58 protein-coding genes and 1 tRNA gene (2 of these 59 running past the window's edge) are annotated in these 55,373 nt (G+C 56.7%); 36 read left to right on the top strand and 23 right to left on the bottom strand.

All coding sequences use genetic code 11. The annotated features are described in order from the left end of the window. A protein-coding gene (locus ACQQ2Q_RS06055; RefSeq protein ID WP_428186116.1) for an Hsp20 family protein crosses the window boundary here: on the bottom strand, positions 1–218 show its 5' portion. Its footprint begins 211 nt before the window's first position; only the first 218 of its 429 coding nucleotides appear in the window; its start codon is at positions 216–218; the stop codon falls past the left edge of the window. 156 nt (positions 219–374) lie between these two features. Between ACQQ2Q_RS06055 and ACQQ2Q_RS06050 the strand changes: the two genes are divergently transcribed. Further along, positions 375–1,319: a nucleoside hydrolase gene (locus ACQQ2Q_RS06050; RefSeq protein WP_428186115.1), complete on the top strand. Its 945-nt coding sequence runs from the start codon at positions 375–377 to the stop codon at positions 1,317–1,319. Positions 1,320–1,383: 64 nt separating this feature from the next. Here the strand turns inward: ACQQ2Q_RS06050 and ACQQ2Q_RS06045 are convergent, their stop codons facing one another. After that, a complete protein-coding gene (locus ACQQ2Q_RS06045; RefSeq protein WP_428186114.1) occupies positions 1,384–2,283 on the bottom strand; it encodes a ribokinase in 900 nt (299 codons plus the stop codon). 45 nt (positions 2,284–2,328) lie between these two features. Beyond that, the gene (locus ACQQ2Q_RS06040) at positions 2,329–3,573 is read right to left on the bottom strand and encodes a DNA recombination protein RmuC (RefSeq protein ID WP_428186113.1); all 1,245 of its coding nucleotides are present in this window, start codon (positions 3,571–3,573) and stop codon (positions 2,329–2,331) included. Between the two features lie 231 nt (positions 3,574–3,804). On the opposite strand from ACQQ2Q_RS06040, the gene ACQQ2Q_RS06035 reads away from it, so the two are divergent. The 5 genes from ACQQ2Q_RS06035 (at position 3,805) to arsC (ending at position 8,167) form a co-directional block, all read left to right on the top strand. After that, positions 3,805–5,310, top strand: coding sequence for a methyl-accepting chemotaxis protein (locus ACQQ2Q_RS06035; protein WP_428186112.1), 1,506 nt, complete (start codon positions 3,805–3,807; stop codon positions 5,308–5,310). An 85-nt stretch (positions 5,311–5,395) separates the two neighbouring features. Then, positions 5,396–5,911, top strand: a complete 516-nt coding sequence (gene def, locus ACQQ2Q_RS06030; protein ID WP_428186111.1) for a peptide deformylase — start codon at positions 5,396–5,398, stop codon at positions 5,909–5,911. Positions 5,912–5,979: 68 nt separating this feature from the next. Beyond that, complete coding sequence (gene fmt / locus ACQQ2Q_RS06025) at positions 5,980–6,915, top strand: methionyl-tRNA formyltransferase (RefSeq protein ID WP_428186110.1); 936 nt, start codon at positions 5,980–5,982, stop codon at positions 6,913–6,915. After that, positions 6,915–7,670, top strand: a complete 756-nt coding sequence (gene truA / locus ACQQ2Q_RS06020) for a tRNA pseudouridine(38-40) synthase TruA (protein ID WP_428186109.1) — start codon at positions 6,915–6,917, stop codon at positions 7,668–7,670. The genes fmt and truA overlap by 1 nt, the downstream gene beginning before the upstream one ends. A gap of 92 nt (positions 7,671–7,762) precedes the next feature. Next, on the top strand, positions 7,763–8,167 hold the full coding sequence (arsC, locus tag ACQQ2Q_RS06015; protein WP_428186108.1) for an arsenate reductase (glutaredoxin): 405 nt from the start codon (positions 7,763–7,765) through the stop codon (positions 8,165–8,167). A gap of 2 nt (positions 8,168–8,169) precedes the next feature. Here the strand turns inward: arsC and ACQQ2Q_RS06010 are convergent, their stop codons facing one another. From ACQQ2Q_RS06010 to dapD, 4 genes are all read right to left on the bottom strand, one after another. Beyond that, positions 8,170–8,766, bottom strand: coding sequence for a hypothetical protein (locus tag ACQQ2Q_RS06010; RefSeq protein ID WP_428186107.1), 597 nt, complete (start codon positions 8,764–8,766; stop codon positions 8,170–8,172). After that, complete coding sequence (dapE, locus tag ACQQ2Q_RS06005; protein WP_428186106.1) at positions 8,753–9,946, bottom strand: succinyl-diaminopimelate desuccinylase; 1,194 nt, start codon at positions 9,944–9,946, stop codon at positions 8,753–8,755. The genes ACQQ2Q_RS06010 and dapE overlap by 14 nt, the downstream gene beginning before the upstream one ends. Before the next feature lie 94 nt (positions 9,947–10,040). Further along, the gene (locus tag ACQQ2Q_RS06000) at positions 10,041–10,424 is read right to left on the bottom strand and encodes a DUF805 domain-containing protein (RefSeq protein ID WP_428186105.1); all 384 of its coding nucleotides are present in this window, start codon (positions 10,422–10,424) and stop codon (positions 10,041–10,043) included. 3 nt (positions 10,425–10,427) lie between these two features. Further along, positions 10,428–11,282 carry a 2,3,4,5-tetrahydropyridine-2,6-dicarboxylate N-succinyltransferase gene (dapD, locus tag ACQQ2Q_RS05995; RefSeq protein ID WP_428186104.1) on the bottom strand — a complete coding sequence of 285 codons (855 nt, stop codon included), beginning with the start codon at positions 11,280–11,282 and terminating at the stop codon, positions 10,428–10,430. A gap of 195 nt (positions 11,283–11,477) precedes the next feature. Between dapD and ACQQ2Q_RS05990 the strand changes: the two genes are divergently transcribed. Further along, complete coding sequence (locus ACQQ2Q_RS05990) at positions 11,478–12,341, top strand: LOG family protein (RefSeq protein WP_428186103.1); 864 nt, start codon at positions 11,478–11,480, stop codon at positions 12,339–12,341. A gap of 62 nt (positions 12,342–12,403) precedes the next feature. On the opposite strand, the gene ACQQ2Q_RS05985 is transcribed toward ACQQ2Q_RS05990, so the two are convergent. Further along, entirely contained in the window at positions 12,404–13,138 is a 735-nt protein-coding gene (locus ACQQ2Q_RS05985) for an EF-hand domain-containing protein (protein WP_428186102.1), read from the bottom strand. A gap of 107 nt (positions 13,139–13,245) precedes the next feature. Further along, positions 13,246–13,968 carry a pyrimidine 5'-nucleotidase gene (locus ACQQ2Q_RS05980; RefSeq protein ID WP_428186101.1) on the bottom strand — a complete coding sequence of 241 codons (723 nt, stop codon included), beginning with the start codon at positions 13,966–13,968 and terminating at the stop codon, positions 13,246–13,248. Positions 13,969–13,977: 9 nt separating this feature from the next. Between ACQQ2Q_RS05980 and ACQQ2Q_RS05975 the strand changes: the two genes are divergently transcribed. The 4 genes from ACQQ2Q_RS05975 (at position 13,978) to ACQQ2Q_RS05960 (ending at position 17,508) form a co-directional block, all read left to right on the top strand. Next, positions 13,978–14,211 carry a hypothetical protein gene (locus ACQQ2Q_RS05975; protein ID WP_428186100.1) on the top strand — a complete coding sequence of 78 codons (234 nt, stop codon included), beginning with the start codon at positions 13,978–13,980 and terminating at the stop codon, positions 14,209–14,211. Between the two features lie 122 nt (positions 14,212–14,333). Then, on the top strand, positions 14,334–15,248 hold the full coding sequence (locus ACQQ2Q_RS05970) for an EamA family transporter (protein WP_428186099.1): 915 nt from the start codon (positions 14,334–14,336) through the stop codon (positions 15,246–15,248). 79 nt (positions 15,249–15,327) lie between these two features. Next, positions 15,328–15,846: a methylated-DNA--[protein]-cysteine S-methyltransferase gene (locus tag ACQQ2Q_RS05965; RefSeq protein WP_428186098.1), complete on the top strand. Its 519-nt coding sequence runs from the start codon at positions 15,328–15,330 to the stop codon at positions 15,844–15,846. Positions 15,847–16,020: 174 nt separating this feature from the next. Continuing rightward, entirely contained in the window at positions 16,021–17,508 is a 1,488-nt protein-coding gene (locus ACQQ2Q_RS05960; RefSeq protein WP_428186097.1) for an MFS transporter, read from the top strand. A gap of 69 nt (positions 17,509–17,577) precedes the next feature. On the opposite strand, the gene argB is transcribed toward ACQQ2Q_RS05960, so the two are convergent. After that, entirely contained in the window at positions 17,578–18,465 is an 888-nt protein-coding gene (argB, locus tag ACQQ2Q_RS05955; RefSeq protein ID WP_428186096.1) for an acetylglutamate kinase, read from the bottom strand. Positions 18,466–18,643: 178 nt separating this feature from the next. On the opposite strand from argB, the gene ACQQ2Q_RS05950 reads away from it, so the two are divergent. The 3 genes from ACQQ2Q_RS05950 (at position 18,644) to ACQQ2Q_RS05940 (ending at position 20,691) form a co-directional block, all read left to right on the top strand. Beyond that, entirely contained in the window at positions 18,644–19,183 is a 540-nt protein-coding gene (locus ACQQ2Q_RS05950) for a sigma-70 family RNA polymerase sigma factor (protein ID WP_428186095.1), read from the top strand. After that, positions 19,180–19,902, top strand: a complete 723-nt coding sequence (locus ACQQ2Q_RS05945) for an anti-sigma factor (RefSeq protein WP_428186094.1) — start codon at positions 19,180–19,182, stop codon at positions 19,900–19,902. The genes ACQQ2Q_RS05950 and ACQQ2Q_RS05945 overlap by 4 nt, the downstream gene beginning before the upstream one ends. A 231-nt stretch (positions 19,903–20,133) precedes the next feature. Next, complete coding sequence (locus ACQQ2Q_RS05940; protein WP_428186093.1) at positions 20,134–20,691, top strand: fasciclin domain-containing protein; 558 nt, start codon at positions 20,134–20,136, stop codon at positions 20,689–20,691. 48 nt (positions 20,692–20,739) lie between these two features. On the opposite strand, the gene yihA is transcribed toward ACQQ2Q_RS05940, so the two are convergent. The 4 genes from yihA to rpmH all read right to left on the bottom strand — a co-directional run bounded on the left by yihA (position 20,740) and on the right by rpmH (position 23,963). Continuing rightward, positions 20,740–21,399: a ribosome biogenesis GTP-binding protein YihA/YsxC gene (yihA, locus tag ACQQ2Q_RS05935; protein ID WP_428186092.1), complete on the bottom strand. Its 660-nt coding sequence runs from the start codon at positions 21,397–21,399 to the stop codon at positions 20,740–20,742. A 139-nt stretch (positions 21,400–21,538) separates the two neighbouring features. Then, positions 21,539–23,410 carry a membrane protein insertase YidC gene (yidC, locus tag ACQQ2Q_RS05930; protein WP_428186091.1) on the bottom strand — a complete coding sequence of 624 codons (1,872 nt, stop codon included), beginning with the start codon at positions 23,408–23,410 and terminating at the stop codon, positions 21,539–21,541. Continuing rightward, entirely contained in the window at positions 23,407–23,796 is a 390-nt protein-coding gene (rnpA, locus tag ACQQ2Q_RS05925) for a ribonuclease P protein component (RefSeq protein ID WP_428186090.1), read from the bottom strand. Before rnpA ends, yidC begins: the two co-directional genes overlap by 4 nt. A 32-nt stretch (positions 23,797–23,828) precedes the next feature. Continuing rightward, the gene (gene rpmH, locus ACQQ2Q_RS05920; RefSeq protein ID WP_428186089.1) at positions 23,829–23,963 is read right to left on the bottom strand and encodes a 50S ribosomal protein L34; all 135 of its coding nucleotides are present in this window, start codon (positions 23,961–23,963) and stop codon (positions 23,829–23,831) included. A 302-nt stretch (positions 23,964–24,265) separates the two neighbouring features. Between rpmH and ACQQ2Q_RS05915 the strand changes: the two genes are divergently transcribed. Both ACQQ2Q_RS05915 and ACQQ2Q_RS05910 read left to right on the top strand, forming a co-directional pair. Next, the gene (locus ACQQ2Q_RS05915) at positions 24,266–25,750 is read left to right on the top strand and encodes an ATP-binding protein (RefSeq protein WP_428186088.1); all 1,485 of its coding nucleotides are present in this window, start codon (positions 24,266–24,268) and stop codon (positions 25,748–25,750) included. Between the two features lie 137 nt (positions 25,751–25,887). Next, positions 25,888–25,964: transfer RNA gene (locus ACQQ2Q_RS05910), tRNA-Arg, on the top strand. Between the two features lie 169 nt (positions 25,965–26,133). Here the strand turns inward: ACQQ2Q_RS05910 and ACQQ2Q_RS05905 are convergent. Next, positions 26,134–26,436, bottom strand: a complete 303-nt coding sequence (locus ACQQ2Q_RS05905) for an ArsR/SmtB family transcription factor (protein WP_428186087.1) — start codon at positions 26,434–26,436, stop codon at positions 26,134–26,136. Between the two features lie 284 nt (positions 26,437–26,720). On the opposite strand from ACQQ2Q_RS05905, the gene ACQQ2Q_RS05900 reads away from it, so the two are divergent. From ACQQ2Q_RS05900 to ACQQ2Q_RS05865, 8 genes are all read left to right on the top strand, one after another. Further along, positions 26,721–27,983, top strand: a complete 1,263-nt coding sequence (locus ACQQ2Q_RS05900; protein ID WP_428186086.1) for an alpha/beta hydrolase — start codon at positions 26,721–26,723, stop codon at positions 27,981–27,983. Between the two features lie 165 nt (positions 27,984–28,148). Then, complete coding sequence (locus tag ACQQ2Q_RS05895; protein ID WP_428186085.1) at positions 28,149–29,192, top strand: proline racemase family protein; 1,044 nt, start codon at positions 28,149–28,151, stop codon at positions 29,190–29,192. A gap of 300 nt (positions 29,193–29,492) precedes the next feature. Beyond that, complete coding sequence (locus ACQQ2Q_RS05890) at positions 29,493–29,882, top strand: response regulator (RefSeq protein ID WP_428186084.1); 390 nt, start codon at positions 29,493–29,495, stop codon at positions 29,880–29,882. A 22-nt stretch (positions 29,883–29,904) separates the two neighbouring features. Further along, on the top strand, positions 29,905–30,405 hold the full coding sequence (locus ACQQ2Q_RS05885; protein ID WP_428186083.1) for a molybdopterin-dependent oxidoreductase: 501 nt from the start codon (positions 29,905–29,907) through the stop codon (positions 30,403–30,405). After that, positions 30,402–32,669 (top strand): ATP-binding protein, encoded by a 2,268-nt coding sequence (locus tag ACQQ2Q_RS05880; protein ID WP_428186082.1) that lies wholly within the window; start codon positions 30,402–30,404, stop codon positions 32,667–32,669. The genes ACQQ2Q_RS05885 and ACQQ2Q_RS05880 overlap by 4 nt, the downstream gene beginning before the upstream one ends. Before the next feature lie 17 nt (positions 32,670–32,686). Then, positions 32,687–33,775, top strand: coding sequence for an HD domain-containing phosphohydrolase (locus ACQQ2Q_RS05875; protein WP_428186081.1), 1,089 nt, complete (start codon positions 32,687–32,689; stop codon positions 33,773–33,775). Positions 33,776–33,852: 77 nt separating this feature from the next. Further along, positions 33,853–34,893, top strand: coding sequence for a dihydroorotase (pyrC, locus tag ACQQ2Q_RS05870; RefSeq protein WP_428186080.1), 1,041 nt, complete (start codon positions 33,853–33,855; stop codon positions 34,891–34,893). A gap of 630 nt (positions 34,894–35,523) precedes the next feature. Then, a complete protein-coding gene (locus ACQQ2Q_RS05865; protein WP_428186079.1) occupies positions 35,524–36,396 on the top strand; it encodes a hypothetical protein in 873 nt (290 codons plus the stop codon). A gap of 124 nt (positions 36,397–36,520) precedes the next feature. On the opposite strand, the gene ACQQ2Q_RS05860 is transcribed toward ACQQ2Q_RS05865, so the two are convergent. After that, entirely contained in the window at positions 36,521–36,679 is a 159-nt protein-coding gene (locus ACQQ2Q_RS05860; protein ID WP_428186078.1) for a DUF3096 domain-containing protein, read from the bottom strand. 11 nt (positions 36,680–36,690) lie between these two features. Beyond that, on the bottom strand, positions 36,691–37,224 hold the full coding sequence (locus ACQQ2Q_RS05855) for a DUF1269 domain-containing protein (protein WP_428186077.1): 534 nt from the start codon (positions 37,222–37,224) through the stop codon (positions 36,691–36,693). Between the two features lie 212 nt (positions 37,225–37,436). Between ACQQ2Q_RS05855 and ACQQ2Q_RS05850 the strand changes: the two genes are divergently transcribed. Further along, the gene (locus ACQQ2Q_RS05850; RefSeq protein WP_428186076.1) at positions 37,437–38,132 is read left to right on the top strand and encodes an orotate phosphoribosyltransferase; all 696 of its coding nucleotides are present in this window, start codon (positions 37,437–37,439) and stop codon (positions 38,130–38,132) included. Positions 38,133–38,216: 84 nt separating this feature from the next. After that, on the top strand, positions 38,217–39,143 hold the full coding sequence (locus tag ACQQ2Q_RS05845; protein ID WP_428186075.1) for a carbohydrate kinase family protein: 927 nt from the start codon (positions 38,217–38,219) through the stop codon (positions 39,141–39,143). 84 nt (positions 39,144–39,227) lie between these two features. Here the strand turns inward: ACQQ2Q_RS05845 and pgi are convergent, their stop codons facing one another. Beyond that, positions 39,228–40,853: a glucose-6-phosphate isomerase gene (pgi, locus tag ACQQ2Q_RS05840; protein ID WP_428186074.1), complete on the bottom strand. Its 1,626-nt coding sequence runs from the start codon at positions 40,851–40,853 to the stop codon at positions 39,228–39,230. A 104-nt stretch (positions 40,854–40,957) separates the two neighbouring features. Further along, on the bottom strand, positions 40,958–42,658 hold the full coding sequence (locus tag ACQQ2Q_RS05835) for a long-chain-fatty-acid--CoA ligase (RefSeq protein ID WP_428186073.1): 1,701 nt from the start codon (positions 42,656–42,658) through the stop codon (positions 40,958–40,960). Between the two features lie 292 nt (positions 42,659–42,950). Here ACQQ2Q_RS05835 and galE point away from each other — a divergent pair, with 292 nt between their 5' ends. From galE to fcl, 4 genes are all read left to right on the top strand, one after another. Next, entirely contained in the window at positions 42,951–43,937 is a 987-nt protein-coding gene (gene galE / locus ACQQ2Q_RS05830) for a UDP-glucose 4-epimerase GalE (RefSeq protein WP_428186072.1), read from the top strand. A 194-nt stretch (positions 43,938–44,131) separates the two neighbouring features. Further along, positions 44,132–45,439 (top strand): UDP-glucose dehydrogenase family protein, encoded by a 1,308-nt coding sequence (locus ACQQ2Q_RS05825; protein ID WP_428186071.1) that lies wholly within the window; start codon positions 44,132–44,134, stop codon positions 45,437–45,439. 62 nt (positions 45,440–45,501) lie between these two features. After that, positions 45,502–46,563: a GDP-mannose 4,6-dehydratase gene (gene gmd / locus ACQQ2Q_RS05820; RefSeq protein WP_428186070.1), complete on the top strand. Its 1,062-nt coding sequence runs from the start codon at positions 45,502–45,504 to the stop codon at positions 46,561–46,563. A 2-nt stretch (positions 46,564–46,565) separates the two neighbouring features. Beyond that, positions 46,566–47,522: a GDP-L-fucose synthase gene (fcl, locus tag ACQQ2Q_RS05815; RefSeq protein WP_428186069.1), complete on the top strand. Its 957-nt coding sequence runs from the start codon at positions 46,566–46,568 to the stop codon at positions 47,520–47,522. A 1-nt stretch (position 47,523) separates the two neighbouring features. Here the strand turns inward: fcl and ACQQ2Q_RS05810 are convergent, their stop codons facing one another. Continuing rightward, positions 47,524–47,961 (bottom strand): hypothetical protein, encoded by a 438-nt coding sequence (locus tag ACQQ2Q_RS05810; protein WP_428186068.1) that lies wholly within the window; start codon positions 47,959–47,961, stop codon positions 47,524–47,526. 107 nt (positions 47,962–48,068) lie between these two features. Between ACQQ2Q_RS05810 and ACQQ2Q_RS05805 the strand changes: the two genes are divergently transcribed. After that, a complete protein-coding gene (locus ACQQ2Q_RS05805) occupies positions 48,069–48,416 on the top strand; it encodes a DUF952 domain-containing protein (RefSeq protein WP_428186067.1) in 348 nt (115 codons plus the stop codon). Next, positions 48,413–49,501, top strand: a complete 1,089-nt coding sequence (locus tag ACQQ2Q_RS05800) for a quinone-dependent dihydroorotate dehydrogenase (protein ID WP_428186066.1) — start codon at positions 48,413–48,415, stop codon at positions 49,499–49,501. The genes ACQQ2Q_RS05805 and ACQQ2Q_RS05800 overlap by 4 nt, the downstream gene beginning before the upstream one ends. Here ACQQ2Q_RS05800 and ACQQ2Q_RS05795 read toward each other — a convergent pair. From ACQQ2Q_RS05795 to ACQQ2Q_RS05785, 3 genes are read right to left on the bottom strand one after another with little or no spacing between them, the layout of a single operon-like run. Continuing rightward, positions 49,477–50,826: an MATE family efflux transporter gene (locus ACQQ2Q_RS05795; protein WP_428186065.1), complete on the bottom strand. Its 1,350-nt coding sequence runs from the start codon at positions 50,824–50,826 to the stop codon at positions 49,477–49,479. The two genes, ACQQ2Q_RS05800 and ACQQ2Q_RS05795, sit on opposite strands and share 25 nt — an antisense overlap. 36 nt (positions 50,827–50,862) lie before the next feature. Next, positions 50,863–51,345: a CAP domain-containing protein gene (locus ACQQ2Q_RS05790; protein ID WP_428186064.1), complete on the bottom strand. Its 483-nt coding sequence runs from the start codon at positions 51,343–51,345 to the stop codon at positions 50,863–50,865. A gap of 13 nt (positions 51,346–51,358) precedes the next feature. Beyond that, positions 51,359–51,625, bottom strand: a complete 267-nt coding sequence (locus ACQQ2Q_RS05785; protein WP_428186063.1) for a DUF6460 domain-containing protein — start codon at positions 51,623–51,625, stop codon at positions 51,359–51,361. A gap of 157 nt (positions 51,626–51,782) precedes the next feature. Here ACQQ2Q_RS05785 and ACQQ2Q_RS05780 point away from each other — a divergent pair, with 157 nt between their 5' ends. The 4 genes from ACQQ2Q_RS05780 to ACQQ2Q_RS05765 all read left to right on the top strand — a co-directional run. Next, positions 51,783–52,727, top strand: a complete 945-nt coding sequence (locus tag ACQQ2Q_RS05780; protein WP_428186062.1) for a methyltransferase domain-containing protein — start codon at positions 51,783–51,785, stop codon at positions 52,725–52,727. A gap of 124 nt (positions 52,728–52,851) precedes the next feature. Next, positions 52,852–53,487, top strand: a complete 636-nt coding sequence (locus ACQQ2Q_RS05775; protein ID WP_428186061.1) for a YitT family protein — start codon at positions 52,852–52,854, stop codon at positions 53,485–53,487. A gap of 120 nt (positions 53,488–53,607) precedes the next feature. Further along, on the top strand, positions 53,608–54,243 hold the full coding sequence (locus ACQQ2Q_RS05770) for a YitT family protein (protein ID WP_428186060.1): 636 nt from the start codon (positions 53,608–53,610) through the stop codon (positions 54,241–54,243). Between the two features lie 112 nt (positions 54,244–54,355). Beyond that, on the top strand, positions 54,356–55,373 hold the 5' end (the start) of the coding sequence (locus ACQQ2Q_RS05765; protein ID WP_428186059.1) for a ligase-associated DNA damage response DEXH box helicase. The gene runs 1,490 nt beyond the window's last position; 1,018 of the gene's 2,508 nt are visible here — the first part of the coding sequence; its start codon is at positions 54,356–54,358; its stop codon lies beyond the right edge, outside the window.

The following is a 55,373-nucleotide window of genomic DNA, read 5'->3' as shown; positions in this document are numbered from 1 at the left end:
GTGCTGGCCTCCAGCATGACTTCGAGTTCACTTTCCTCGAATCCCGCAACGGCCAGGGTGATTCTCAGTCTCTCCTGCCCGTCAGCGCCAGTTCTGCGAACGCGCTCGATGTTATAGGGCGGATAGCCGTCATTGTTCCGGGCAATCTTGGCCAGAACCGCTTCGCTCACTTCGAAACCCAGGAGCAGAGAGCTGGTTAGCGATTTTATGCGGCTCATTGACTCTCCCTTTGGCCCGGGTTCCTCTACCGGCAGCTTTCGCTTATTCCGCAATGCATATGGTACCTGCCTGCTTTCCATGCAAGTCGGCGCGGCTTGACTTTCGCCAGGCGCAATGATCATCAGTCACAGCTTTTTTGTTTGCAGATAGTTGGAATGATGATGCCCAGGAAAATCATAATCGACACCGACCCAGGTCAGGATGATGCAGCAGCACTGATGCTGGCCTTCGCTAGTCCGCAGGAGTTGGAGGTTCTGGGCGTATGCACCGTTGCCGGCAATGTGCCGCTTGCGCAGACAAGCCGCAATGCGCGGGTCGTGTGTGAGCTCTTCGGTCGTTCCGACATTCCAGTTTACGAAGGCGCAAGCCAGCCGATGCAGCGCAAGCTGGTGACAGCGGAGCATGTCCACGGCAAGACCGGACTGGATGGTGCCGATCTGCCTGAGCCGACGATGCCAGTCCAGTCCCAGCATGCTGTCGACTTCATAATAGAGACCATCCGTCGGGAAGCTGATGGCGAGGTCACGGTCTGCACTTTGGGCGCCCTGACAAATATCGCGACAGCGCTTGTAAAAGCGCCCGACATCGCGCCGAAAATTCGCGAACTGGTCATGATGGGGGGTGGCTTTTTCGAGGGCGGCAATATCACCCCGGCCGCAGAATTTAATATCTATGTCGACCCGCATGCGGCAGAGATTGTATTCCGCTCCGGCGTTCCGATTGTTATGATGCCGCTCGACGTTACGCATCAGCTATTGACCACCAAGGCGCGTGTCGCCCGCATCGCAGAGCTAGGAACCCGTCAGTCCGATGTGATGGTGGGATGGCTTCAGTTCTTCGAACGCTTCGACGAGGAAAAATACGGTTCCGACGGTGGCCCGCTGCATGATCCGTCCGTTATCGCCTATCTTCTGAAGCCGGAGCTCTTCCAGGGGCGAGAGTGCAATGTCGAAATCGAAACGCAGTCAGAGCTGACGGTCGGCATGACGGTCGTCGACTGGTGGCGCGTATCGGGGCGCAAGCCCAACGCCACAGTCATGCGCCATGTGGACGCCGATGGCTTCTTTGACCTTTTGATTGAACGCGTCGCACGGTTCTAAGGCACCCATGGATTGACGGAGAAGTTGGAGAAGGCCGCAGGCGATCCGCCGCGGTCTTCAAACGTCAAAGATTCCGGTTAACCTCCGCAGCCAATGGAATTGATGGCTGGGCGCCTTGGCTGAGGCAGGCGAGGGAACCTGCCACGGCTGCACGACGCAGAGCTGTGCCGAAGTCGAGACCCTGATCGAGACCAGCGGCAAAGTACCCGCAGAAGGTGTCGCCAGCGCCAACCGTATCGATGGGATTGATCTTCAGCCCTTTGGTCTCGTGCAGGGATCCATCCCGTGCGGCGATCACGCCCTCTGCACCCAGGGTCACAATCACCGTTTGCCCGGTCTCGCTATGAATCCGCATCAGTGCCTGTTTGCGTTCGTCCGCATTCATGCCTTCCTGACCGGCCAGTCTTTCGAACTCTGTTTCGTTGGCAATCACGATATCGGCCATACGACCGAGCTCAGCGGCTTCGTCGATCAAGGGCGCAATATTGATCACCGTCGTCACACCCCGTCCTCGTGCCAACGACAAGGCTTTTTTGACGGCTGGTACAGGGATTTCCAGTTGCAGCATCAGCGTGTCACTTGGGGCCATGGATGAGACCAGCTTTACGGCATCGTCTTCTGTCAATGTGCCATTTGCTCCGGCAACGACGGCAATCATGTTCTCGCCATCGCCGCCAACAAGGATCAACGCGGTTCCGGTGGCCGTGTCGGCTCGTGCAATACTGGTAAGATCGGTTCCAGCATCCAGCAGTTCTGCCAGAGCCGGCTCTGCGAACTCATCCTTGCCGACGGCGCCAACCATCTTAACCGTAGCGCCGGCACGGGTCGCCGCCAGTGCCTGATTTGCACCTTTGCCCCCGGCTGCCGTGGCAAAACTGTTGCCGGCCACGGTCTCACCAGGTTTCGGCAGACGTTCAGTTGTGGCGACAAGGTCCATATTGATGGAGCCAAAAACGGTGATCATGTTGATTGGTCCTCGTGACGATAAGCGCGCTTTGTGCCGCTCAGACTAATCTTCGTCAACCACCCTGAGCTTCAGCAACCCAGTTCTGCTTTCAACGGCTGCGGACGAAGGGCTGTGCGGCTGGGCTGTGGCAGTGCCACCCGTATGTTCGAATTCCAGCGCCTCGATCTTCGCTCCGCGTTTTGCAATTTTGTCCGACGATGTCACGATCATCTCCACATCTTTCTGTGCCGAGAGAAAATGGCTTTGCAGCTTTCGTGTTCTGTCATCCAGCCGTGACAGATCGTCCATCAGGCTGACGACTTCGCCTTGGATGACATGTGCCTGTTCGCGCATGCGCTGGTCTTTGAGGACAGCCTGGATAACCTGGATCGACAACATCAGAAGCGATGGGGATACGATCACGACGCGTGAACGATGCGCCTTCTGCACCACGCTTTCAAAATTCTCGTGGATCTCGGCGAAAATCGACTCCGATGGCACGAACATGAAGGCCATTTCCTGGGTCTCGCCTGCAATCAGATATTTTTCGGAAATATCTTTGATGTGCACCTCAAGGTCGCGCTTGAACTGCTGGCTGGCTGTCTTCTTGCCCTCCGGCGATTCCGTATCGCGAATGGCATTCCAGGCCTCCAGCGGAAATTTGGCATCGACCACCAAGGGCGGGGCATCGTTCGGCATACGGATCGTACAGTCGGGCCGTGAGCTGTTGGATAGCGTTGTCTGGAATTCATAAGCGCCGATGGGCAAGCCATCGGCAACAATCGTTTCCATGCGCGATTGGCCAAAAGCGCCGCGGGTTTGTTTGTTGGACAGGATCGCCTGAAGGCTGACAACGTCCTTTGCCAGTGCCTGGATATTGTTCTGCGCCATATCGATGGAGGTCAGCCGTTCTTGCAGGCTTCTCAGGTTTTCATGGGTAGATTTCGTCTGTTCGGCAATCGACGATCCCAGTCGATGGGACATTCCATCAAGACGTTCGTTCATGGATTGGTTGAATTCGGCCTGACGATTGCTGAAAACATCGGTCATCGCTGCAATTCGGCCCTGCATTTCCGACTGCAGCCTGAACAGTTCGGCCATACGTTTCTCAGCAATGAAATCCCGGGTGGCCGCAGCCTCTTCCACCGCCCGCGCCCGTGATGCGGTGCTCCGGCGGCCGATCAGCACTGCGATGACGGTCACTGCGATCAGCAGGCAGATTGCAACTAACGCAAAAGCTCCGGCTGAAAGAGATAAATCTCCGATGAGGAGTACCGGTTGTTCAGAATGGAAGGAAATCTGGTTCATGTCGCAAAGCCTATCAGATTTTGACAAAGAGAATAGATCAAAACAAGAACAAAAATTGGTTCAATGCTTCTAAGTCAGCAACGAATTGACGACCGGCCCGCCGGACCGCCTGCAGTCCAGCCGGAATTTTGACGCCGTTTACGCATCGTTCAGGCTTTTGAGGGATTTACTGAATTCTGCCGTGGCAATTAACCGTGCCGCATTCTCCCATTGCCTCAGAGAAGTTTCTTCATGTCTAAAGATATCGATAGCGCCCTCGCGGAACGTCTCGCATTTATGAATTTGGATCGGGAGAGCTCGAAGCGCCTAGCTGAACTTCGCCCAACGCTGGACGAGGTCATGGGACCGGCCTTGGACGAATTCTACGCCAAGATTGCAGTCCACCCCAAGCTTGCTCATTTCTTCCGTGACAAGAGCCACATGGCCGGCGCCAAAAAGGCCCAGGTCGGTCATTGGAGCAAACTTGCGCGCGGGACATTCGACAAGGAATTTGTTGATGGTGTGACGGCAATTGGCCGCACACATGCCCGCATCGGCCTTGAGCCAAAGTGGTATATCGGCGGTTATTCTCTGTTGATGAGCAGGCTGATCGAAGGTGTTTTAAAGAAACACTGGCCTTTCCCCTTCGGCAAGCAATATGCCGCATCGCTCAGCGACAAACTCAGCGTCGTGGTCAAGGCCGCCATGCTCGACATGGATTATGCAATCTCGGTCTATATCGATGCGCTCGATGAGCAGCGTCTGAAACTCGAGGAAGAGCGTGCTCGCGTGGAGGAAGACCAGAAGGTCGCTATGGAACACCTGCGCCGGGGACTGGAGGCGCTGGCCCGCGGTGATTTTGAAGCCAAGATGCCGGCCAACATGCCCGGGAATTTCCAGCAAATGGGCGACGATTACAATCGCACGGTTGAAGGCCTGAACAAATTCTTTGCCGCCATTCGGAACTCGTCGGAAGAAATCCTCGACGGTACCGAGGCGATTTCGGGTGCTGCCGATGAACTGGCGCAGCGCACATCGGCACAGGCCTCCGGCTTGCAAGAGAGTTCAACTGCTCTTCAGCAGCTTGCGGTCAGCGTCAGCCAGACGGCGTCCAATGCGGAGCGGGCTTCAACCACAGTGAGCGATACTCAAAACCGTGCGCGCTCATCCGGGGAGGTTGTCACCAAGGCGGTGTCTGCAATGGCGGAGATTGAAAAGTCTTCGAGCGAGATCTCCAAGATCATCGGCGTGATCGATGAAATCGCCTTCCAAACCAATCTTCTGGCCCTGAATGCAGGGGTGGAAGCGGCGCGTGCCGGCGATGCCGGCAAGGGCTTCGCGGTTGTGGCGCAGGAAGTCCGCCATCTTGCGCAACGAAGCGCCGACGCGGCCAAGGAAATCAAGGGCCTCATCACCCAGAGTTCGAACCAGGTGAATGAAGGCGTCGGCCTTGTTAGTGAAACGGGCGCCGCCCTTTCGGATATCATCGAGCGAATCAATTCGGTCAATACGATTGTCTCCGAGATAGCGACTGCCGCCAAGGATCAGTCGACGGCGCTAAGTGATGTCAACGAGGCAACGCGCACCATCGATACGCTCACGCACAAGAATTCGGCGATGGTCGAGCAGACCTCGGAGGAAACCCGCCGCCTGCGCAATGAGGTGGCTGGTTTGGTCGCACTTCTCGGCAATCTGCGTACTGGCTCTGAGAAAAGTTCAAACGCGTCCGCGTCGACAGTGCAGCGCCACGCTGCCTGATTGGGGTTATTCAGCACCGGAGTGGTTCGTGCCGCTTCGGTGTTTTCTCTTTCCTTCCCCCGGAAAGATGCGTTATGGGAAAACTATGACGATCAAGCCTCTTATCATCCTGCCCGATCCCATTCTCCGCCAGAGCTCTCAGCCGGTGGAGAGGTTCGATTCCGACCTTCATAAACTGGCCGACGACATGCTCGACACCATGTACGAGGCGCCAGGTATAGGCCTTGCGGCGATCCAGATCGGTGTAGCTCGCCGTCTTCTGGTCATCGATATCAGCAAGGAAGATGAAGACCGCCAGCCGCTGGTCTTCATCAATCCCGAGATTATCACGTCCTCGGATGAGCGCTCGACCTATGAAGAGGGTTGCCTCTCCATTCCGGATTATTATGCGGAAGTGGAGCGTCCGGCTGCCGTGACGGTCAAGTCGCTCGATAGGGATGGGCGCGAACAGATGACCGAGGCCGACGGATTGCTCGCGACCTGCCTGCAGCACGAAATCGATCACCTGAATGGTGTACTTTTCATTGATCACATTTCGCGGTTGAAGCGGGAAATGGTGATCAAGAGGTTCACGAAATCCGCCAAAACACGGGCGATCTGAACCGATCGTCAGACTGTCAGGGGCAGGATTTCCCCTCTCGATCCGATTGTAGAAGCGACGGAACGCACATGGCTTTGCGCATCATCTTCATGGGGACCCCTGATTTTTCGGTTCCGACACTGAGAGCGCTGGCAGATGCCGGCCATGAGGTTGTCGCTATCTATTCGCAGCCACCGCGCCCGGGCGGACGCCGTGGCCTCGACCTCAAGAAATCTCCAGTCCATCAGGCAGCTGAAGAGCTTGGTATCGAGGTATTCACGCCGCTTAATTTCAAGAGTGATGAAGACCGCCAGATTTTCAGCAGCCATAACGCAGATGTTGCCGTCGTCGTTGCCTACGGACTGCTATTGCCAGAGGAGGTGCTCAACGCGCCACGTCTCGGTTGCTACAACGGTCACGCTTCACTTCTGCCGCGTTGGCGCGGAGCGGCCCCCATTCAGCGCGCCATCATGGCGGGTGATCCGCAGACCGGCATGAATATCATGCAGATGGAGAAGGGCCTCGACACCGGCCCCGTAGCGCTCGTCCGTAAAGTGACGATCGGCGCGGATATGACCGCAGGCGAATTGCACGATGAATTGAGTGACATTGGTGCCAAGGCCATGGTGGATGCCATGGCATTGCTGGAGGCCGGCGATCTAGAGCTGACGGCTCAGCCGGAAGATGGTGTCGTCTATGCCTCAAAGATCGACAAGGCGGAAACCCGTATCGATTTTGACCGTCCGTCAACCGACGTACACAATCACATTCGCGGCCTAGCGCCGTTTCCAGGTGCCTGGTTCGAGTTGCAGATCAACGGCAAGCCCGAGCGCGTGAAGGTTCTGGCTACGTCTCTTGCAAAAGGGGAGGGAAGACCAGGCGACGTGCTGGACGATACCCTGACCGTCGCTTGCGCGCGCGGCGCTGTCCGGCTGACGCGCCTGCAAAAGGCTGGCGGCAAGCCGCTGATCGCTGAGGATTTCCTGCGCGGGACAGCCATTCCGGCTGGCACGAGGCTCTCCTGATGCCACGCTTCCGTATGACGGTCGAATATGACGGTACGCCCTATGTCGGTTGGCAACGGCAGGACAATGGTCGTTCCGCGCAAGGCGCTCTGGAGGCAGCGGTTCTTTCCCTGACGGGAGAAACCGTCTCTGTGAGGGGTGCAGGTCGTACCGATTCCGGCGTCCACGCGGTTGGACAGGTTGCCCATGTGGATTTGACCCGAGACTGGCAGCCGCACAAATTGCGCAATGCATTGAACGCTCATCTGGCAACAGCCGGAGATTCTGTGTCTGTTCTGGATGTGATGGCCGTCGCAGATGGTTTCGATGCCCGATTTTCAGCGCTCAAACGGCACTATCTCTACCGCATCGTCAACCGCCCGTCGCGCTTGGCCCTCGAGGCAAAGCGGGCCTGGTGGGTGAAGAAGGATCTCGATCACGACGCGATGCATGCAGCGGCACAGCAACTCGTCGGGCATCACGATTTTACCACCTTCCGCTCCGTGCACTGCCAGGCCCAAAGCCCCGTTCGCACGCTGGATCGGCTTGATGTTGCTCGCAATGGCGAACTGATCGAGATCCGTGCATCGGCTCAGAGCTTTCTGCACAATCAGATCCGCTCCTTCGCCGGCACATTGAAACTCGCGGGCGAGGGAAAAATGTCCGTGGGCGATGTCCGGGCTGCCCTCGAGGCACGCGATCGAAAGGCCTGCGGTCCGGTTGCGCCACCCACAGGCCTGTACTTCATGAAGGTCGACTATCCAGGCGATCCATGACCGTCGGAAGGGCAGGGCTCTGCCTTGCCAAATGCGTTGTGAGTTAATATCAATAGTTCTGGAATTAACGAAGTGTTGGCAAGGAGCGCGCCGTGACGATCACCATCTATCACAACCCTGATTGTGGCACCTCGCGAAACACTTTGGCGATGATCCGGCAAGCTGGCGAAGAGCCAGTCATTATCGAGTATCTGAAGACACCTCCAAACCGCGAAAAGCTGATCTCGCTGATTGCAGCGATGGGCGCGACGCCGCGTGACCTCTTGCGACAGAAGGGAACGCCCTATGATGAGCTTGGCCTCGTTGACAAATCACTGTCGGATGAGAGCCTGATCGACGCGATGATGGCGCATCCAATCCTGATCAACAGGCCGATTGTTGAAACGCAAAAGGGAACGCGCCTTTGCCGCCCGTCCGAACTGGTTCTGGAAATACTGCCGAACGCAGATATTGGTGCATTCACGAAGGAAGACGGCGAAGTCGTCAAGGCGTCCTGAATTCAGCCCGGTGAGACGCTCAAAAAACGTTCCAGCATGTCTGAAAAGAGAATGGTCGGCACCAGTAGCAGCATGGTGAAGGCAGCGGCTGTCAGCGTATGGCCGTCGCAGATCATTCTCAGCACCCGGAAATAGGCGGTGATCACGAGCAGCAGAAGCATGAACCAGAGCAACGCCACCAGGCCCGACAAACCGGGCATAAGCATTGTCAGCAAGATCAGTGCGCCATAGCCGTATGATAGCGGCACTGCCAGCCAGTTGATGGCGACGACCACGCTCGAAAATTTCGAGCCCATCCCCAGCAACCAGGCCAGAATTCCGACCAGAACAAGAGGCACGACCCAGTTAATCGCCTCGATCAGAGCCAGACGGAAAAAGAAGAGGCCACCAGCCCTGGCTTCGGCTGGCATGGCGGCGAGATAGGCACTTCGCCACCACATCCAGGACAAAAAGATCGCAGGCGCGGCATAGCCCATCGCCCAGAAGGAGCGAAGACTGCCACGCTCACTCAGGTCGAGATGGCGAAAGCCAGCTGGATTTTGGCGCACCAGCAGCCATAGTCCCTGGATATAGCTCTTGAACTCTTCAAGTCCTGGCATGCTCGAACCATTGTTCGATAAAGGTTTTGTAGATGCGCGTCAGCGTTTCCAGATCCGCGACCGCCACTCTCTCATCGACCATGTGCATGGTTTGGCCGACAAGGCCGAACTCAACCACCGGGCAATAATCCTTGATGAAGCGGGCATCAGATGTGCCTCCGGTCGTCGAAAGCTGAGGCCGCTTCTGCGTCACCGTCTCGATCGCATCCGATATGGACGCCACCAGCGTGTCGTCTTGTGTCAGGAAGACATGGCTCGGTCGTTCCGCCCATATAATTTCATAGCGTGCCGGATCTCGCCCGGGTCGCAAGGTTGGATCCTTCGATGCTTCGTCCAGCCGGCGTTCGATCTCGGCCTTCAGGCTGTCTGCAGTCCAGGTGTCATTGAAGCGAATGTTGAAGCGTCCCGTCGCTTTGGCCGGAATGACATTGGTGGCGCTGTTGTCGACATCGATCGACGTGACTTCAAGATTGGATGGCTGAAAGTTGTCGGTACCATGATCAAAGACGGGGTGCATCAAAGCATCCGCCATTCGAACAATGGACCGTACCGGATTGTCGGCGAGGTGCGGATAGGCCGCATGTCCTTGCGTGCCAAAAACTGTAACTTCCGCCGATAGCGAGCCGCGCCGGCCGATCTTCACCATATCGCCCAGCTTGTCAGGATTGGTCGGCTCGCCAACCAGGCAGGCATCCCAGCGCTCGCCTTTCGCGGCGGCCCATTCCAGCAGCTTTATTGTACCGTTGACGGCAGGACCTTCTTCATCGCCCGTAATCAGAAGCGAGATAGAGCCCTTGGGCGGGCCATTTTCCTCAATGCTTCGCGCGATCGCAGCCACGAAGCAGGCAATTCCGCCCTTCATGTCCACGGCTCCACGACCATAAAGCATGCCGTCGACGATCTCGGCCGAGAACGGGGGATGGTTCCAGTCGCTTTCGGTTCCCACCGGCACGACATCGGTATGTCCCGCAAACATCAGATGCGGACCTTCCGTGCCAATCCGCGCATAAAGGTTCTCGATATCCGGGGTGCCAGGCGAACTCGCCGTCATGCGCGAGACAGTAAAGCCAAGTGGCTCCAGCATGGCTTGAAGCGCATCCAGTGCCCCACCTTCGGCAGGTGTTACGGATGGGCAGCGGATCAGCGTCTGTAGGTTTTCGGTCGGGTTTTCGACAGTCATGGCAATCGCGAATTTGCAAAGAAGGAGGGAAGTCTAGGGGCGGGCTAAGGTCTAGCCGATCCAATGTCGTCTGTCACCATCGACCCTTGTACGATCAGGTCGCCGGCCAATCCGTCGCAGAACCGAAGCCGTTGGCTTGTGGCGTTGACGGCCACAGGCACAGAGCTATCAGCATGACGAATGAAATGACCGGAACGAAGATAAGGCAGGCAAATATGCCGGACAGCCCGATGTCATGGAGCCGCTTGATCGTCAGCATCACTGTCGAAAACACGGAGAGGCAGAGTGTGGCGAAGACGACAAGCGCCAAAAGCGGCAGCATCTCGTCGTCTTCGTGGTCAAGGGCAAGCTTGCTGAACGCGAAGGAATTCACGGCCATCCAGAACAGCACACCAAGAGTGAATGCTTGGCGACCGGCGCGGCCCGACCGGCTGAAGAACAGCCATTTCGTCGTGGCCCGTCGCGCCGGCGCCTGCACGGATCAGTCTCGCAGCAATTCGTTGATACCCGTCTTGGAGCGGGTCTTCTCGTCAACCGTTTTGACGATGACCGCACAGTAAAGGCCCGGGCCCGGCTCGCCATTGGGGAAGGGCTTGCCCGGCATCGTTCCCGCGACAACGACGGAGTATGGTGGCACTTCGCCATAGCTCACTTCGCCCGTGGCGCGGTTCACGATCTTGGTCGACTGGCCGATGTAAACACCCATGCCGAGCACAGAGCCTTCACGCACGATGCAGCCTTCAACCACTTCCGAACGCGCGCCGATGAAGCAATTGTCCTCGATGATCGTCGGGCCGGCCTGCAAGGGCTCGAGTACGCCGCCGATGCCGACGCCACCTGACAGGTGGACGTTCTTGCCGATCTGGGCACAGGATCCAACCGTGGCCCAACCATCGACCATGGAGCCTTCGCCGACATAGGCGCCAAGATTGACAAAAGACGGCATCAGGACGACGTTCTTGCCGATGAACGAACCTTTGCGCACGATCGAGCCTGGAACCGCCCGGAAGCCTGCATCGCGAAAACGGTTCTCGCCCCAGCCGGAAAATTTCGATGGCACCTTGTCCCACCATGTCGCGCCGCCGGCACCGCCTTCGATGACTTCCATGTCATTGAGCCGGAAGGATAGCAGTACCGCCTTTTTCAGCCACTGATGAACTGTCCACGCACCGTCTGGCCCGCGAGAGGCAACGCGCGCCTGGCCGCTGTCGAGCAGGTTCAGCGACGTATCCACTGCGTCGCGAATTTCACCCTTGGTCCCAGTCGTCACCGTATCGCGATTGTCGAAGGCGGCTTCGATGACCTTTTCAAGTGCGTTCAGATCCGTGGCGTTCATGAGAGTTCCTTAAACTTCGTTGTCTATCGTTGCAGCCCTGTTCGCGGTGGGGCTGTCGGAAACTGGCGATTTGCTCTACCCCATTCCCCAAGGGATGAAAACACACCCCGCATGTTTCAAGGTCGTTTAGATCTTTGCGGGCGTCACAAAAAACTCAAGGCGGAGCCCTTTGCTCCGCGGGAAGGCATGACTGGAATGGCAGATAAAAAAAACAGGCAGCACAGAAAAGATGGTGCCTGGGATCCCCTGAAGCGCAGTTCGACCGATCGACGCGAGGCAGAAGGCGTTCCGCAGACACCGCAATCGGCCTCTCCCACCTATCGTCTTGCTTATGCGGATAACGATTTTCTCTGCCGCGAGGAATTACGTCCCATCCGCTTGCAGTTGGAACTCCTGAAGCCGGAAATGATTTTGTCTGAAAGCGGCATCAAGTCGACTGTCGTGATGTTTGGCGGTGCTCGTATTCCAGCCCCGGGGCAGGACGCCTGGGCAGCACGCAATGAGGTGCAGAAGGCAAACCTTGAGGCAGCGTCTGTCTACTATGAGGAGGCGCGGAAATTCGCACGGATCTGTGCCACCCACGCAGCGAGATATGATCATCAGGAATATGTTGTCGTCACCGGTGGCGGTCCAGGCGTGATGGAGGCCGGCAATCGCGGAGCAGCGGAAATCGGTGCGCCCACCATTGGTCTCAATATCGTCCTGCCGCACGAACAGGCGCCCAACATATATGTGACTCCGGAGCTCAGCTTCAATTTTCACTATTTTGCCATCCGCAAGATGCATTTTCTCATGCGGGCAAAAGCAATCACCATCTTCCCCGGTGGATTTGGAACGCTGGACGAGTTCTTTGAATCGGCGACGCTCATCCAGACCAAGCGCATGGCGCCCATCCCGCTAATCCTGTTCGGCGAAGCCTTCTGGCGCAAGATCGTCAATTTTGAGGCTTTGGCGGATTTCGGCACCATCGCACCGGAGGATCTCGACCTCTTGCATTTTGTCGAGACCGCGGAAGATGCCTGGAAGATTATTGCCGATTACTATCAGATCGACGAATGAAAAAGCCGCCTGCGCTAGCGCAGGCGGCTTGTCACTATCAATTGAGACCGGGTTCAGGTCATTCAGAATGGATGCTTGGGCATATCGCCGGCGGAGATCACGCCGTCCTTGTTGCGGTCCATGCGGGTGAACATCTTGTCGGTCATAGCGAGGAACTCGTCCTTGCTGATCTGGCCACTCTCATCGGTATCGGCAATCCGGAGCATCATACCCGCCCCATGATGCTTGCGACCCATGTGGTCGCCGCGATCATTGGCGTTCCAGCGGTGCGGGCGCCAACCGTCGGGGCCATCACCTTCTGCCATGCGGTATCCTTCTTTGCCACCATGGTCGTCACGACGCCATTTGCCTTTACCGTCGCGCGGACCATCGGCACGCATGTCCTCGGGGGGGCCGCCCTGTGGGCCATTGCCCATCATGTCGCCGCCTTCGGCAAGTTCCTCGCCGGGAGGTCCGCCGTCGGGGCCAGGCTTGTCCTTGGACGCTTCTTCGCGCATGTCCTTGCGAGCGTCGTGCCATTCGTTCATCTTGGCTTCGCGATGTTTGCGCAATTCGCCGGGTGTCAGAACGCCGTCATTGTCGACGTCGATTTCAGTAAATCGCTTTTCCGCACCGGCTGTCGCTTCGTCCTTGGAAATCTGGCCGTTCGTATCTGTATCGAACTGTTGAAGCATGCGGACAAACATGCGTTCAGGTCCGCCATGTGGCCCGTGCGGCTGCTGAGCCATGCTGGCAACTGCCGAGGCTCCGAGCATCAGCGACGCAATCGAGGTGATGATCATGGCTTTGCGGGTCATGTTGTTTCCTTCCACTTGTGTGTATGGAAGAAACTTACGACGCCGTCTGTGCAGTCCCTACTTAAACATCGGTAAGGCAGATGAAACTTTCGTAAGCTTTGCCGGGATCAGCCAATCTCGTGCAGAACGTTGTGCAGAAATGTGGTCAGATCGTCGGTCATATAATCCGCATGTCCGGCGTCTGCTGCCTCGTCGGCGCGCTCCCAGGTTTCCAGCACGGCCTCGCCCAGATTGCGTGGCACCAGCAGCACGGTCTTCATGCCCAGAGACTTCGGCACTTCCAGATTACGTGGCAGATCCTCGAACATGGCAGCATTCGCCGTGCCGACCCGATTGAGACTGAGAAACTTGTCATAGGTCTCGCCTGCGGGCTTGGGTACATAGTCGGCGGCGACAATGTCGAAGATGTCATCGAAGTGATCGAGAATGCCCAGGGCCCGGGCGGCTGCCTCTGCATGCTTGACCGTGCCGTTGGTGAAGATGAATTTGCGACCGGGGAGAGATCTGATTGCCGATCCCAGATGTTCGTCAGGCAAAAGCGCTGAATAGTCGATGGCGTGGGCCCGCTCCAGAAAATCGTTCGGGTTAATGCCGTGATGGAGCATCAAGCCGGCAAGTGTTGTCCCGTGATCTCGGTAATATTGCTTCTGAATCGTGCGTGCGGCGTCCGGCTCGAGCTGCAAAAGCTCCGCAACAAAAGCCGTCATGTTGCGATCGATCTGCGCGAACAGGTTGATGTGATGGGGGTAAAGCGTGTTGTCGAGGTCAAAGACCCAGTCACGGATATGGGAGAAATCTGATTTTACGGGAAAGCTTGCTGGTTTTTTCATGCAGCCCTTATGGCAGAACTGTTGCTGGAAGAAAATCACCCGCAGACAGAAGCACTCGGCGAAAAGGTGCTTGGTGGAATAGCATTTGGCTGGCGCAATAATGGTGCTATATCGCGAGTCATGGTTCCCTCAGACGACGCATGTCCGGCCCATCTCCACGCGGTCATCCTTCAGGATCGAAAGCGCCTGCCGGCTCGGTTCTTTGCGCGCGTCTGCAATCAGACGGCAAGTCAGGCAGTCTAGCGCCAGACAAGGGTTCATATGCGCAGCCCTGCGCATTCATCTCATCGCAACTGATATTGTCTACGTGAACGGCTTCCGGTCACTAACCTGTCCATATCGCAATGCCCTCGAAGGGAACTCCCATGGAACTATGGGCAATCATCACTTTTTTCAGCGCCTTTCTCCAGAACATGCGCTCTGCATCGCAAAAGCATCTGAAGGGCCGCATGGGCTCGACCGGCGCCACCTTCGTCCGCTTCGGCTACGGTCTCCCTTTCGCTTTTTTCTATCTGGCCCTGCTGCATATCGGTCTGGGCCGACCTCTGCCGGTCGCCAACGGCATGTTTGCCGTATGGGCAGTCATCGGCGGGTTTGCCCAGATTGCCGCCACTTTCCTGCTTGTCTACCTTTTCTCGTTCCGCAACTTCGCCGTCGGGACGGCCTATTCCAGAACGGAGCCCGCTCAGGCGGCTATTCTGGCCCTTATCCTTTTCGGGGAGGGCATTTCATGGTCGGTCGTTCTGGCGATTGCCATCTCTGTGGTCGGCGTCATGCTGATTTCTGTCGCCCGTACCCAAATCACGCCTCGGTCCCTCATCACATCCGTCACCAGCCGCACCGCGCAGATTGGCCTGATGTCGGGGCTGCTGTTCGGCATTTCGGGTATATCCTATCGCCAGGCGTCCCTTGCTCTGGCACCCAGCCTGCCGACACCCGATGCGGTTATGCAGGCAAGCTTCACGCTCGCAGTCGTTATCGTTATTCAAACGGTTGTGATGCTGGCGTGGATGGTCTGGCGCGACCGGGATGAGTTGAAGCGTGTGCGCCAGGCCTGGAAAATTGCAACCCTTGTCGGCGTCGTCGGCGCCACAGCCTCCTTCGGCTGGTTCACTGCGATGACCCTTCAGCAGGTTGCTGTGGTCAAGGCCCTGGCTCAGGTGGAAATGCTCTTCACCTTTGCCTCATCAGTCTTCGTATTCAAGGAGAAGATCACGCCGTTGGAACTGGCGGGCTGCCTCTTGATCGTGGCGGGTATTCTGGCGCTTCTGCTGCTTTGACCTTGCGAGTCTGATTGCGATGCCTTCGATATCTGCCTATCGTTGAGGTCCACTCCATACTCAGATTTCGGGTTCGCACGTGTTTTATTCGCAGTGGTTTCCTTCGCCAGTTGGCGATCTTGTGGCCGTCGCAGATGACACCCATCTGCTGGTGCTCGGTTTCGGCGACCACAAGTCTGCCAAGCCGGCGGCCCTCATTCAAGGCCTGGGTACGCCTGTATCTCCTGATGGCAACGCGCTGACCGAACAGATTGGACGCGAACTGGACGACTATTTCCACGGCAAGTCAGCGGTATTTGCGACGCCGCTCAAGCCACAGGGAAGCCAGTTCGAGCTTGCCGTCTGGAACGAATTGTTGAAAGTGCCGCTCGCCGAAACCTGTTCCTATGGCGATATCGCGCGCAATGTCGGTGGTCTGGAAGCGGTTCGCGCTGTGGGCAAGGCCAATGGGGCAAATCCCATCGCAATCGTGATCCCTTGCCATCGCTGTATCGGGGCCGATGGTTCACTCACCGGGTATGGAGGCGGCCTCTGGCGCAAGAAATGGTTACTCCGCCATGAGGGAGAGATGAAGCCGGTGGGTCTGTTCGCGCTTTGATCGTGGCGGCGGTTTGAACGGTTTGTGTCACTGCACCCAAAATTGTCTCTTGCAAATCGTTCGGATATCAAGCGTCTAAACCGGAAGGGCGACCTTGAAAGAGCACTCTACTGCGCCATCTCGCAGTCTGATTGTCGCGGTTGACCGCACAAGAGCACACTTGTCGAGGAAAACATGAACTCAGAGACGAAGACAGGTCCGGCAGGTGATGAGCCTGAAGCCTATCCAACACGTTGGCTGGCGCTCGTCGTGATGATGGCGGCCAACTTCATGAATTTGCTGGACGTTACCATCGTCAACGTTGCGTTACCCAGCCTGCAGGGTGACCTGGGGGCAGATTCAAGCCAGATCGAGTGGGTGGTCGCCGGTTACGTCCTCGTGTTTGCGCTCGGGCTTTTGCCTTTAGGCCGGTGGGGCGATGTCAAAGGCAAGAAGCGCGCTCTTTTGCTGGGCATATCCTTCTTCACCCTGGCCTCGGCACTGTGCGGCATAGCTGCGAACATCGAAATCCTTGTCCTTTCGCGCTTCATCCAGGGTGCTGCGGCGGCTCTGATGACACCGCAGGTGCTGGCAATCGCGCAAGTCATGTTCCCTCCGAAGGAAAGAGCGGCAGCTTTTTCGCTGTTTGGATTGAGTGCGGGCCTCGCCTCTGTGTCGGGGCCAATCATCGGCGGATGGCTGATCGGCATGAATTTCTTTGATCTTGGCTGGCGGCCAATTTTCCTTATCAACATTCCCATCGGCATTATGGCGGTAATACTCGGGGCGCGCCTGATCCCCGCCATTCCTGCAAAGCCGGGACAAAGAAACGACTTTGTCGGCATTGCCATCGCCGCTTCGGGTATTTTCTGCATTATCTTCCCTCTGGTCGAGGGACGGGGTTTCGGCTGGCCCGCATGGTGCTTCGTCATGGTCGCTGCGGCACTTCCGTTGTTCTTCGCGTTCTACCAATGGGAATGCCGTCAAAATGCACGGGGAGGGCCAGAGCTCCTGCCTGTCAGCCTGATGCGCAATTCGACCTATGTCGTCGGTGCGCTGATGACGGCGATCTTCTTTTCCTCCCTGCCGGGCTTTTTCCTCATCTTCGCAATGTTCTTGCAGTCTGGTTTCGGCTTGACGCCTTTGCAGTCGGGCCTGACGACAATGCCTTTTTCGGTTGGCGTCTTTTTCGCCTCGATCATTTCCGGCCGCATCGGCAATATTGCGCCGCGCACGAGAATAGCCATTGGCGTAGTCATGGTATTTGTCGGCATGTTGGCGCTACGCTTTGTGGTTCAGGACTTCTCCGACAGCATTGAACGCACCCACATGCTGCCATTCCTGCTGCTCGCAGGTCTGGGATTGGGGATTGCGATTGCGCCCATGTTCCAACTCGTTCTGGCGGGCGTTCCGCCTCATGATGCGGGATCAGGATCCGGAGCTCTTCAGGCAATCCAGCAAATGGGCTCGGTATTCGGCATCGCCATTGTCAGCCAAATCTTCTTTTCGCATCTGGAAGGTGCGTTGGGCAGCGGAATAGCCCAGCACGCGGCTTACATCGACAGCTTTTCCCTCGGACTGATCTATAATTTTGCCGCCTATACGCTCGTTCTGATCGCGGTTCTTCTGCTGAAACAGAAACATCCAGTTGATGCCGTAGCGGTACCCGTGGTTCACGACTAGCACCAAAGAAAATGGCCCCGCCGGTTTCCGGCAGGGCCATTTTGCTAATATGGGGGATGTGGTTCGACCTTAAGGAACGATCAGCGTACCGGCGCCACCTTCGGTAAAGATCTCCAGCAACACGGCATGGGAAACCTTGCCGTTAAGGATGACCACGCCCTGGACGCCGGACTGGATCGCGTCGATGCAGGTTTCGACCTTGGGGATCATGCCCCCGGAAATCGTGCCGTCCTTGATCAGCGCACGGGCTTGCGTCACCGAGAGTTCCTTGATCAGCTCACCGTTCTTGTCGAGAACGCCGGGAACGTCGGTGAGAAACAGCAGGCGCGTTGCGCGCAGGGAACCTGCAATCGCACCGGCAAACGTATCCGCATTGATATTGTAGGTATGACCGTCGCGACCAGGTGCGACCGGTGCGATGACCGGGATCATTTCCGACTTGGCCAACAGGTCCAGAAGCGTGCGGTCCACTTCGACCACCTCGCCGACAAATCCCAGGTCCAGCACACGCTCGATATTGGAATCGGGATCGACCACGGTCTTCTTGGCCTTCTCGGCAAAGACCATATTGCCGTCCTTGCCGCACAGACCGATGGCCCATTCACCGGTCTGGTTGATCAGCGCCACGATTTCCTTGTTGATCGAACCCGCCAGAACCATTTCGACGATCTCGACGGTCTTCTGATCTGTCACGCGCAGACCGCCTTCGAATTTTGATTCGATGCCCATCTTGCTCAGCATGGCGCCGATTTGCGGTCCGCCGCCATGCACCACGATGGGGTTCACGCCGGACTGCTTCAACAGCGCCACATCTTCGGCAAAGGCCTTGCCAAGTTCGGGGTTTCCCATGGCGTGCCCGCCATATTTCACAACGATGGTCTTGTTTTCGTAGCGCTGCATGAACGGTAGCGCCTGAGCAAGCAGTCTTGCCTGCGTTTCGCTTTCGGAAGCGGTCATGAATTACCCCTTGTATTGGCTCGCGGCGTTTTAGCGCAACTCGGCCCGCGAGGGAATAAACTTGATTAAATACAGATTGTGCTAATGATCTGCCCGAGGTTCTTGAGCGTAGTGAACTTTGGGAACGCAATCGGATCTGTCATCAGGAATGCCGGTTGGAGGAAGGGATCTGAAGCTCATGCCTGGCGAAAGCATCGACAATCTGCTCGGACGAACCGCGCTGAGGGACAGAAACGCGTTCGAAACGCTTTATCACGAGACCAGCCCGAAACTTTTCGGCATCTGCATTCGTATATTAAAGAACAGGCACGAAGCGGAAGATGCGCTTCAGGAAGTTTTTGTAAAGATCTGGCGGCGAGCCGAAAGCTTCGCCGCTTCCGGAACCAGCCCCATGGCCTGGCTTGCCGCAATCGCGCGCTATCACTGCATAGACCGTTTGCGTGTTCGCCAGCCCGAGGGAGCGACCATTGAAGAGGCCGAGGAACTGCCGACATTGGACCGGGATCCTGAGCAGAATGCGGTGTTGAGAAGTGAAGGCGTGCGCATTGACAGCTGTCTTCAAGAGTTGGAGTCTGACAGGGCTCAGGCGGTCCACCGCGCCTATGTCGAAGGAGTAAGTTATCAGGAGCTTGCAGAAGGCTTCGGTGTGCCGTTGAATACGATGCGAACCTGGCTTCGCCGCAGCCTTTTGAAGTTGAGAGAGTGCATGGAGAGATGACCACTCCGGATCAAAGCAAGGGAGAACGCTCCCGCGACGAAGTCCTAGCCGGCGAATATGTGCTTGGCGTGCTTGCGACGACGCAGCGCCGCGAAGTCGAAGAGCGCATGCGCAATGATCGCCGCTTTGCCGATATCGTCTTCCGTTGGGAAGAAAACCTCTCTCGCTTCAATGACGACTATGAAGAGCATGCAGCACCCGAGTTCGTATTTGAGCGGATTGAGGAACGGCTTTTCGGTAAGGGCGACGAAAACCGCGCCATGTCGGGCGGGGTCTTCTCCATCTGGCAGTCACTCGTCTTCTGGCGCGGAGTATCGTTCTCCGCGCTCTTCATGTTGGCCGGACTTGCCGGATTCGAAATTGCAGATCGCCTGCGACCCGGCGCGACACCGCTGATTGCCGAGATGAGCGGTGAAGACAACGCCATCAGCCTGGTTGCGCGCTATGACGATTTGACCGGAACCCTGAAAGTGACGCCAGTGGCCGCCGGGCCTGCGGAACCGAAATCGCTTGAGCTCTGGTTGATAGAAGGCAATGACGCACCGCGTTCCCTAGGCGTTCTGCCGCAGTCCGGTGAAGGCGAGATCATCGTCCCGCCAAGTCTCAAGAAGCAGCTCAAGGCCGGCGTGACTCTTGCTGTCAGTGTGGAGCCCCTGGGCGGATCTCCAACCGGACAGGCAACCGGTCCGGTCATTGCCGTGGGCGCAGCCCATTTATGATGCAGCCGACTATCTGCCTGGCTCAGGTGCACGATGATAGGTCTGCCTTCAGATAAAGCCTAATGATATTAAAGGTTTAAGTTTAGAAGAGAAATTTTCTGCTTGTCGCTGAAACTTGTTTCTCTGTCGTCTCGTCACTGCTCATGATCCCGCTAAGGAGATCGAGAGGTTACGGGGCAGCCCGGCAAAATGCCAAGGCGCGGCCCCGGACATAACGTGAGGAGAACTATTATGATCAAGTCCACACTCCGTCTGCTTGCCCTTGCCACCGTCCTCGGCGTCGGCTCCGTTGCCGCCCATGCTGAAAACCCGATGGTTGGCGGTGCAGCGATGTATGAGAATAAGAATATCGTCGAGAACGCAGTCAATTCCAAGGACCACACAACACTGGTCGCTGCAGTCAAGGCAGCCGGTCTTGTTGAAACACTGCAGGGCCCTGGCCCATTCACAGTATTCGCCCCGACCAATGAAGCATTTGATGCCCTGCCAGCCGGGACGGTCGAGACCCTGTTGAAGCCAGAAAACAAGGATCAGCTCACAAAGATCCTGACCTGCCATGTCGTTGCCGCTGACGCCATGTCGCCTGCGATCGGCAAGATGATCGCCGATGACGGCGGCACCCATGCCGTCAAGACTGTGGGTGGCTGCGTGCTTCAGGCCAAGATGGACGGCGACAAGCTGACGCTGACAGATGAAACCGGCGGCGTTGCCACCGTGACCATCGCTGACGTCAAGCAGTCGAACGGCGTCATCCATGTCATCGACAAGGTGCTGCTGCCAAAGATGTAAGATAGTTTACGGCCGGTTCAATTGCCCGGCCGCTAACTTGGCGTCATCTCAGGCGCCGGGATCGATGGCCTTGAGGATCGCTTCGCGCAGCTCCTCGAGGCCATTTCCTTTTTCGGATGAGGTGTGGAGCACTCCGGGGAAGGCCGCAGGCCGCTTGCGGATTTTCTCTGCCGTCTCGCTCAGCAGGCGGCCGATACCGGCCTCCTTGATCTTGTCGGTCTTGGTCAGCACGATCTGGTAAGATACCGCGGCCTTGTCGAGCAGATCGAGTACCTCGTCATCATTCGGCTTGATGCCATGGCGCGAGTCGATCAGCACATAGACGCGCTTCAGCGTTGAACGCCCCCTCAAATAATCGAATACCAGCTTGGTCCAGGCATCCACATTCTCCTTGGGTGCCTTTGCGTAGCCATAGCCGGGCATATCCACCAAGGCCATCGGGGGCAGGTCGCCGCCTTCACCCGTATAGCCGTCAGGAACGAAGTAATTCAGTTCCTGGGTTCGTCCGGGCGTATTGGATGTACGAGCAAGGCCCTTGTGCCCGACCAGCGCATTGATCAGCGACGACTTGCCTACATTGGAGCGTCCTGCGAATGCCACCTCTGCTGGTCCTTCCGGCGGCAGGAATTTCATCGCCGGCACGCCGCGGATGAAGATCCACGGAAGTCCGAAAATTTGCGGTTCACCGGCTGGCTTGGTTGGCGTCATCTTGGTGTCTCTTTGCTGTCTTGCGCCGGACTTCCGGGTTTTTGCCGTCCGTGTCAAGGCCATGGGGTCATCCAGGCCTGACAACAGTGGAATCTAACCGTAACGAAAAAGCCCCGGAACAAGGTCCGGGGCTGGTTCGCTATTTGGTTTCTGCGGGCTTCTTTCGTCGGAACAGCCCCTTGAGATTGTCGAACAGTTCAACCTTGACGCCATGGCGCTTCATGATGATCGACTGCTGCATAATCGACAGAGTATTGTTCCAGGCCCAGTAAATCACCAGACCAGCCGGGAAGCTTGCCAGCATGAAGGTGAACAGAACCGGCATCCAGGTAAACAACATGGCCTGTGTTGGATCGGGCGGCGTCGGGTTCATGCGCATCTGCAGGAACATTGTAACGCCCATGATGATCGGCCAGATGCCGAGGTGCAGGAAGGCCGGGCCGTCGAAAGGTAGCAGGCCGAACAGGTTGACGATTGTCGTCGGATCCGGCGCAGAAAGGTCCCTGATCCAGCCGAAGAAAGGCGCGTGTCGCATTTCAATGGTGATGTAGATGACCTTGTAGAGGGAGAAGAACACCGGGATTTGCAGAACGACCGGCCAGCAACCCGCAACCGGATTGATCTTCTCGGTTTTGTACAGCTCCATCATGGCCTTTTGCAGGGCCATCTTGTCATCGCCGAACTTTTCTTTCAGTTCCGCCATTTTCGGCTGAACGCGCTTCATGTTCGCCATCGAAGCATATTGCTTGCTGGCAAGCGGGAAGAACAGGCCCTTCACGACAATGGTGGTCAGCAGGATCGCAACGCCGAAGTTGCCGATATGACGGAAGAAGAAATCCATCAGCATGAACATCGGCTTGGTGAAGAAGTAGAACCAGCCCCAGTCGATCAGCAGGTCGAAGCGCGGAACGGAGTAGTTGGTGATCGTCTCGGACTTGCCACCAAGCACGCTGGCGAAGAGCTTGCCGAACCACGAGTCGTCACGAGCATAGCCGTCAACGACCGGGACTTCCTTGGCACCGGCAAAGACTAGCGTCTTCAGCGTCGTCGATTGCCCCGGAGCAATGGCGACCGCGTCATTCTTGTAGTCGGCCTGGAAGCGCGGCTTTCCGTCGGTGAAATGCGAGAAGCGCGAATCATAGGCAACGCCCTGTGGCGGCACCAGAGCAGATGCCCAGTACTTGTCTGTAATGCCGAGCCAGCCGCCGGTCGCCTTGGCATTGGTCATCGATTCTTTTTCGATGGCGCTGTATTTTTCTTCCGTCAGACCATTATTGCTGCCCAGAACGCCCAGGAAGCCTTCGTGGATGACGTATACCGATGGGGTGAGCGGCTTGTTGTATCGCGTGATGCGGCCGTAAGGCGCAACATTGGCAGCGGCGGTCCCGCTATTGGAAATCGTATCCTCGACCGTGAACATGTAATGATCATCGATGGAGATCTTGCGGCTGAATGTCAGACCCGCATCATTCGTGTAGGTCAGCGTGACCGGCGTTTCCTGGGTGAGCTTTGCTCCCTCAGGTGCGGCCCAGACCGTAGCCGGCCCCGGAGCGCTTCCGGCGCCTTCACCAGCAATATAACCGAGTTCAGCAAAATAGCCGTCGGCAGTATCCGAAGGGTTGAACAGCGTGATCAGCGGGCTGCTTTTGTCGACTGTCTCGTGATATTCTTTCAGCTTAAGGTCGTCGAGGCGTGCGCCGGTCAGATTAATCGAACCGATGACGGCGGGTGTTTCGATCTCAACGCGGGCTGACTTCGCGATCGCGTCGTCACGGCTCATTTCCTGGCTGCCCTGCGCGCCGGCCGGCAATGCGCCCTGGACGCTGCCAGCAGGGGCGGTTGGATCCGCAGCTGGCTTGTCTTTGGCTGCGGCCAGTTCCGTCTGCTGCGCGGCTTCAGTGGCCTTCCGCTGCGCTTCGATGCGCGGGTTCATATAGAGAAATTGCCAAGCCAGAACGATGAGCACGGAAAGGCCGATCGCGATCATATAATTGCGTTTGTTATCCATCATACTTTCCTGGAAGGGGGCGCGTTGGACCGCCCTTTTTTCGGTCTGGCTTCTATACGCTCGGTCAGAAGACTTGATAGCTGCGCAAATGGCGCGCTCAGAATGTCTCGCCGGGCGACAATCACATAGTCAAGTCCGGGCTGCATTGCAAACCCTGCTGACAAGCGAACAGCCTCTTTCAAACGCCGGCGCATTCTGTTGCGCTCGACGGCATTGCCATGCTTCTTGGTGACGGTAAAGCCGACGCGTGGCGCGGTGTGCGGTTCTCCACGGTCGAGAACTTCCATAAGGAAGAGTGGTCCTCGCCGTTTTTCGCCTGCGCGAACGGCAAGAAACTGCGGTCGGCTTTTCAGCCGCCCGACAGTTTTTTCGGATGTCTCAGACGTCATGCGCCCGGCTTTCGTAGCGGGCACATCGGGCCTTAGGCCGAAAGACGCTTGCGACCGCGTGCGCGGCGAGCTGTGATGACCTTGCGGCCACCCTTGGTTGCCATGCGTGCACGAAAGCCGTGACGGCGCTTGCGGACAAGCTTGGACGGTTGATAAGTACGCTTCATTTTTTTAATACCGCGGTGTGCGGCCCTTCTTGAAGTTGCATTGCTGCAAGAGCGTGGGTTGCTTGTTCAATCGGCGGTCGGCACGGCAAAAGCCGGCACAGTGGCCGAATGTGCGCGGCTTATACGGATTGAGGCCTCTGGAGTCAATCGGCAAGGCGGTGCGAATGTGCCACAGGAACCCTGTATAGCCGGGCAATTGGAAATTATGTGGCGATACACTAAACTACGCCCTCAATTTGCCGTGAGTGCATGGCAGCCGAACGATATGATGGTGAACATTGATATGGAGCTGGGAGACTGCGATGCGTGACCACGAGCGCAACGGCGCGATCGCAAACGATGATCTTCCCGGCGGACAACCGAATTGGCTGAAAGGCCTTTCAGCAAAATTGCTGTGGCTGACCGTTGTCTTTGTCATGTTGGCGGAAGTCCTGTTCTTCCTGCCCTCTGTCGCCAACATGCGTCTTATGTGGCTGCATGACCGTCTGAATACGGCTGGCGCGGCAGGGGTCGTGATTGACGGCTTGCAGCCGCTGGAATTGCCCCGCAAGGTGCAGGATGATGCATTGATGGCGACCGGCACCAAAGCCATTGCACTGCGCACCGATGGCGCCTCCAAACTTTTGGCCATGGAGAATATGCCGCCTCAGGTGGATGCCAGCTACGATTTGACCGATGTTCCGCTTCTGGATTCCATGCGCGATGCGCTTGAAACGCTTCTGATTGGCGGAAATCGCATATTGCGCGTCTACGGTCCCGTCGGCGAGGGTGACGTCGAGGTCGAGCTCGTTCTGGAAGAGCGAAGCCTGCGCGATGCGATGCTTGTCTTTGCACGCCGCATCATTCTCATCTCTCTGGTCATTTCCATCATAACCGCCTTGCTCATCTATCTTGCAATCAACCGTATGCTGATCAGGCCGATGCGCAAACTGACGCGTAGCATGCAGACCTTTGCCGAAAACCCTGATGATCCGGCCAGCATCTTGAAGCCGGCGCGCGGCGGCGACGAACTGGCATTTGCCGGCCGCCATCTGGCCTCCATGCAGGAGCAATTGCAGCGCACGCTCAAACAGCAGAAGAACCTGGCGGATCTCGGCCTCGCCGTCTCCAAGATCAATCACGACATGCGCAACATTCTGGCATCTGCCCAATTGATGTCCGACCGTCTGGTGGATGTTGAAGACCCGATGGTGAAGTCCTTCGCGCCCAAGCTTCTGAGAACCATCGACCGCGCGGTCGGTTACACCAGCGAAGTACTCGCCTATGGTCAGGCGACCGAGGCGGAGCCCCGGCGGCGCTTGTTTCCTCTGGTCAGTCTCACCCAGGAGGTGCGCGATATTCTGGCGGTCGATCCGGAGAGCGGTGTCGAGATTGTTGAAACCGTCGCCCACGACATCGAAGTGGATGCCGACAGCGAACAACTCTTCCGCATCGTCCACAATATCTGCCGCAATGCGGTACAGGCGCTGGTCAATTTTGCGCCCGGCCAGTTGGACGTCACGCGACGCATGACGATCTCTGCGCGGCGAATCGGCAGCGTGGTCTCGATCACCGTTGACGATAATGGTCCTGGAATGCCGCCGAAGGCACGCGAAAACCTGTTTGCAGCGTTTCGAGGATCGGCCCGGTCTGGCGGAACTGGTCTGGGGCTGGCGATTGCCCGCGAACTGGTGCTTGCCCATGGCGGTACGATCGCTTTGGTGGAAAAACCCGGACCCGGCACCATGTTTCGCATCGAAATTCCGGATCGGCCGGTCGTACTGGACGATTGGCGTTTTCGCGCCTGAGCGGAAAATAGCCTTTGAATGCAAATGCGGAATCGGATTTCCGATGCGCATCGTCGATTTTTTTTGAATTTCACTTGCATTCAACTCTGTGACGCTTTAGAGGATCGCCACGCCGCCGGAAATGACCGGCTCGGCACGCACCCGTAGCTCAGCTGGATAGAGCACCAGACTACGAATCTGGGGGTCAGGAGTTCGAATCTCTTCGGGTGCGCCATCTCTTTTTTCCAAACCAGAAAAATGACAGCTGTGTTAAGGCGCGCGCCCGACCTTCGCATCTTATCGACAAGGCGCTTGCACGGTGAAGATTGGCGCGACACGGGCACCAGGCCTGTGGGGTGATTCTGACTTGATAAAACAGGCTACAAATCGCGGCGCCCCGTGAGTCAGGGCGCGCAGAAGGATTTGTAGAGCACTTCAATCACATTGCGTGCCGGCTCGCTCTCTATCCGGTACCAGATTGTCTGGCCATCGCGGCGGCCCGCGATAATGCGGTCCCGGCGCAGCAGCGAGAGGTGTTGCGACACAGTCGAATCACGAATGCCGAGAAATTCAGCCAATTGGCCGACAGATCTCTCGCTTTCGATGAGCTGACACAAGATGAGGAGACGGTGGCGGTTGGCGAGTGCCTTCAGGAGCTCGCTCGCGTCGTCTGCCGCGACTTGCATGGAATCTGGATTGACGTTCATTGATACGAATATGCGTTGATTTGAAGTTCTGGTCAACTGCATGTCAATGACGGACGGATAGGTCGAAGGTACCAGAGGGAGAAATCAGCCTGCAAAAAGGATATCCATGCTCAGCAGTGCTTGCCAACAGGCACCACGTCAACAATTTGCGCTCAGCCGGGGGGCCCGAATCGTCTCGCAAGGCTGTGCAGCAACCGCAGCGACCTATATGCTGGTCGCTGAATATTGGCATAAAGAGCGACCACTGCTGGGCACCTGCGCCGAATGCAGCGAAAGAAATTGAAATGCGTTTCGCGTCCAATCTAGTCTTCTTGTCCGTGATGAGCCTGGCTGTGTGCGCCTGCGGCGGTCGCCCCGTTGGCGTCATGGAGCCCCTTGGAAGCTCGGTCGAGGGAACGTCCAAGGTCCACCTGATTGCGGCAACCACGCGAGCACCGGCTGACGACAAGGCAATCCTCTTCTCAGGCGAACGCGGAAGCGGCCTGATGGCCGACGCAATCACGGTCTCCATTCCGCCAGATGCCAACCGCAAGATCGGCGAAGTCCAGTGGCCAAAGAAATTGCCGCCCGATCCGCAAAAGGAATTCGCGACCCTTTCTGTCAAAACGATGACATCTGAAGCCGATGCCAAAGCCTGGTATCGGCAGAATTCCACCGATACCCGTCGCGTTCTGGTGTTCGTCCATGGTTTCAACAACCGCTATGAAGATGCAGTCTATCGCTTCGCCCAGATCATTCATGACAGTCGTTTCGATGCAGCCCCCGTCCTTTTCACATGGCCCTCGCGTGCCAGCATTTTCGACTACAATTATGACAAGGAAAGCACCAATTACTCGCGCGACGCGCTGGAGGACCTGTTGCGCCAGATCGTTGAGGACAAGTCGGTGAGCGATGTCACAGTCATGGCCCATTCGATGGGAACCTGGCTTGCTGTCGAAGCTTTGCGGCAGATGGCCATCCGCGACGGCTCGCTGTCGCGCAAGCTCTCCAATGTGATCCTCGCCGCGCCGGATCTCGATGTCGACGTTTTCGGGCAGCAATATGCGGCAATGGCGGCGGCAAAATATGTGCCTCATTTCACGCTATTCGTATCCCGCGACGATCGGGCCCTCACGCTCTCCCGGCGCATTTCCGGCAACATTGACCGCCTGGGTCAGATCGATCCGAGCCAGGAGCCTTACCGCAGCCAGCTTGAAAATGCCGGCATTACGGTTCTCGATCTGACAAAGTTGAAATCAGGCGATCGGTTGAACCACGGCAAATTCGCAGAAAGTCCGGAAGTGGTGCGGTTGATTGGCGACCGCCTGATTGCCGGCCAGACAGTAACCGATAGCCAGGTTGGCTTGGGGGATGCCATTGGGGCGGTGACGATTGGAGCTGCCAGCACGGTTGGACAGGCCGCCAGCACCGTCATCAGCACGCCCATCATCATTTTCGACCCTACCACCCGCCGCAATTATGGCCGCCAGTGGGAGAGGCTTGGTGACAGCACAGCGGGCACAATTGGTTCCGTCGGTGACGGCTTGAGCGCCACCGCACAAAAATAGGCGGATCACGACTGCATTTGACAACAAATGCATTGGGCAATGGACGCTGCTCCTATATCAAAAGTGACAGCGAGACACCCTTGCCGGCACGTGATTGCAAATCCTGTAAACGCGCCTCTGCCAGGCTGTCGGGATGCGCAGCAAATGCAAACGGGAAAGTGCAATATGCGTTGGAAACGGACCATTCAGCTCCTTGATGTTCATTGTGAAGGTGAGATCGGCAAAGTGGCGATCGGCGGCGTGCCAAAAATTCCAGGCGCAACCGTTGCCGCGCAGCTTCACTGGCTGAATACCGACCCCAAGGGACAAGAACTCAGGCGCTTTCTGGTGCTTGAACCGCGGGGTGCGCCGATCGGATCTGTAAACCTGCTCTTGCCGCCGAAACATCCAGACGCTGATGCCGCCTTCATCATCCTGCAGCCAGACCAGGCGCATGCCAGCTCCGGCTCCAATTCGATCTGCGTAACCACGGCATTGTTGGAAAGTGGCAGCGTCGAGATGCGGGAGCCGGAAACGGAGGTGGTGCTCGAAACGGCAGCGGGGCTCGTTCGCGCTCTGGCCACCTGCAAGGACGGTCGTTGCGAGCGGGTCAAGCTCACCATGGTGCCATCCTTCGTGCACACCCTGGACCTGGAGCTCGATACACCTGAATGGGGTCGCATCAAGCTCGACATCTGCTATGGCGGCATCTTCTATGCACTGGTGGACGTGTCCCAGATCGGTACGACAATCGACAAGGCCAATGCCCGCCAGCTCGTGGAAGCAGGCATGACATTGAAGACGATGATCAACAGAACGATCCCGGTCGTCCACCCGACCATTCCGGCTATCGAAGGCGTGGCCTATGTCATGTTTCGCGACATAGACCCTGATGGCGCGGTGCGAACCTGCACCACCATGTGGCCTGGTCGAGTGGATCGTTCTCCGTGTGGCACCGGGAACTCGGCCAACCTCGCAACCTTGTATGCGCGCGGAAAGGTGAAAGTCGGCGAGATACTGAAATCCAGATCGATCATTGGCTCGGAATTCGAGGTTGGCATTTCAGGGACCACCGAAATTGCGGGGAAAACGGCAGTGGTACCAACAATTTGCGGCCGAGGCTTTACGTTCGGTTTGCATCAATTGGCCCTGGACCCCTTCGATCCACTCGCTAATGGTTTCGCCCTGACGGATGTCTGGGGACCCTCTGCTGGCGGAATCGGCGACTAGCAATTCACCTTGTCAGTTGACGAGCATGACGGCCTAAAGCGAGCTTTCGACGCTGGGCCGCGTGGCTCAACCATGGCTTCAACCGGGCCATAAGTCAGACATTAATAATACACTAATGACGCGACCGAATTCGACAGTTCGGTAAAATTGCATCTATTTGCTTCAGCCAATCTCAGCCTCCCTTTGATATTGATCGTGCCAAGAAGCATGAAAATCGGGGCTTTCCGTGCTGTCGCCAGTGGTTGCATAGATCAGTCAACCGTCGAGACGATGCGAAGGCCCACTCAACGGAGAGTGGCGATGACGATTTTGATTGTCGAAGATAATGCAACCAATGCAATGATCTTGAAGCGCATTGCGGAAAAGGTGACGGCAGAAGACGTGGTGGTCGAGCCTGATGCTGGCGTCGCTCTCAAACGCTGTCATGGTGAGCAGTTCAGCTTTCTGATTGTGGATCAGATCATGCCCGGCATGTCCGGTGTCCAGTTCATCAAAGCGGTACGCATGATTGGACGCTATGACGACGTGCCAATCGTAATGGTCACAGCCGACCACGAGCCCAAGCTGCGCGACGAAGCGATTGCGGCCGGTGTCAGGGATTTTCTGACGAAGCCCATCGATACAGTGGTCCTGCGCGCTATCCTGTCATCCCACCGGGATTGCGAGGAAACGCTTGTCCGCTCTGCCTGAGTTCAAGCAAGGGATGGTCGCGATGAACAAAATCATAATTGCTGCACTGATATCCGCAACGGTCTGGACGGCGCCATCCCATGCGCTGGACGTCCCCACCGGCGATGTCATTTTGACGGTCAAGGGTGCGGTCGGCGAAACCAATCACGGGTCGCAAGCTGTCTTCGACCGAGAAATGCTGGAGGCTCTCGACGGGCGCGTGGCGAAGATGGAGACGCCTTGGACGACGGGACAGGTGGAGTTTTCAGGTCCCTATCTGCGCGCGGTTCTCAATGCCGCCGGGGCCAAGGGTTCCTACCTCATCATACGCGCTCTCAATGACTATTCGGCGCGAATTCCGATGGCGGACGCGGAAAAGCTGGACACCATTCTGGCCAGTCGGATGTTCGGCAAGGAAATGGTCGTGCGGGACAAGGGGCCTTTGATGTTGGTCTATCCATTTGATCAGGACAAGGCGCTCTACAACGAGAAGTACTTTGCCCGCTCTGTATGGCAGATCAAGGAAATCGAGGTCGCTGAGTGAAAACAATCGCACGAACCAGCGGTGACATCATTCGCAATGCAGGAAAGACCACATTTATCCTGCAAATCCTGTCTGCTGTCCTGTTGTTCGTATTGCTGTTGCTGTTTATCGATATTTCCGGCCGCTTCCGCTATCTGCAGGACGGCATCCGCGAAAACGCGACCTGGTCCGTTTATCAGCTCGATCGCGAAGCGCGCACGCTCAATCACACTCTGGCGACTATCCGACACTTGCCGGAACCAACGCCGGTCGCTCTCAAAGAGCTTTCGACGCGCTACGACATTTTCTACTCGCGCACCAAGCTCGTGCAGGAATCGCGCTTCAGCGATTATTTTGCCAAGGACCCAAGCGTGCAGCGTTTGGTTGTCGAAATCAGAGCGCAGGTCTTGGCGCTTCAGCCCTTCTTCGACGGGATCGCGAATGGGCGCCAACCCAAGGCACAGGCTTTGGCCACCGTTCAGGAAGAGCTTGCACAGGTCAGTGCGCGCACCGAAGAGCTTCTTGTCTATACCAATACCCATTTGAGCGAGGATCGCGCCGAAAACAGGACAATGATACTCGAACTTGAAAAGACCTCGGCGATCATGCTTGCCTTGCTTATGAGTTCGGTGGTGTTCTTGGTCGTGACGCTTCGCCGCCAGTTGAAGTCTGTTCGTGCCGCGGGCCTTACCCTGGAGGAGATGGCCGGCGAACTGACGGTGGCATATGAGGCGGCGGATGCGGGAAACCAGGCAAAATCGCAATTCATGGCGACCATGAGCCATGAAATCCGCACACCGCTCAATGCAATCATCGGCATGTCGGAACTGATGGAATTCTACGATTTGCCGAATGAAGCTGCAGAGAGCGCGAAAACCATTCGCGCATCCGGCGAAGCATTGCTGGATGTTATCAATGAGATTCTCGACTATTCCAAGATTGAGCATGGAAAGCTGGAGCTGGAAGAACGCGCGGTCGACATAGGCAGTCTTGCGGAGGCCGCCGTCAGCATCGTCAGAGCGCGTGCCGATGAGCATGGCAACGCGGTCGTGCTGGACATTCCAGATAGTCTTCACGCAAGTTATGTACGAACAGACCCCACCCGCCTGCGCCAGGTGCTTCTCAATCTGTTGAGCAATGCGGTCAAATTCACCAACAAGGGCACCGTTACATTGCGGGTCAGGGAGTTCTATCGCGGCAGCGACCTGATGCTCCGTTTCGAGGTGGAAGATACGGGTATCGGCATCGATGAGACGGGCCTCGACAAGCTGTTCAAGCCATTTTCACAGGTCGATGCCAGCATCAGCCGTCGATACGGTGGTACCGGCCTTGGCTTGACGATTTGCAAGGAGATCATAGAGAAGCTGGGTGGCGAGCTCGGAGTGAGCAGCACAGTTGGAGTCGGCAGCATTTTCTGGTTCGAGCTGTCGGTCGTCGCGACCGACAGGGAGGCCGTCGGACGCGAAATTATGGCCGGTGAGCGCAGGGCCCAGATACCGCGCCGCAAGATACTTCTCGTGGAAGACAATGCGGTTAACCAGAAAGTTGCGCTGAAATTCCTCGAGCGCCTCGGCCAGGATGTGACAGTCGCGAGCGACGGCGCGGAAGCCGTGGCACTCAGCGAAACGGACGTCTTTGATCTGATCTTTATGGATATGCAAATGCCTGTTCTGGATGGCATTGAAGCAACGCGCCGGATCATCGCTCGAGGTGGACCGTCGAGCAAGGCCGCGATCATTGCCATGACTGCCAACGCCTCCGATGACGATCGCCGTCGCTGTGCCGACGCGGGTATGGTGGCATTCGAGTCCAAGCCCGTGACGATGGATCGCCTCAGAAGCGTGATCGTCACATTCTCAACCGAATTCGGAATGGCAGAAAGATACGTATCTGAGCCATTAAAAGAGGAGAGTGATGCAATAGTTGAGCAGTCATTGGAGCCAGTGCCGCGTTCTCTGGCAGACCTTCCGGAATTTGCAGGCCTCGATGAAATGCGCCAGAACGAACTTGTCGATGCGCTCGGCAAGGACGTCTTCAACGAACTGGTCGAGTCCTTCTTCGCCGATGCCGTGGTCCTGTTGAAGCAACTGGAGCGCGCCCTTGCGTCCAACGATACGGCAACAATCGATCTCGCTTTGCACACGATAAAGGGCGCCGCCATCAATGTCGGCCTGAATGGCATTGCCGGCAAGGCTCATGAACTTCGATCCGTCGAGCCAACGGAATCGGACCTGCGCGAACTGAACGATGAAATTGAAGCGCTCAAATACAAGCTTGTAGCTTGAAAGACACGGAGAAAGTCATGCGTATCCTGGTGGTTGACGATAACAACACCAACCTCAAGCTGCTCACCCGGCTCGTTGCAAAGCTCGACAATTGCGAGGCACTGCCGTTCGATAGCCCGGACGCCGTGCTCTCCGCGCTGCCGGAACTGGATTTCGATGTTGCAATCATCGATTTCCGCTTGCCGGTCTATAATGGCGTCGAGCTCTACACCGAAATTGCGCGCTTCGAGAAATACGCAGACACGCCCGTCATTTTTGTCACCGCAGACACGGACATGACCACCCGTATGGAGGCTCTCAACGCAGGTGCGATCGACTTCCTGACGAAGCCGGTTAATCCGGTTGAGTTTCAGACACGTGTGCAAAATATTGTCAGCCTGACAGAGGCACGTCGTAAGCTGGCCGACCAGTCGGAATGGTTGCGGCGCGAAGTTGATAAGGCAATTTACCAGCTTCGCGAACGCGAGCAGGAGATCATTCACCGATTGACACTCGCTGCCGGTTACAAGGATCCCGGTATGGCGCGTCATACGATGCGCGTTGCTGCCTATTCGGAAGCGATCGCTCGCGAGCTCGGTTTACCTGAAATTCTATGCACGGATATTCGTCTGGCCGCGCCCATGCATGACATCGGCAAGGTCGCAGTACCGGACACCGTGCTGCTCAAACAGGGCAAGTTGACGGAAGCGGAATATCGCCAGATGCAGACACACTCGCAGATCGGTGGAGACATTCTTGCGCGTTCCCATAACTCTCTGCTGGAACTGGCCTCCGAAATTGCCGCCACTCACCATGAGCGTTGGGATGGGCAAGGATATCCCAACAGGCTCGCCGGGTCTGACATACCTTTGGTTGGCCGCATCGTGAGTATTGCCGATAGTTTCGACGCTTTGACCACAGAGCGCCCCTATAAGTCGGCATGGTCCTTTGAGCGCACGGTCGCACATATTATCGGACGAGGCGGTTCGCAGTTCGATCCGGATTGTGTTGCCGCATTTCAGCGGGCACTTCCGCGTTTCCAGGACATTATGGAAGAGGATCGTCAGGAGCGATTGCGTGAAATGGCAGCCGGCGAAGCCCGGATTGCCACCGAAAAAGTCGCCTGATCTGCCTTCGGCAGTTTGCCTCTGGGAAATGACATGGTATCGACGGCGGCTGAACACCGCGTCTGGAGCCGTCCACCATGAAAAGCCTGAAGATTCGCCGCCCCGATGATTGGCATCTGCATTTGCGCGATGGTGCCATGCTTGAAGGGGTCGTGGGCGACACCAGTCGCGATTTCGCCCGCGCCATCATCATGCCCAATCTTGTGCCGCCGGTGGTGACAACAGCCGATGCCATCGCCTATCGCGATCGCATTCTGAAGGCCACGCCGAGCGGTGACAGCTTCACGCCGTTGATGACGCTTTATCTGACAGAGCAGACTGATCCCGACGACGTTGAAAAGGGCAAGGCGAGCGGTCTCGTTACTGCCGTCAAGCTCTATCCCGCGGGTGCGACGACCAATTCCCACGGCGGCGTCAGAGACATCGAAAAGGCCATGCCAGTTCTGGAGCGTATGGCGAAGATCGGTCTTCCGCTGTGCGTCCATGGAGAGGTCACGACGCCCGAGATCGACATTTTCGACCGTGAGGCGGTATTCATCGAAACCGTTCTGGATCCTCTCCGCGGGCGCTTGCCGGAACTGAAAGTGACCATGGAACATGTAACCACCGCCGATGGTGTGGATTACATAAGCTCCGCGAGTGGCAACCTTGCCGGTACCATCACCACCCATCACCTCATCATCAACCGCAACGCAATCCTGGTTGGCGGCATCAAGCCGCATTATTACTGCCTGCCGGTCGCCAAGCGCGAGAACCACCGTCTGGCGCTGCGCAAAGCGGCAACATCTGGCGATGCGCGTTTCTTCCTCGGGACAGACTCAGCACCTCATGTCGATCCACTCAAGGAATGTGCCTGCGGTTGCGCCGGCATCTACACTTCGATCAATACGATGAGCTGCCTGGCGCATGTGTTCGAGCAGGAATCGGCACTCGACAAGCTCGAGGCCTTTGCCTCTCTCAACGGTCCGGCATGGTATGGCTTGCCCGCCAACGAAGAGATGATATCGCTGGTGAAAGGCGACGAACCGGTTTCCTTTCCTGCCAGGATTGAAACTGGAGACGGCACAGTGACAGTGTTCGACCCCATGTTTCCGCTTCATTGGCAGGTCCAGCGCTAAAACCGTAACTTCCTGAAAAGCATCACCCAGTCTGGTAGCGTCCGCCAAGATGGGGTGGATGCTTGTTGTGTTTTACTTTTTGCTGGCTTGCGCCGCTGAACTGCGTTTGCGTCGCTTCGCGATTGTCCGCCAGCGGCACCTTTGAAAAAAATGACGTATGGCACGCGATGATGCGCCTTGGTGTCCGGATCTCAAAATAGAGGCCGGAAACGAAAGGCGCAACCTTGTAGGGATGTCTGATGCACCCCGCTCTCGCCCGTTTCACGGCATGCTTGTAGCGGCCGCGAAGGTCGCTGCCCTTGGGCTCCTTTTGGATAAATCCAATTCAGAAACCTGCCCGCCCTCGACTATTTTCAATGGCCAGCAGCCCCAATTCTGGGGATCTCCAAGCCTATGATTTCACATGAAAAAACAGAGAATCTTCTCGTCGTGAATCACTGCGGGGGAGGGTGGGTGGTAACTGCGTCGTAAGTATTAAATAGATCAATATAATTAAAAATATATTAAATCTTAATACAAAATAAAATTGCGGAAATTTACCATGGTTTATGTTTTGTTAATAAGATATTGTGCAAAGGAAGAAATCTGTGGATAACCAAAAAATAGAGGAAATTACCTCGAGTATATTTTTTGGAGTTCCTGAAAATGAGTCGAATAGTTAATTTTTGCGTCGAAAGACAACTTGTGAAAAGTGTTGTTGTCAAAAAAGTCGCCATTATACTCTTGTCGACGGCTTTCGTGACAGTAGTCTCAGCCGTTCAACCTGCTTTCATCGATAGTTCCGCCTACGCGGCGCAAAACAGCAAGAAGCAGACCGGTGCGGGTCAGCAGGGTCACGGCAACACTCCCCAGCAGGGTAGTTCGAAGAACACCGAAGAGAAGAAGAGCGGTCCAGGCTCATCCGGCCCTGGCCAAGGAGATCACGGCAGCAAGCCCGGCCGGGGCAAGTCGCATGACGAAGGTTCGAAGAGCGGTCAGCCAGGCAAGGGGCACAAGAGCGACAAAGGTAAGGGCGACAAGGGCAGCAGTCACAAGTCTGACAAAGGCAAGTTCGGCGGCCACAAGGACGCAAAGTCAGGTCACCACAAAGGCGGAAAGACGCACGAGAAGTGGTCTGGCTCGAAAGACAAGAAGACAGGCGGCAAGCATCATGGCTCCAAGCACCAAGCTGGGAAAGACAAGAAGCATGGCCCTAAATTCGGTCACGACAAGCATGGTTCGAAGCACGACAAAAAGAAGCATGGTCGCAAGGACGGTCACAAGGACGGTCACAAGGGCGGCAAGTGGGACCACAAGCATCACGGTAAGCATCATGGGCACAAGCCGCATAAGCCCACCGATCCGGTGACGCCGACCACACCATCCACGCCTTCCACGCCGACTAAGCCATCAAAGCCGGTGCCGTCTGTCTTGGGTGACCTCAACCAGCGTGATCACAACAATGACAACTGCGGCACATTGGTCGAAATCCTGAGGGGAGCGGTCTGCAGCGTCGGTGCATGACGAAGAAATTCTAGGGGAAGATAGGCCCAGCATGGGCCTACCATCTCGGGGGGGCGAGGCGTCGCGTTGGTCACTTGCAGGTATTGCGTATGTGACAATCAACGCGGCGCCTTGCGTTTTCAGTTTACATGCCGCCAGAGTTCATCAATTGCGGTAACAGGCCGGCAAGTCCGATCAGGATCAGATAGATTGCCACGACATAGTTTAACAGACGCGGAACTATCAGGATCAGAATACCGGCGACCAGAGCGATCAGCGGCTGAATGGCGAGATAGGTTTGCATGCAAAGTCTCCTCAGGCTGGATTGATGGGGGAGCCGGGCGCAAGGGTCGGTTCGGCGGACCGGACCTTTTCGAAGGCAGCGCGCAGCTCGGTTTCCTTCGATGTGTCGAGATTGGTTCGGATGATGCGGCCGCCATGCACTGACAGCTTGTCGATCACTTTGTCGGATGCTGCCCGATCCGCAAGGATGAACAGGGCCGCCTGTCCAGGCTGCAGCACTCCAGCCACCTCCTTCATGAAATCGTCCTTGATGCCGTAATCGGTCATGGCGCCCGCCAAGGCGCCAGCACCGGCGCCCGCTGCGACACCAATCAACGGGTTAAAGAACAGTATGCCGGCAAGAAGTCCCCAGAAAGCCCCGCCGGACGCACCAATGCTCCACATGGACACCATCTGGTGCAGCTTGATCTCGCCCTTATCGTCGGCTTCCGCAACAACCGCATCTTTGATGTCGACCAGATATTCTTTCGCCAGACCGTAAAGGGTCTTGCGGGCCTCCTCGGCCTTTTGGTCATTGGGGTAACCGATAACAATAAGTTCGGACATGGAAGTCTCCATTTCGGTATGTTTTAGGATGGTGAAACTTGATACTGATGTGGTTGGTTCCGCCGTACGGTAAAAGAGCCTCAATATTAATTCTTGTTCATATGGTATGCGAACATTTGCGCACTGCGGCAGGGTGCGCGCCGACGCTGGCCAGTTTCCTCAGTTACTGCTATTGCGCAGGAAAGCAGGAATGAAGCCACAGGAGCGATGCGATGATCCAGACCACTTTTCCCGAGCCCACCGTCATGGCAGAACTGATGGCAAAGATGCTGTGGGAAATCGGGGCGGTGCATTTCGCTGCCGACAAGCCCTATAAGCTGGCCTCCGGCATGGCGAGCCCGGTCTATATCGATTGCCGCAAACTGATTTCCTATCCCCGCATTCGTTCAGCCATCATGGATTTCGCCGCTGCCAAGGTCATGCGCGATGCCGGTTTTGAAAAATTCGATGTGGTCGCCGGTGGTGAAACGGCGGGAATTCCCTTTGCAGCCTTTCTTGCTGAACGTCTCGGCCTGCCGATGATCTACGTGCGCAAAGCGCCCAAGGGTCACGGTCGCAATGCCCAGATTGAAGGCCATATGCCTGAAGGCGCACGCGTTCTGGTGATTGAGGATCTGACAACAGCCGGTGGCAGCATGTTCAAGTTCATCGATGCGATCCGGGCAGCCGGTGGCATTGTCGATCATGGCATTGCACTCTTCTACTACGGCATATTTCCCGAAGCCGAGGCACGCTTTGAAGGCGGCAAGGTCACGCTTCATCATATTGCCACCTGGCGGAATGTCTTGGCCGTTGCCCGCGACCAAAAGCTGTTTGACGCCGGAACCTTGGCTGAAGTTGAGGCTTTTCTTGATGCGCCTTTGGCGTGGTCCGGGCGAAACGGCGGCGTCGCGGAACTCGCTTTGTAAGGGTGGAATTCCTGCGCCGCTTGGCTTAAATCGATTGAAAGCGCGATAGTCTTTTGGCTGTCGTCAGAAAACTGGGAGGCCTAAATGATCCTGAGCTGTGGCGAAGCCCTTATCGACATGCTGCCACGTGAGACAACCAAAGGTGAGGCGGGTTTTGCGCCTTACGCAGGTGGTGCCGTGTTCAACACCGCGATTGCTCTTGGACGACTGGGCATCCCCTCTGGTTTCTTCTGCGGTCTGTCGGACGATATGATGGGAGATATCCTGCGCAAGTCGCTGACAGAAAGCGGTGTCGATCACAGCTACTGTGCCACGTCATCGCGCCCGACCACAATCGCCTTCGTCAAACTCGTCGACGGACAGGCAACCTATGCATTCTATGATGAGAACACGGCGCTGCGCATGATCACTGAGAACGATCTTCCTGCGCTGGGAGACGACTGCGAAGCCTTGCATTTCGGTGCGATCAGTCTCATTCCCGAGCCGTGCGGCTCAACCTATGAGGCGTTGATGGCACGCGAGCACAAAAAGCGCGTGATCTCGCTCGACCCCAACATCCGCCCAGGCTTTATCAAGGACAAGGTGGCCCACATGGCCCGCATCAAGCGCATGAGCGCCATGTCCGATATCGTCAAATTCTCGGATGAGGATCTGGACTGGTTCGAGATGGAAGGCGACGTCGAGACGCTCGCGGCCTACTGGCTAAAGGCTGGTGCCAAGCTTGTAATCATCACGCGCGGTGCCGATGGCGCAACCGGCTATACGGAGCGTTTTAGCACGACGGTGAAGAGCGAACGCGTCGAGGTCGTGGATACCGTTGGGGCAGGAGACACTTTCGATGCCGGCATCCTGGCGTCCTTCAAGCTTCAGGGGCTTCTCACCAAGGAAAAAATTGCGACGCTTGACGAAGATGCCGTCCGCAAGGCGTTTGCCTTCGGTGCCAAGATCGCTGCCGTTACCGTATCGCGCGCCGGTGCCAATCCACCATGGGCGTCAGAAGTCGGTCTTTGAAACGGATCGTAACAGCCCCGATCACTGCCTTGTAGACAACAAGCGTCACCTCATGTGAGGAGACGCTTGCTGGGGCATCTTATCTCAGGTTTTCGCTCCGAGCAGTGCCTTAACAAGTCCGGCTGTCGAGCTGTCATGACCGTCAGTATTCTGCTTACCCTCAACAACCGGTAACAGCCCTGTCGCCAGTTCCTTGCCCAATTCGACGCCCCACTGGTCGAATGAGTTGATGTTGAACAGCACGCCCTCAACGAAAACACGGTGCTCATAAAGCGCGATCAGTCGACCGAGCGCAAAAGGCGTGAGCTTGTCGTAGACGAATGTGATCGAAGGGCGGTTGCCTTCGAAGACGCGATGCGGCGCGATGTGGTCGGCCTTTGCTTCGTCCATGCCCTTGTCGGTCAATTGTGCCTTGGCCTCTTCAAGCGTACGGCCCTTCATCAGCGCCTGCGATTGCGCCAGGCAATTGGACATCAGCAATTCATGTTGGTGGCGCAATTCGGGCTCGAAACCGTTTGCGGCGATCATGAATTCTGCCGGAATGATATCCGTGCCCTGATGGATCAACTGATAGAATGCATGCTGTCCATTTGTGCCTGGCTCGCCCCAGACGACAGGTCCGGTGGGGCCATCGACCGGCTTGCTGTCAATCGTCACGCTCTTGCCGTTCGATTCCATATCGAGTTGCTGAAGATAGGCCGGAAATCGGGACAAACGCTGATCGTAAGGCAGGATTGCACGCGTCGGATAGCCAAGCACGACACGGTGATAATAGCCGAGAAGTCCGAGCAGCATCGGCAGGTTTTCGCGCACGGGAGTTTCGACGAAATGCCGGTCCATCGCATGCGCTCCTTCGAGGAAGGAAACGAAGTTTTCAGGCCCGACTGCGAGCATCAGGGGCAGACCTATTGCCGACCAGATTGAATATCGACCGCCCACCCAATCCCAGAAACCGAACACGCGCTCGGAGGCAATACCGAAGGCTGCAACCTTCTCAAGCGCCGTTGAAACGGCGGCAAAATGTGCACCGACCGCGTCTTCTCCCAACGCATCGGCGATAAAGCCACGGGCGGTCTGCGCATTGGTCATGGTTTCGATGGTGGTGAAGGTCTTGGAAGCCACGATAAAGAGTGTTGTTTCAGCATCGAGCAGCTTCAGAGTGTCTGCAATATGAGCGCCATCGATATTGGAGACGAAATGCAGGCGTGGCCCATCGTGGAAAGGTGCAAGCGCCAGCGTGGCCATGGCCGGCCCCAGGTCCGAGCCGCCAATGCCGATATTCACCACATCGGTGACTTTCTTGCCAGTGGCGCCTTTCAGCGTGCCGCTGCGAATGCCCTTGGCAAAAGTGGTCATCGCCGCAAGCACGGCGTTGACGTCCGGCATCACGTCTTTACCGTCCACGAATACGGGCGTATTGGACCGATTTCGAAGAGCCGTATGCAGAACGGCACGGTCTTCGGTAAAGTTGATGGCGTCACCGGCAAACATCCGGTCGCGTTTTTCTACAACGCCGCCATTGGCCGCAAGCTTTTCAAGCAGCGCCATGATGTCGTCATTCACGGCGCATTTCGAATAATCCATCAGCAGATCATCGAAACGCACGCTGAAGCGCGAAAATCGCTTGCTATCCGAGTTGAATGCAGCACGGATATCCGTGGCCGCACTCGTATGAACAGTGGATTTTAGCTCTTTGGCGACCGGGTTCATGCGAAGCCCTCCGGGTTTGAAAACGGTTGGGCTAACTATTCTCTTTGATTGTGGCAAATCAAGCCGATGCCGCAAAAAAGGAAATGTGCACCAATGTATCCCTCCTAGCCGCGCAGGTCCTTTCGAAGGATCTTGCCGACATTGGTCTTTGGCAACTCCTCCCGGAATTCAATATGCCTTGGGCGTTTGTAATTGGTGAGATGAACTGCACAATGGGCCTTGATCTCGGCTTCTGTAATCGCCTGGTCTTTTTTAACAACGAAAAGTTTGACAGCTTCGCCGGAATGCTCGTCCGGCACACCGACTGCTGCGCATTCAAGGACGCCGGGATGCATGGCCACGACCTCTTCGATCTCGTTCGGATACACGTTGAAACCCGACACCAAGATCATATCCTTCTTTCGATCGACGATCGTCACATAACCGTGCTCATCCATAAGGCCCATATCGCCCGACCGGAAGAAGCCGTCGTCGCTCATCACGCGGGCTGTTTCTTCAGGTTTCTGCCAATAACCGGCCATCACCTGCGGCCCGCGGATGCAGATTTCACCGATTTCGCCAATGGGCAGCGTTTCTCCTGCTTCACCGCGGATCTCGATGTCGGTGGATGGCAGAGGCAGGCCTATCGTACCTGAGAACTCCTTGCTGTCGAGCCGGTTGACGGTTGCAACCGGTGACGTTTCAGACAATCCGTATCCTTCGGTGATGACACAGCCGGTCTTTTCGAACCAGCGATCAGCAACGGGGCGCTGCACAGCCATGCCGCCGCCAAGCACCAGAAGCATCGAGGAGAAGTCGATGTCGTCGAAGGCTTTATTGTTCATCAGCGCGTTGAAAAGCGTGTTCAGTCCGGGAAACACATGGGCCTTATGCTGTTTCAATTCGGTAATGAAACCGGGAATGTCGCGCGGATTGGCGATCAGAATGTTATGGGCACCAAGGAGTACGCCCATGAGCGAGTTCACCGTCAAGGCAAAGATGTGATAGAGCGGCAATGCGCAGACAAATGTCAGCACCTCCGGTCTCTGCCGTCTGGTGAATACTTCTTCAAGCCAGATCTTGATCTGCAGGGCGTTTGAAATCAGGTTCCCATGCGTCAGGGCTGCCCCTTTGGAGACGCCTGTGGTGCCACCGGTATATTGAAGAAAGGCCACATCGTCGGCTTGGATAGGCACGCGGTTGAGAGAGCTCTTGCTACCGTTCTCAAGCGCTTGGTTAAAGCTGATATGGCCCGGAATTGACCATTTCGGCACCAGCTTTTTCACATGCCGCACGACCAAGTTGACAATAAGCCCTTTCAGGCCAAGCATGTCGCCCATGGTGGCAACGACCACATGTTTCACGGAGGTTTCTGCGACAACCTGTTGGACGGTATAAGCAAAATTTTCCAGAACGAAAATTGCCGTCGCACCAGAATCGATCAACTGGTGCTTGAGTTCGCGAGGCGTATAGAGCGGATTGACGTTGACGACGATCAGTCCCGCGCGAAGGATGCCGTAGACGATCACCGGGTTTTGCAGAATATTGGGCAGCATGACCGCCACGCGGTCGCCCTTTTCAAGCCCCAGTGCCTGCAGCCAGGCGCCGATATGGGCTGACTTTTCTTCCATTTCCTGAAAGGTCAGGTCTTTTCCCATGCTGGAAAAGGCAATGCGCTCAGCATTGATGCGGCAGCCTTCTTCAAAGAATTCTCTGAGCGAAGCATGGGGCAGGTGAGGAATTTCGGGTGCCACGCTCTTGGGATAAGAGGACAGCCAAATTTTCTCTTCGGCACGGCCACTCGGTCGCTTCGACAAGTCAGTCATGAAATTCCTCCACGCTTGGTGTGCCGGCAATCCTGTTCCTCGTCGAGGGACAGTGAAAGCTCCTCCCGGTCAACCCCAGATTATGCCTTTGGTTCGTAGGTTCAACATATTACGTCCAATTTTTACCTTAACGTAAACGTAATGCAATTATTCATCGGCATATCCGGCTGTCAAGACATCAACTTTTAACGCGACGTTCATTGCCCTTGCCGAGACATAATTGCTGATTTAATTGAACTGGGAGGATACGGGCCGCGGTATTGCCGCAAACAACTTGATTGCGAGGTAATGGATGTCGGGAAAACCGGTACTGGTAGTCGGCGGAGCAGGTTATATTGGCTCCCACACCTGCCTCCAATTGTCGACCAGAGGCTATCTCCCGATTGTCTATGACAACCTCTCCAATGGCCATGGTGAGTTCGTCCGGTGGGGTCCGTTGGAAGAGGGCGATATTCGGGATCGCGCTCGTCTGGATGAAGTGATTGCAAGATACAAGCCGGAAGCGATCATGCATTTCGCTGCGCTGATCGAGGTGGGCGAGTCGGTAAAGGAACCTGTATCCTTCTACGAGAACAATGTCATCGGGTCGCTGACGCTATTGTCCGCCGCACAGGCTGCGGGGATCAAGGCGTTTGTTTTCTCTTCGACCTGTGCCACTTATGGGGTGCCCGAGCGCATGCCGCTCGACGAAAACCATGCTCAGGCGCCAATCAATCCATACGGCAAGACCAAATGGATCATCGAGCAGGCGCTCAAGGATTATGATCTCTACACCGGCTTTCGCTCGGTCATCCTCCGATATTTCAACGCCGCAGGCGCCGATTTTGACGGTCGCATCGGTGAGTGGCACACACCGGAAACCCACGCGATTCCCTTGGCTATCGATGCCGCCCTTGGCAGGCGCGATGGCTTCAAGATCTTCGGCACTGACTACGACACGCGTGATGGCACATGCGTGCGCGATTACATTCACGTGATGGATCTAGCCGATGCGCATGTCAGGGCCGTCGACTATCTGCTGGACGGAGGCGATTCGGTCGCACTCAATCTCGGCACTGGCACAGGTACGACAGTCAAGGAACTGCTCGACACGATTGGCGAAGTCTCAGGCAAACCGTTTCCGGTCGCCTATGCCGATCGTCGCCCCGGCGATTCCCCCGCCTTGGTCGCGGATAACGAGAAGGCACGAGAGATTCTTGGTTGGTCTCCGCAGCGAACTCTCGAAGAGATCATCCAGACAGCCTGGGCCTGGCATTCCAAATCCAATTTCCCCATCTGACCCTCAACCTAAATCCGGTTTTCAAGGCGCGCTGAGACTTGGTTTCAGCACGCCAATGTTATAGAGAGCGCCCATCTGGTCGCTTTTGTTTGCCTTGGCTTGCAAAACACTCGGGTTTGAAACGCGACGGATGGCGCGGACACTCTCGGCCGGAGCGAGCTTGCAGTGATTTTGGCATCGAACTGGATTTGGCAATGCGTATAGCGATTATCGGCACCGGCTATGTGGGCCTCGTTTCGGGCGTCTGCTTCTCGGAACTGGGACATCACGTCGTTTGCATCGACAAGGTCGAGGACAAGATCAAAAGTCTGAACGCCGGTGAAGTGCCGATTTTCGAGCCGGGTCTCGATGCCATGATCGCCAGCAATGTCGATGCGGGCCGCCTGTCGTTCACCACCGACCTGGCGCAGCCGGTCGCTGATGCCGATGTCGTTTTCATTGCAGTGGGCACACCATCGCGCAAAAGCGATGGTCATGCCGATCTGAGCTATGTTTTTGCGGCTGCGCGTGAGATCGCAAATGCTGCTCGCGGCTTCACCGTTGTTGTCACCAAGTCCACGGTTCCTGTCGGCACCGGCGACGAACTGGAACGGGTGATAGCTGAAGCCAATCCAGATGCCGATATCGCTGTTGTCTCCAATCCGGAGTTCCTGCGCGAGGGCGCTGCCATCGACGACTTCATGGAGCCTGACCGCGTCGTCATCGGCATGAATGACGAACGTGCGCGCCCGTTGATGCTGGAGATCTACAAGCCGCTGGACGCCGCCCGGCACCCGGTGCTTGTGACCTCGCGCCGCACAGCCGAACTCACCAAATATGCTGCAAACGCGTTTCTGGCGCTGAAACTCGCATATATCAACGAAATCGCGGATCTGTGCGAGCAGGTCGGTGCCAATGTGCAGGATGTGTCTCGCGGCATGGGCCTGGACAGCCGCATCGGCCAGAAGTTTCTCAATGCAGGCCCGGGCTATGGCGGTTCCTGCTTTCCGAAAGACACACTGGCGCTGGTCAAGACCGCCCAGGACCACATGGCTCCGATCCGCTTGATCGAGACGATCGTCGGCATCAATGAGACCCGCAAGCGCGCAATGGCCCGCAAGGTGGAACTCGCCGTAGGTGGCGACCTGCGTGGCAAGACCGTCGGCATTCTTGGTCTTACCTTCAAGCCAGACACTGACGACATCAGAGAATCTCCGGCGCTCGCCATCATCCAGGCTTTGCTGGACAAGGGCGCGCGTCTGAAAGCCTATGATCCCGAAGGGATGCCGCAGGCTCGGACATTACTGCCGGACCTCGATTACCGCGAAAGCGTAGACGCGGTTTCAGAAGGCGCCGATGCGCTGGTGATCATCACCGAGTGGCAGCATTTCAGGAATCTGGATTTCGCAGCTCTCAAGCAGCGCATGAACGCGCCGGTGCTCGTGGATCTTCGCAACGTCTACAATGCCAAGGATATTGAAGCCCAAGGCTTTGCCTATTACAGCGTAGGCCGCGCAGATTGAGCGCGAATGTCGCCAATCGGGTCCCGGATGCTGATACTGCCAGTGATTGAAAAGGATATGCCGTGAGCAAGACTGCACTTATTACCGGTGTCACCGGACAGGACGGTGCCTATCTGGCAGAATTGCTGTTGGACAAGGGCTATACCGTGCACGGTATCAAGCGCCGCTCATCTTCCTTCAACACCGGCCGCATCGAGCATATTTATCAGGATCCGCATGAGAAGAACCAGCGCTTCAAGCTTCATTATGGCGATTTGACGGACTCCACCAATCTCATCCGCATCGTCCAGGAATGCCAGCCGGACGAGATCTATAATCTCGCCGCGCAGTCGCATGTCGCGGTGTCATTTGAGACCCCGGAATATACAGCCAACTCCGATGCGATCGGCGCATTGCGCCTGCTCGAAGCGATCCGCATTCTCAAGCTTGAGAAGAAGACACGATTCTATCAGGCCTCCACATCCGAACTCTACGGCCTTGTGCAGGAAGTGCCGCAGAGCGAGACGACACCTTTCTATCCGCGTAGTCCCTATGCTGCAGCAAAGCTCTATGCCTACTGGATCACGGTCAACTACCGCGAGGCCTATGGAATGCATGCCTCCAACGGCATTCTTTTCAATCATGAGAGCCCGCTGCGCGGTGAAACCTTTGTGACCCGTAAAATCACCCGTGCTGTCGCCGCCATCCAGCTTGGCAAGCAGGAAAAACTCTATCTCGGCAATCTCGATGCCAAGCGCGACTGGGGCCATGCGCGTGAATATGTTCGCGGCATGTGGCTGATGACGCAGCAGGATGTCGCCGACGATTATGTGCTGGCCACCGGCGAAACAACTGAAGTTCGCCAATTTGTGCAATGGGCCTTCGAAGATGTGGGTATTCATCTGGAATGGCGCGGCGAGGGCATTGAGGAAAAAGGTTTCGACACGGCCACCGGCGAATGCAGGGTCGAGGTCGATCCACGGTACTTCCGTCCGACTGAAGTGGATCTCTTGATCGGCAATCCCGCCAAGGCGCAGCAGAAGCTCGGCTGGAAACATGAGACAAGTGTTCGCGATCTTTGCCGCGAGATGGTCACAGAAGATCTCAAGGTCATGCAGACCGCCACCGTGATGAAAGAAGCCTGATCATGTATGCACTGACTGGCAAAAAGGTTTGGGTAGCCGGTCATCGCGGCATGGTCGGTGCAGCAATCGTTCGCCGTCTGGCAATTGAAGGCTGTACAGTGTTGACCGCAACGCGGGCCGAACTGGATCTGACCCGTCAGGATGCCGTTGAAGCGTGGATGCAGAAAAACCGGCCTGACGCCGTCTTTCTTGCGGCAGCCAAGGTTGGGGGCATCTTGGCCAATGACACCTATCCCGCGGATTTTCTCTACGACAACCTCATTCTTGAAGCCAATATCATCCAGGCGGCCCACAAGGTCGGCGTGGAAAAGCTGCTCTTCCTTGGATCGTCCTGCATTTACCCGAAATTTGCCGACCAGCCGATTACCGAGGATGCTCTTCTGACAGGTTCGCTGGAACCCACCAACGAATGGTATGCGATCGCCAAGATAGCAGGCATCAAACTTTGCCAGGCCTTTCGGCGCCAGCATGGCCGTGACTTCATTTCCGCCATGCCAACCAATCTCTATGGCCCCGGTGATAATTTCGATCTGAAATCCAGCCATGTCATGCCGGCGTTGATCCGCAAGGCTCATGACGCGAAGGCGGCAGGTGCCTCTGAGATCACGGTCTGGGGAACCGGCACCCCAAGGCGTGAATTCCTGCATGTCGATGACTGCGCGGATGCGCTGGTTCATCTCATGAAGACCTATTCCGACGACAGCCATGTCAATGTCGGGTCCGGCGAGGATATCACCATCCTCGACCTGACGAAGCTTGTTTGCGAAGTCGTAGGGTTCACGGGCAAAATCGTCCACGACTTGTCGAAGCCCGATGGCACGCCACGCAAGTTGATGAGTGCAGCGAAACTCCGATCCATGGGCTGGTCGCCAAAGATTGCGCTGAAGGACGGCGTTGCGAGCGCTTATGCATCATTCCTTGCAGGCGAATTCGCAGAGCGAAGTCAGGGTGCTGCCTGATTTAAAGCTGACCGGGCGTCTGGTGCGGCGCCGTGGACTCTTTCTCTCCCTCGAATTCCTTCACGATACCGAAAAAGCTTCGCATAAACCTTTCCATGATGCCGATGGAGCGGTCCACCTCTTCATCGCTGGGCAGGTCCTTGTTCGCGGAAGATCGACGGCTGTTCGCTCCAGGCTTGCCCGCCTCCAGAGCAGCCACGCGATCTTCCAGCATATCCAGCTGTTCCTCATAGGCGGCTCGCTCATCTGCCGCCATCCGGCAGATGAGGTTGCCGTCCTTTTCCTGGCATAATGACATGGCACCGGTGCGTGTATCCAGCCGCACCAAGCCGTTGTCGATGCGTTCAAGCGCAAAGCGGCCGTCTGCCGCGGTCTCCTCGGCAAATGAGGTCATCGGCAAAAGCAGCGTGGAAAAGACAATCGATGATAGGGCTCGCATGGAACGTCTCCTCGGCTGATGATAAAACAGCCTCGTTGCGGCTGGGCGTGGACAGCCGGATCGTTTCTGGTTAAGCGCTGACCATTAAGAATGAGGGATAGCGCCTGATGTCAAAGACAATATACAAGATCGTGCCGCAGGAATTGTGGCAGAAGGCTCGTTCTGAAGGTGTCTTCAAGGGGGCATCCATTGACCTGCAGGATGGCTACATCCATTTTTCCACGGCAAGACAAGCAGTCGAGACCGCCAAACTCCATTTCGCCGGTCAATCGGGTCTGCTGCTGGTCGCAGTCGAGGTGGATCGACTGGGTGACGCGCTACGCTTCGAGCCATCGCGCGCGGGCGATCTCTTCCCGCATCTCTTTGCCGATCTTCCAATGGACGCCATTCTTTGGGAAAAGCCTTTGCCATTGGGTGCTGACGGCAGTCACCAGTTTCCGGAGATGCCGGCATGATGGATCTGTTCAAGTCTGTTGGTCGCAAAGCCCTCTTTCTGTTCGATGCCGAGACGGCACACGGCATGTCTATCGCTGCCTTGAAAACCGGTATGATGCCGTCATGCGCTCCACGCATCGATCAACGTCTGTCCGTCAGTGTTGCCGGCCTCACCTTCGCCAATCCGCTTGGCATGGCAGCTGGCTATGACAAGAATGCAGATGTGCCCGATGCACTGTTGAAGCTCGGCTTTGGGTTTACAGAGGTCGGAACACTGACGCCAAAGCCGCAGTCTGGAAATCCCAAACCACGTATTTTCCGCCTTGTTGACGATGAAGGCGTGATCAACCGCCTTGGCTTCAATAACGAGGGCCACGCTGCCGCTCTTCACCGCCTTCAAGCGCGTGACAAATTCGGGATCGTCGGGGTCAACATTGGTGCCAATAAGGAAAGCGAAGATCGCATTGCCGACTATGTAACCGGAATCCAGACTTTCTACAGTGTCGCGAGCTACTTCACCGCCAATATTTCATCGCCCAATACGCCCGGCCTGCGGGATCTCCAGGGCCGCGAAAGTCTTGCCGTTCTTCTGAAGGCCGTTCTTGACGCGCGCGATCAAGAAGCCGCAAAGGCCGGCGTCCGCAAACCGGTGTTCTTGAAGGTTGCGCCCGACCTGACCGACGAGGGGCTGGACGACATAGCGGCCGAAGCCCTCGGTCATGACCTTGATGGCCTCATTGTCTCCAACACCACGCTTGCGCGCGAGGGTGTCAGCGACCAGCGGCTCGCATCCGAGGCTGGCGGTCTGTCCGGAAAACCGTTGTTCCACAAGTCGACAGCCGTGCTTGCCCGCATGCGCAAGCGCGTCGGTCCCGACATGCCAATCATCGGTGTGGGCGGTGTCTCGTCCGCCGAGACGGCGCTCGAGAAGATCAAGGCTGGCGCCGATCTCGTACAACTTTATTCCTGCATGGTCTATGAAGGGCCGGGGCTGGCGGCCAGGATCCTGAAGGATATGTCAGCCACACTTGACGAGGCCGGAATGACATCGGTCTCGGAATTACGCGACACAAGGCTCAATCACTGGTTGGCAGAAAAGGTCTGATTGAGCTTGCGCGGCACCCGGATCAGCAAGAAAAGCCCACGCAGCGCGAGGAAAAGGTTGAGTGACAGCCAAAGCCCGTGATTGGCAAACAGCGGCACCAGAATGGCGAGTGCCAGCAGGTAACCGGCAAAGGCAGCGATCATCATGTTTCGCATGTCCTTCGACCAGGTTGCGCCGATGAATATTCCGTCCATCTGAAAGGCAAGCGCTCCCGTCAATGCAGTGAGTGCGGCCCAGGGCAGATAGTCATAGGCGGCTGTCCTCACGGGCTCGGCGGTCGTCATCAGATCGATCACTGCATCGCCAAACATCAGGAAGAAGCCGGTGGTGATCGCTGCCAGGCCGAAAGACCAGATCCCTGTGAGCTTCAGTGCGCGGTCAAAAGCGGGCCTGTAATTTGCCCCGATGGCCCGTCCGCTGATCTGCTCTGCCGCATTGGCAAATCCGTCCAGATAATAACCGGCGACCAGGAAGATATTCATCAGCACGGCATTGGCCGCCAGGACCACGGGTCCGAAACTGGTGCCGATCCGTGTCATCAGTGTGAACGCCGCCAGCAAGGTGAATGAACGGATCAGAATATCGCGATTGATTGCAAAAAGAGCTTTCAGCTTGGCAGCATCGACGATCTCCGCAAGCGAAGGGCGTTGGACTGTACGAAACTGCGACAGTACGATCAAAACGCCCGCGATCGCTGCCACCCCCTCACCGATCAGCGTACCCCATGCCACCCCGGCAATGCCCCAGTCGAGTACGAGGCCAAGATAGATCGATAGCACGATATTGGTTCCGTTGAGCAGTGCTTGCAGTAGCAGCCCAATCGTGCCCTGACCCCGGCCCAGTACGAAGCCAAGAATGGTAAAGTTCGCAAGTGTAAGAGGACCTGCCATGATGCGGATGGAGAAATAGATCGATGTTGCAACTGCAACCGAACCTTCTGGCCCCATCATCCATAGGCCCGCCGACAACAGCAATGGCGAGAGCGCCAGTATGAAAAGCCCTAACGAAACAGACAGTGCCATGGACCGCCAGAATACGATCTGCTGTTCATGCGCGTCACGTCGCCCGTAAGCCTGCGCCACCAGGGCGGTGGTCGAGGCGCGCAGGAAGTTCAGGCTGGCAAATAAAAGGTCGAACAGGGCCGCACCGATAGCAAGGCCAGCAAGGGCAGCGGCACTCCCGGATCGCCCGACGACAGCTGTGTCCGTCAGGCCCAGGAGTGGTGTGGTCAGAAATCCGAATGTCATCGGCACCGCGATGGACAGCACAAGCCGATGCGTAACCTCAAAAGCGCCATCGGTGCGCGCGGGCGCCTGCTTGTCCATGCCTTTGACCTGTCCGGTTTGGGTGAGGAGAATCGTTTAGCCGGACAGAACCATTGCCCAATAGGGGCGGTTTGAGGAAGAGGGATTCTGTGCGACTGCCACGCCCAGCCCCCGATAGTTGCCGAGCATGTTCTCCAGATGCTTCGGTGAGCGTCGCCACGCCTCAAACGCGGCCGCCGCATCGGCCTGCCCGACCGCAATGTTCTCGGCTGCGGGAAGGGGAACTCCCGACGCATTCATGCGGCGCGAAAAGCTGTCGCTTAAACCGATCAGGTGGCTCATCTTGCCCGCGCTTGCCATTCGCTTGGCCTGATGAAGGGCGGCAGCCTGTGCCGAGCGATTTGCCGAGACAGAGGCAAGTCCCTTGCTGGCGCGCAAGGCATTGATGAGATCAAGCGACGCTGCCGTCTCGTCACGGGATGGACCGTCATTGGTGCTCAACAGATCGGTGGTCGTGCAGCCTGCAAGCAAGCCGCCTGCAGTCGTAGCAAACAAAACGATCAGACTCCGACGGTTCATGTTGATGCTCATGCTAACGCCGCGAAGATACGAGCCGCAGAATGATGAACACCGGAATGACCACTGTTGCACCCAGAAGCAGATAATCGCCAAACCGGCCAAGCGCGTCGAAACCGCGATACCACAGCTCTGCAAAGAAGTCGCGGATGCCATTGATCAGGTCGATGGGATAAACGCCGAATATCGACATCAGGAAGCCGACAATCAGCGACACCACCAGCAATTTCAACAGGGTGCGGCCTGGCGTATCGCCCAGGAACCGGTTCACGCGCTCGGACATTGGCATTCTCCTTTGCCATCACATAGGCGGCGCAACGCACACGCGCAAGCACCAGGTTCGGAGCTACAAACGAGGGCTCGTGCGAATTTGAGCAAAAATGACCCTTGTCTTTTATCTGCGTATCGGTCAAGACCGCGCACCCTCTCGGAATTTTCTCATGCACGCGATGCAATTCTCCTCCGGCGATGTCGTCATCGACCGCCGTTTCGACTACGCTAGAATGTTGGACGACAATGGAGATTCTGCGGCCGCAGCCGATCTCATGGAACAGGCGCTGGAGATGGCGCCCCTATGGACTGCGGGTTGGCTCAATCTGGCGCACTACCGTGAAAAGGCAGGCGATAAGGGCGGAGCCATTGCGGCCCTGCAGCATCTGCTGACCTTGGATCCAGAGGATATCTTTGCTGCCAAATTGAAGCTCGCCCTGTTGGGTGCAGTTGAGGTGCCGGACCAGCCACCAACGGCTTATGTCGAAGCCTTGTTCGACGATTATGCGGAACGCTTCGAAGATGCGCTTGTCGAAAAGCTCGATTACAGCATCCCGGAAAAGCTTGGCGCCCTTCTGGAGCGCACGGTTCCGTCCAGTATCCCTTTTGTGCTTGCCGTCGACCTCGGTTGCGGCACCGGTTTGTTGGGTCCGGAAATTCGCGGAAAGGTGGATCGCCTCGAGGGTTTCGATCTCTCCGCCAACATGCTGGCGAAGGCCGAAGAAAAGGCGATATACGATCATCTCGGGCAGGCAGATCTCACTCAAGATGCCGCGCAATCAGGCCTCTTCAATGACGTATTGCCGGAGTTTCGCGCATCTCTTGCCTGCGCCGCGGACGTGATGATTTATCTTGGCAATCTGGAGGCAGCCTTTGAATTGGTGATGCGTCTGACGTCCCCGCGTGCCGTCTTCGCTTTTTCAGTGGAAGACTCGGGTGCGGACGAGGGCTTCGATCTAGCGCCTTCTTTGCGCTATCGGCATTCCAAACCCTATGTCGAGACATTGCTCGGGCAATTCGGCTTCGAAACCTTGGCAACCGAGCGCACGGCCATTCGCAAGGATGGCGGCGAAGACGTGCCTGGCATACTCTTTGTTGCACGAAAACACACCTGAATGTACGGAAGTTGCGAATTTTCAATAGGTCAACATTGCTGACATATCGCCCTTGCCTTATAATGGAATTGCGCTCATCCTGATGCCAGAATTGGTCGCTTTAACAGGGTTGGAGACGGCGGATATGGCAAATATGAGCGTTGCAGGTCTGTGGAACAAAAACCCGGCCAAGCACACAGCACTCGAAGACATTCAGGGTATCGTTTCCGGTAGTATGATCGCGGCCCTCGGCCTGTTCATGCTCGGCAAGGTCGGCCTCGTGACCAGCGGAACGGCCGGATTGGCGTTCCTGCTGCATTATTGGGGTGGCTGGGGTTTCGGCCTACTGTTCTTCATCTTGAATCTTCCATTCTATATTCTCTCCTACATGCGTGTTGGCTTGGACTTCACAGTGAAGACATTCGTGGCGATCGGCCTGACGTCTGTGCTTGTGGAACTGCAGAACCGCTTTATCGATATTCAGTTTCTGAACCCGGCCTGGGGTGCATTTCTGGGCGGCTTGTTGATCGGTTTCGGCCTGCTTGCACTTTATCGTCATCGGGCAAGTCTGGGCGGCATCGGCATCCTTGCCGTCTTCCTGCAGGATCGCTTCGGCATTCGCGCCGGTCTTGTGCAACTGGCTTTCGATCTCGTCATCATGATGCTGGCATTTGCAGTCGTCAGTCCCGTCATCGTCATGTATTCGATCCTGGGTGCCGTCGTGCTGAACATCTTCCTGGCCATCAATCACCGTTCAGATCGCTATATCGCGCTGCGCTAACGTTGGGTCCAGCGTAAGTGGTGTTGTCGACCAGATGACTTGACGCATTGAGCACTGCGCATCATGAACAGGCAAAGCGTGGGTTCGTCCGCCGCGTTCAATTATCGAAGGGGTATATTGATGGCATCGAAGCTGGGATTTGCAGATCTCTGGTCATCCAAGTCCGACCGTCATTCGGTTGCCGAAGATGCTCAAGGTCTGATCGCCGGCTGTATGATGGCCTCACTTGGCGTCCTGCTTCTATCCAGTGCCGGTCTCCTGACGGGCGGCACCGCAGGTGTGGCCTTTCTTCTGCATTATGCCACAGGCTTTGCTTTCGGTCCGATATTCTTCCTCGTCAATCTGCCCTTTTATTACCTTGCCTTCCGTCGTTTCGGTCTCGGCTTTACCCTGAAAACATTCGCCGCAATCGCTTTCACATCTTTCCTCACGGAGGCGGTGCCGCGCGCTATCGGCATCAGCCACATCGATCCGCTGGTCGCGGCAGTCTTCGGCGGATTGTTGATCGGAACCGGCTTGCTGGTACTCTTTCGCCATAAGGCAAGCCTTGGTGGCTTCGGCATTCTGGCGCTCTATCTGCAGGACCGGTTAGGTTGGAGAGCCGGCTTTTCGCAGCTCTTCTTCGACAGTCTGGTGCTGATTGGGTCTTTCTTTGTCGCCAGCCCCTTCATCATTTTTTGCTCTGTCATTGGTGCGGTGGTCTTGAACATCACACTCGCCATCAACCACCGCAAGGACCGCTACATTGCGATGTAGCAGCCCTCGCAACGTAAAGTTTTGTAGGTTGCGCCGATAGATGGCGGGGCGTGCAAAATCATTTGCTGGCAATAGAGCTTCTCTTTCGGATCAACTGCACTAACTTGGAGCGGTGAACACTGATGAGGCCCATCTCTCCAATCTCCCTGTCCCCTTCCTCCGCTGGTTCGCGGAAAAGGGGTGGCACCCGCGCGCCCATCAGCTGGAATTGCTGCAGCGTGCCGGTCGAGGCGAAAGCACGCTTCTGATTGCCCCAACCGGTGCCGGCAAGACGCTGGCCGGGTTTCTGCCGTCCTTGACCGATCTTGCCCGCCGTGGTCGCAAGAAACCCGGCACCGCCTTCACCGGCATTCACACGCTGTACATCTCCCCGCTGAAGGCGCTCGCCGTCGATATCGAGCGTAACCTCATGAAGCCGGTGGAGGAAATGGGGCTGCCTCTCACAATCGAGAATCGTACCGGCGATACCCCGCAGCACAAACGCCAGCGCCAGAAGCTGGCGCCCCCTGATATTCTGCTCACCACGCCTGAACAGGTGGCGCTCTTGCTCGCAAACGGAGAGGCGCAACGCTTCTTCAAGGACCTGAAATTCGTCATCTTCGACGAGTTGCATTCGCTGGTCACCTCCAAGCGCGGCCAGCTATTGTCATTGGCGCTGGCGCGTCTTCGCCGTCACGCGCCTGACCTGCAAACGATTGGACTGTCGGCGACAGTTGCCCATCCACCGGATCTGCAACGATGGCTGGTCGCGCAGCCTCCTGAAGGCGAGGCGTTGTCCGGTCTCGTGACCGTTGATGGAGGCGCCAAGCCCGATATCACCATCCTTCAGACAGAAGATCGCGTGCCTTGGTCTGGCCACTCAGCCCAATACGCCATGCCGGAGCTTTATGAGGTGCTGAAGGGGTTCCAGACCACGCTGATCTTCGTCAACACGCGCTCTCAGGCAGAGCGGCTGTTTCAGGAACTGTGGACCATCAACGACGATAATCTGCCCATAGCGCTCCATCATGGCTCGCTGGATGTGGGGCAGCGCCGCAAGGTCGAGGCCGCCATGGCGGAAAACAGGCTGCGTGCCGTCGTTGCCACGTCTACGCTCGATCTTGGAATCGACTGGGGCGATGTCGATCTGG

Origin of the sequence: Agrobacterium sp. ES01 (assembly GCF_050320885.1) — a bacterium.
Classification (GTDB): Bacteria; Pseudomonadota; Alphaproteobacteria; order Rhizobiales; family Rhizobiaceae; genus Allorhizobium.
Note: the sequence above shows the minus strand (reverse complement) of the source record. Positions and strands in the feature narration are given on the sequence as shown.

Coding starts and splice junctions, on each gene's coding strand:
- ACQQ2Q_RS05850 (WP_428186076.1), top strand. CDS start 37,437: ATGATCCAGACCACTTTTCCCGAGCCCACCGTCATGGCAGAACTGATG.
- ACQQ2Q_RS05895 (WP_428186085.1), top strand. CDS start 28,149: ATGCGTTGGAAACGGACCATTCAGCTCCTTGATGTTCATTGTGAAGGT.
- pyrC (WP_428186080.1), top strand. CDS start 33,853: ATGAAAAGCCTGAAGATTCGCCGCCCCGATGATTGGCATCTGCATTTG.
- ACQQ2Q_RS05890 (WP_428186084.1), top strand. CDS start 29,493: ATGACGATTTTGATTGTCGAAGATAATGCAACCAATGCAATGATCTTG.
- ACQQ2Q_RS05975 (WP_428186100.1), top strand. CDS start 13,978: ATGGCAGAACTGTTGCTGGAAGAAAATCACCCGCAGACAGAAGCACTC.
- ACQQ2Q_RS05985 (WP_428186102.1), bottom strand. CDS start 13,138: ATGACCCGCAAAGCCATGATCATCACCTCGATTGCGTCGCTGATGCTC.
- pgi (WP_428186074.1), bottom strand. CDS start 40,853: ATGAACCCGGTCGCCAAAGAGCTAAAATCCACTGTTCATACGAGTGCG.
- ACQQ2Q_RS05770 (WP_428186060.1), top strand. CDS start 53,608: ATGGCATCGAAGCTGGGATTTGCAGATCTCTGGTCATCCAAGTCCGAC.
- def (WP_428186111.1), top strand. CDS start 5,396: ATGACGATCAAGCCTCTTATCATCCTGCCCGATCCCATTCTCCGCCAG.
- yihA (WP_428186092.1), bottom strand. CDS start 21,399: ATGACGCCAACCAAGCCAGCCGGTGAACCGCAAATTTTCGGACTTCCG.
- ACQQ2Q_RS05905 (WP_428186087.1), bottom strand. CDS start 26,436: ATGAACGTCAATCCAGATTCCATGCAAGTCGCGGCAGACGACGCGAGC.
- argB (WP_428186096.1), bottom strand. CDS start 18,465: ATGACCGCTTCCGAAAGCGAAACGCAGGCAAGACTGCTTGCTCAGGCG.
- ACQQ2Q_RS05775 (WP_428186061.1), top strand. CDS start 52,852: ATGGCAAATATGAGCGTTGCAGGTCTGTGGAACAAAAACCCGGCCAAG.
- ACQQ2Q_RS05825 (WP_428186071.1), top strand. CDS start 44,132: ATGCGTATAGCGATTATCGGCACCGGCTATGTGGGCCTCGTTTCGGGC.
- ACQQ2Q_RS06045 (WP_428186114.1), bottom strand. CDS start 2,283: ATGATCACCGTTTTTGGCTCCATCAATATGGACCTTGTCGCCACAACT.
- ACQQ2Q_RS05810 (WP_428186068.1), bottom strand. CDS start 47,961: ATGCGAGCCCTATCATCGATTGTCTTTTCCACGCTGCTTTTGCCGATG.
- ACQQ2Q_RS05885 (WP_428186083.1), top strand. CDS start 29,905: ATGAACAAAATCATAATTGCTGCACTGATATCCGCAACGGTCTGGACG.
- ACQQ2Q_RS05795 (WP_428186065.1), bottom strand. CDS start 50,826: ATGGACAAGCAGGCGCCCGCGCGCACCGATGGCGCTTTTGAGGTTACG.
- fmt (WP_428186110.1), top strand. CDS start 5,980: ATGGCTTTGCGCATCATCTTCATGGGGACCCCTGATTTTTCGGTTCCG.
- ACQQ2Q_RS05970 (WP_428186099.1), top strand. CDS start 14,334: ATGGAACTATGGGCAATCATCACTTTTTTCAGCGCCTTTCTCCAGAAC.
- galE (WP_428186072.1), top strand. CDS start 42,951: ATGTCGGGAAAACCGGTACTGGTAGTCGGCGGAGCAGGTTATATTGGC.
- ACQQ2Q_RS06035 (WP_428186112.1), top strand. CDS start 3,805: ATGTCTAAAGATATCGATAGCGCCCTCGCGGAACGTCTCGCATTTATG.
- ACQQ2Q_RS05915 (WP_428186088.1), top strand. CDS start 24,266: ATGCGTGACCACGAGCGCAACGGCGCGATCGCAAACGATGATCTTCCC.
- rpmH (WP_428186089.1), bottom strand. CDS start 23,963: ATGAAGCGTACTTATCAACCGTCCAAGCTTGTCCGCAAGCGCCGTCAC.
- rnpA (WP_428186090.1), bottom strand. CDS start 23,796: ATGACGTCTGAGACATCCGAAAAAACTGTCGGGCGGCTGAAAAGCCGA.
- ACQQ2Q_RS06050 (WP_428186115.1), top strand. CDS start 375: ATGATGATGCCCAGGAAAATCATAATCGACACCGACCCAGGTCAGGAT.
- ACQQ2Q_RS06010 (WP_428186107.1), bottom strand. CDS start 8,766: ATGCCAGGACTTGAAGAGTTCAAGAGCTATATCCAGGGACTATGGCTG.
- ACQQ2Q_RS05940 (WP_428186093.1), top strand. CDS start 20,134: ATGATCAAGTCCACACTCCGTCTGCTTGCCCTTGCCACCGTCCTCGGC.
- ACQQ2Q_RS05835 (WP_428186073.1), bottom strand. CDS start 42,658: ATGACTGACTTGTCGAAGCGACCGAGTGGCCGTGCCGAAGAGAAAATT.
- ACQQ2Q_RS05855 (WP_428186077.1), bottom strand. CDS start 37,224: ATGTCCGAACTTATTGTTATCGGTTACCCCAATGACCAAAAGGCCGAG.
- ACQQ2Q_RS05875 (WP_428186081.1), top strand. CDS start 32,687: ATGCGTATCCTGGTGGTTGACGATAACAACACCAACCTCAAGCTGCTC.
- ACQQ2Q_RS05990 (WP_428186103.1), top strand. CDS start 11,478: ATGGCAGATAAAAAAAACAGGCAGCACAGAAAAGATGGTGCCTGGGAT.
- ACQQ2Q_RS05845 (WP_428186075.1), top strand. CDS start 38,217: ATGATCCTGAGCTGTGGCGAAGCCCTTATCGACATGCTGCCACGTGAG.
- ACQQ2Q_RS05805 (WP_428186067.1), top strand. CDS start 48,069: ATGTCAAAGACAATATACAAGATCGTGCCGCAGGAATTGTGGCAGAAG.
- ACQQ2Q_RS05800 (WP_428186066.1), top strand. CDS start 48,413: ATGATGGATCTGTTCAAGTCTGTTGGTCGCAAAGCCCTCTTTCTGTTC.
- fcl (WP_428186069.1), top strand. CDS start 46,566: ATGTATGCACTGACTGGCAAAAAGGTTTGGGTAGCCGGTCATCGCGGC.
- ACQQ2Q_RS05945 (WP_428186094.1), top strand. CDS start 19,180: ATGACCACTCCGGATCAAAGCAAGGGAGAACGCTCCCGCGACGAAGTC.
- ACQQ2Q_RS05860 (WP_428186078.1), bottom strand. CDS start 36,679: ATGCAAACCTATCTCGCCATTCAGCCGCTGATCGCTCTGGTCGCCGGT.
- ACQQ2Q_RS06040 (WP_428186113.1), bottom strand. CDS start 3,573: ATGAACCAGATTTCCTTCCATTCTGAACAACCGGTACTCCTCATCGGA.
- ACQQ2Q_RS05980 (WP_428186101.1), bottom strand. CDS start 13,968: ATGAAAAAACCAGCAAGCTTTCCCGTAAAATCAGATTTCTCCCATATC.
- dapE (WP_428186106.1), bottom strand. CDS start 9,946: ATGACTGTCGAAAACCCGACCGAAAACCTACAGACGCTGATCCGCTGC.
- dapD (WP_428186104.1), bottom strand. CDS start 11,282: ATGAACGCCACGGATCTGAACGCACTTGAAAAGGTCATCGAAGCCGCC.
- ACQQ2Q_RS05900 (WP_428186086.1), top strand. CDS start 26,721: ATGCGTTTCGCGTCCAATCTAGTCTTCTTGTCCGTGATGAGCCTGGCT.
- yidC (WP_428186091.1), bottom strand. CDS start 23,410: ATGATGGATAACAAACGCAATTATATGATCGCGATCGGCCTTTCCGTG.
- ACQQ2Q_RS05780 (WP_428186062.1), top strand. CDS start 51,783: ATGCACGCGATGCAATTCTCCTCCGGCGATGTCGTCATCGACCGCCGT.
- ACQQ2Q_RS05960 (WP_428186097.1), top strand. CDS start 16,021: ATGAACTCAGAGACGAAGACAGGTCCGGCAGGTGATGAGCCTGAAGCC.
- ACQQ2Q_RS05790 (WP_428186064.1), bottom strand. CDS start 51,345: ATGAACCGTCGGAGTCTGATCGTTTTGTTTGCTACGACTGCAGGCGGC.
- ACQQ2Q_RS05950 (WP_428186095.1), top strand. CDS start 18,644: ATGCCTGGCGAAAGCATCGACAATCTGCTCGGACGAACCGCGCTGAGG.
- truA (WP_428186109.1), top strand. CDS start 6,915: ATGCCACGCTTCCGTATGACGGTCGAATATGACGGTACGCCCTATGTC.
- ACQQ2Q_RS05785 (WP_428186063.1), bottom strand. CDS start 51,625: ATGTCCGAGCGCGTGAACCGGTTCCTGGGCGATACGCCAGGCCGCACC.